The sequence below is a fragment of the Synechococcus sp. R70.1 genome, assembly GCF_047461675.1.
Lineage (GTDB): Bacteria > Cyanobacteriota > Cyanobacteriia > Thermostichales > Thermostichaceae > Thermostichus.
Map to the genome: position 1 here is coordinate 117605 of NZ_JANSHR010000026.1, position 46777 is coordinate 164381.

Annotated in this window: 44 protein-coding genes, 1 tRNA gene and 1 pseudogene (1 of these 46 only partly in view); 22 read left to right on the forward strand and 24 right to left on the reverse strand. The window is 59.3% G+C overall.

Annotated elements, in window-relative coordinates; translation table 11 throughout:
• The 3 genes from NW807_RS03500 to NW807_RS03510 form a co-directional block, all read right to left on the reverse strand.
• Positions 1-2378, reverse strand: the 5' portion of a protein-coding gene (locus NW807_RS03500) for a dynamin family protein (RefSeq protein ID WP_414425299.1). 145 nt of this gene lie to the left of the window's left edge; 2378 of the gene's 2523 nt are visible here — the first part of the coding sequence; its start codon is at positions 2376-2378; its stop codon lies off the left edge, out of view.
• A gap of 134 nt (positions 2379-2512) precedes the next feature.
• Positions 2513-3172: an SDR family oxidoreductase gene (locus NW807_RS03505; RefSeq protein WP_414404808.1), complete on the reverse strand. Its 660-nt coding sequence runs from the start codon at positions 3170-3172 to the stop codon at positions 2513-2515.
• Positions 3173-3339: 167 nt separating this feature from the next.
• Positions 3340-4371 (reverse strand): CsgG/HfaB family protein, encoded by a 1032-nt coding sequence (locus NW807_RS03510; RefSeq protein ID WP_414425300.1) that lies wholly within the window; start codon positions 4369-4371, stop codon positions 3340-3342.
• A gap of 261 nt (positions 4372-4632) precedes the next feature.
• Between NW807_RS03510 and NW807_RS03515 the strand changes: the two genes are divergently transcribed.
• The 5 genes from NW807_RS03515 to NW807_RS03535 all read left to right on the forward strand — a co-directional run bounded on the left by NW807_RS03515 (position 4633) and on the right by NW807_RS03535 (position 7088).
• Positions 4633-4815, forward strand: coding sequence for a 50S ribosomal protein L32 (locus tag NW807_RS03515; RefSeq protein WP_414394282.1), 183 nt, complete (start codon positions 4633-4635; stop codon positions 4813-4815).
• A gap of 102 nt (positions 4816-4917) precedes the next feature.
• Entirely contained in the window at positions 4918-5334 is a 417-nt protein-coding gene (locus NW807_RS03520; RefSeq protein WP_414394284.1) for a J domain-containing protein, read from the forward strand.
• A gap of 88 nt (positions 5335-5422) precedes the next feature.
• Complete coding sequence (locus NW807_RS03525; protein ID WP_414394285.1) at positions 5423-5686, forward strand: DUF3143 domain-containing protein; 264 nt, start codon at positions 5423-5425, stop codon at positions 5684-5686.
• A gap of 6 nt (positions 5687-5692) precedes the next feature.
• Complete coding sequence (gene gloB, locus NW807_RS03530) at positions 5693-6451, forward strand: hydroxyacylglutathione hydrolase (protein ID WP_414425409.1); 759 nt, start codon at positions 5693-5695, stop codon at positions 6449-6451.
• A 106-nt stretch (positions 6452-6557) separates the two neighbouring features.
• Positions 6558-7088 (forward strand): hypothetical protein, encoded by a 531-nt coding sequence (locus tag NW807_RS03535; RefSeq protein WP_414394289.1) that lies wholly within the window; start codon positions 6558-6560, stop codon positions 7086-7088.
• Here the strand turns inward: NW807_RS03535 and NW807_RS03540 are convergent.
• On the reverse strand, positions 7085-7681 hold the full coding sequence (locus NW807_RS03540; protein ID WP_414394291.1) for a chromophore lyase CpcT/CpeT: 597 nt from the start codon (positions 7679-7681) through the stop codon (positions 7085-7087). The two genes, NW807_RS03535 and NW807_RS03540, sit on opposite strands and share 4 nt — an antisense overlap.
• A 136-nt stretch (positions 7682-7817) precedes the next feature.
• Here NW807_RS03540 and rlmN point away from each other — a divergent pair, with 136 nt between their 5' ends.
• Entirely contained in the window at positions 7818-8900 is a 1083-nt protein-coding gene (gene rlmN, locus NW807_RS03545; RefSeq protein ID WP_414425301.1) for a 23S rRNA (adenine(2503)-C(2))-methyltransferase RlmN, read from the forward strand.
• A 160-nt stretch (positions 8901-9060) separates the two neighbouring features.
• Here the strand turns inward: rlmN and NW807_RS03550 are convergent.
• From NW807_RS03550 to NW807_RS03565, 4 genes and pseudogenes are all read right to left on the reverse strand, one after another.
• A pseudogene (locus tag NW807_RS03550) lies at positions 9061-9558 on the reverse strand (histidine kinase dimerization/phospho-acceptor domain-containing protein); the annotation flags it as partial.
• 71 nt (positions 9559-9629) lie between these two features.
• A complete protein-coding gene (locus NW807_RS03555; RefSeq protein ID WP_414425302.1) occupies positions 9630-11648 on the reverse strand; it encodes a PAS domain S-box protein in 2019 nt (672 codons plus the stop codon).
• Between the two features lie 307 nt (positions 11649-11955).
• Positions 11956-12357, reverse strand: a complete 402-nt coding sequence (locus NW807_RS03560) for a hypothetical protein (protein WP_414425303.1) — start codon at positions 12355-12357, stop codon at positions 11956-11958.
• Positions 12358-12587: 230 nt separating this feature from the next.
• Positions 12588-13181 (reverse strand): thioredoxin family protein, encoded by a 594-nt coding sequence (locus tag NW807_RS03565; RefSeq protein ID WP_414394410.1) that lies wholly within the window; start codon positions 13179-13181, stop codon positions 12588-12590.
• 154 nt (positions 13182-13335) lie between these two features.
• Here NW807_RS03565 and NW807_RS03570 point away from each other — a divergent pair, with 154 nt between their 5' ends.
• On the forward strand, positions 13336-14223 hold the full coding sequence (locus tag NW807_RS03570; protein WP_414420459.1) for a TatD family hydrolase: 888 nt from the start codon (positions 13336-13338) through the stop codon (positions 14221-14223).
• On the opposite strand, the gene NW807_RS03575 is transcribed toward NW807_RS03570, so the two are convergent.
• The 3 genes from NW807_RS03575 to NW807_RS03585 all read right to left on the reverse strand — a co-directional run bounded on the left by NW807_RS03575 (position 14220) and on the right by NW807_RS03585 (position 16850).
• Positions 14220-14372, reverse strand: coding sequence for a hypothetical protein (locus NW807_RS03575; protein ID WP_414425304.1), 153 nt, complete (start codon positions 14370-14372; stop codon positions 14220-14222). The two genes, NW807_RS03570 and NW807_RS03575, sit on opposite strands and share 4 nt — an antisense overlap.
• Positions 14373-14410: 38 nt before the next feature.
• On the reverse strand, positions 14411-14500 hold the full coding sequence (locus NW807_RS03580) for a cytochrome b6-f complex subunit PetN (RefSeq protein ID WP_414404797.1): 90 nt from the start codon (positions 14498-14500) through the stop codon (positions 14411-14413).
• A 97-nt stretch (positions 14501-14597) separates the two neighbouring features.
• Positions 14598-16850, reverse strand: coding sequence for a ComEC/Rec2 family competence protein (locus NW807_RS03585; protein ID WP_414425305.1), 2253 nt, complete (start codon positions 16848-16850; stop codon positions 14598-14600).
• Between the two features lie 220 nt (positions 16851-17070).
• On the opposite strand from NW807_RS03585, the gene NW807_RS03590 reads away from it, so the two are divergent.
• Both NW807_RS03590 and NW807_RS03595 read left to right on the forward strand, forming a co-directional pair.
• On the forward strand, positions 17071-17271 hold the full coding sequence (locus NW807_RS03590; protein ID WP_414394303.1) for a hypothetical protein: 201 nt from the start codon (positions 17071-17073) through the stop codon (positions 17269-17271).
• A gap of 76 nt (positions 17272-17347) precedes the next feature.
• On the forward strand, positions 17348-18193 hold the full coding sequence (locus NW807_RS03595; protein WP_414425306.1) for a prepilin peptidase: 846 nt from the start codon (positions 17348-17350) through the stop codon (positions 18191-18193).
• On the opposite strand, the gene NW807_RS03600 is transcribed toward NW807_RS03595, so the two are convergent.
• The 8 genes from NW807_RS03600 to NW807_RS03635 form a co-directional block, all read right to left on the reverse strand.
• Complete coding sequence (locus NW807_RS03600; RefSeq protein ID WP_414394307.1) at positions 18177-18821, reverse strand: DUF721 domain-containing protein; 645 nt, start codon at positions 18819-18821, stop codon at positions 18177-18179. The two genes, NW807_RS03595 and NW807_RS03600, sit on opposite strands and share 17 nt — an antisense overlap.
• 11 nt (positions 18822-18832) lie before the next feature.
• Positions 18833-20644 carry a mechanosensitive ion channel family protein gene (locus NW807_RS03605; protein WP_414425307.1) on the reverse strand — a complete coding sequence of 604 codons (1812 nt, stop codon included), beginning with the start codon at positions 20642-20644 and terminating at the stop codon, positions 18833-18835.
• 83 nt (positions 20645-20727) lie between these two features.
• Positions 20728-22815 carry an excinuclease ABC subunit UvrB gene (gene uvrB / locus NW807_RS03610; RefSeq protein WP_414425308.1) on the reverse strand — a complete coding sequence of 696 codons (2088 nt, stop codon included), beginning with the start codon at positions 22813-22815 and terminating at the stop codon, positions 20728-20730.
• A gap of 12 nt (positions 22816-22827) precedes the next feature.
• Positions 22828-23598 carry a hypothetical protein gene (locus NW807_RS03615; protein ID WP_414425309.1) on the reverse strand — a complete coding sequence of 257 codons (771 nt, stop codon included), beginning with the start codon at positions 23596-23598 and terminating at the stop codon, positions 22828-22830.
• 277 nt (positions 23599-23875) lie between these two features.
• Positions 23876-24904: a M14 family metallopeptidase gene (locus NW807_RS03620; RefSeq protein WP_414404790.1), complete on the reverse strand. Its 1029-nt coding sequence runs from the start codon at positions 24902-24904 to the stop codon at positions 23876-23878.
• 190 nt (positions 24905-25094) lie between these two features.
• Positions 25095-26564, reverse strand: a complete 1470-nt coding sequence (locus NW807_RS03625; RefSeq protein WP_414404789.1) for a glutamate-cysteine ligase family protein — start codon at positions 26562-26564, stop codon at positions 25095-25097.
• Positions 26565-26710: 146 nt separating this feature from the next.
• Positions 26711-28063, reverse strand: coding sequence for a TldD/PmbA family protein (locus tag NW807_RS03630; protein WP_414410356.1), 1353 nt, complete (start codon positions 28061-28063; stop codon positions 26711-26713).
• 93 nt (positions 28064-28156) lie between these two features.
• Entirely contained in the window at positions 28157-28474 is a 318-nt protein-coding gene (locus NW807_RS03635) for a hypothetical protein (RefSeq protein WP_414411258.1), read from the reverse strand.
• 197 nt (positions 28475-28671) lie between these two features.
• On the opposite strand from NW807_RS03635, the gene NW807_RS03640 reads away from it, so the two are divergent.
• Complete coding sequence (locus NW807_RS03640; RefSeq protein ID WP_414404787.1) at positions 28672-28965, forward strand: TIGR02450 family Trp-rich protein; 294 nt, start codon at positions 28672-28674, stop codon at positions 28963-28965.
• Between the two features lie 364 nt (positions 28966-29329).
• Positions 29330-29803, forward strand: a complete 474-nt coding sequence (gene ispF, locus NW807_RS03645) for a 2-C-methyl-D-erythritol 2,4-cyclodiphosphate synthase (RefSeq protein ID WP_414394413.1) — start codon at positions 29330-29332, stop codon at positions 29801-29803.
• Positions 29804-29811: 8 nt separating this feature from the next.
• Here ispF and NW807_RS03650 read toward each other — a convergent pair whose 3' ends face one another.
• Positions 29812-31977: a glycogen debranching N-terminal domain-containing protein gene (locus NW807_RS03650; RefSeq protein ID WP_414425310.1), complete on the reverse strand. Its 2166-nt coding sequence runs from the start codon at positions 31975-31977 to the stop codon at positions 29812-29814.
• A gap of 58 nt (positions 31978-32035) precedes the next feature.
• Entirely contained in the window at positions 32036-33118 is a 1083-nt protein-coding gene (locus tag NW807_RS03655) for a glycosyltransferase family 4 protein (protein ID WP_414425311.1), read from the reverse strand.
• A 355-nt stretch (positions 33119-33473) separates the two neighbouring features.
• Here NW807_RS03655 and NW807_RS03660 point away from each other — a divergent pair, with 355 nt between their 5' ends.
• The 4 genes from NW807_RS03660 to def all read left to right on the forward strand — a co-directional run bounded on the left by NW807_RS03660 (position 33474) and on the right by def (position 36350).
• Complete coding sequence (locus NW807_RS03660) at positions 33474-33896, forward strand: thiol-disulfide oxidoreductase DCC family protein (RefSeq protein ID WP_414425312.1); 423 nt, start codon at positions 33474-33476, stop codon at positions 33894-33896.
• 6 nt (positions 33897-33902) lie between these two features.
• A complete protein-coding gene (locus NW807_RS03665) occupies positions 33903-34103 on the forward strand; it encodes a hypothetical protein (RefSeq protein ID WP_414425313.1) in 201 nt (66 codons plus the stop codon).
• 95 nt (positions 34104-34198) lie between these two features.
• Positions 34199-35770 carry an amidophosphoribosyltransferase gene (gene purF / locus NW807_RS03670; RefSeq protein WP_414404782.1) on the forward strand — a complete coding sequence of 524 codons (1572 nt, stop codon included), beginning with the start codon at positions 34199-34201 and terminating at the stop codon, positions 35768-35770.
• 28 nt (positions 35771-35798) lie between these two features.
• Positions 35799-36350 carry a peptide deformylase gene (def, locus tag NW807_RS03675; protein WP_414425314.1) on the forward strand — a complete coding sequence of 184 codons (552 nt, stop codon included), beginning with the start codon at positions 35799-35801 and terminating at the stop codon, positions 36348-36350.
• A gap of 36 nt (positions 36351-36386) precedes the next feature.
• Here def and gltX read toward each other — a convergent pair whose 3' ends face one another.
• Positions 36387-37826 (reverse strand): glutamate--tRNA ligase, encoded by a 1440-nt coding sequence (gene gltX, locus NW807_RS03680; protein WP_414425315.1) that lies wholly within the window; start codon positions 37824-37826, stop codon positions 36387-36389.
• Between the two features lie 217 nt (positions 37827-38043).
• Here gltX and NW807_RS03685 point away from each other — a divergent pair, with 217 nt between their 5' ends.
• On the forward strand, positions 38044-38394 hold the full coding sequence (locus NW807_RS03685) for a hypothetical protein (RefSeq protein WP_414394334.1): 351 nt from the start codon (positions 38044-38046) through the stop codon (positions 38392-38394).
• 61 nt (positions 38395-38455) lie between these two features.
• Entirely contained in the window at positions 38456-38683 is a 228-nt protein-coding gene (locus NW807_RS03690; RefSeq protein ID WP_414394335.1) for a DUF2555 domain-containing protein, read from the forward strand.
• Positions 38684-38887: 204 nt separating this feature from the next.
• On the opposite strand, the gene NW807_RS03695 is transcribed toward NW807_RS03690, so the two are convergent.
• The gene (locus NW807_RS03695; RefSeq protein WP_414404779.1) at positions 38888-39151 is read right to left on the reverse strand and encodes a DUF4404 family protein; all 264 of its coding nucleotides are present in this window, start codon (positions 39149-39151) and stop codon (positions 38888-38890) included.
• A gap of 345 nt (positions 39152-39496) precedes the next feature.
• Here NW807_RS03695 and NW807_RS03700 point away from each other — a divergent pair, with 345 nt between their 5' ends.
• The 3 genes from NW807_RS03700 to NW807_RS03710 all read left to right on the forward strand — a co-directional run bounded on the left by NW807_RS03700 (position 39497) and on the right by NW807_RS03710 (position 42863).
• The gene (locus tag NW807_RS03700) at positions 39497-40141 is read left to right on the forward strand and encodes an SIMPL domain-containing protein (RefSeq protein ID WP_414425316.1); all 645 of its coding nucleotides are present in this window, start codon (positions 39497-39499) and stop codon (positions 40139-40141) included.
• A 40-nt stretch (positions 40142-40181) separates the two neighbouring features.
• On the forward strand, positions 40182-41054 hold the full coding sequence (locus tag NW807_RS03705) for a shikimate dehydrogenase (protein ID WP_414394341.1): 873 nt from the start codon (positions 40182-40184) through the stop codon (positions 41052-41054).
• Between the two features lie 135 nt (positions 41055-41189).
• Positions 41190-42863, forward strand: coding sequence for a hypothetical protein (locus NW807_RS03710; protein WP_414425317.1), 1674 nt, complete (start codon positions 41190-41192; stop codon positions 42861-42863).
• Between the two features lie 291 nt (positions 42864-43154).
• Here NW807_RS03710 and tgt read toward each other — a convergent pair whose 3' ends face one another.
• On the reverse strand, positions 43155-44252 hold the full coding sequence (gene tgt / locus NW807_RS03715; protein ID WP_414425318.1) for a tRNA guanosine(34) transglycosylase Tgt: 1098 nt from the start codon (positions 44250-44252) through the stop codon (positions 43155-43157).
• A 121-nt stretch (positions 44253-44373) separates the two neighbouring features.
• Here tgt and NW807_RS03720 point away from each other — a divergent pair.
• Together NW807_RS03720 and NW807_RS03725 are read left to right on the forward strand one after the other, a co-directional pair.
• A tRNA-Leu gene (locus NW807_RS03720) sits at positions 44374-44456 on the forward strand.
• Positions 44457-45298: 842 nt separating this feature from the next.
• Positions 45299-46777: CHASE3 domain-containing protein (locus tag NW807_RS03725; protein ID WP_414425319.1), on the forward strand; the 1479-nt coding region annotated here is incomplete at its 3' end.

Here is a 46777-nt window from a genome sequence, read left to right on the forward strand (position 1 = left end):
GGAAGAAGAATTAGGGGCAGCATCTCACGATTGAGGCCTAAAGCTTGCAGGCAGAGGTTGATCCCAGAAACAGCTCGGTTGTATTTGTCTATGTTTGCCTCCAATTCTTTCAGACGCTGCTGGTTAAGGGCAATTTTTTCTTCGGCCTCCTTCCTTAAAGTTGCCTCCATAAACTGCTTCGCCTCAGGGTACTTTTGCAAAATCTCATCAGCTATCTGCCTAGCAACCGGCAACAGCTGAGTCTTGAGAGTGTTGTTGGTTTCCTGACGGAAGTTAGAACGTATTGTCTGGCTAACTTTTGGCTCAAAGTCAAGCTTGAGTAACTGCCGGATCCCAGGCTCAGCGTCTCGAATAGCAGAAATGTCGTAGGATTGGGCAGTTTGCTTCAAAACTTCGCGAAACTGGTAAATCGAGAAAGTACCCTCATCATAGAAGCGAGGACTCTCTCTCAAGTACCGGTCACACTCTTTTCGAGCACCGCTGACCAGGGAGGTGCAAACTTTGTCCTTAACCTCTAGGAGCTTCTTCTCTATTTCCCCATCAGACCCGAGCAGACGGAGTAGCTGCTTGTAGTAATCTGAGCTACGCACTCGATCGATAAGCCGGCGGAAAGAGTTCTCCACAACTGTAATGGCGGATTCAACTAGTATATCCTCTAGGTGGTTCGAGAGATAGTAGAAGGCCTCAACCAAGACAGCTAGAAATGGGGCTGTGGAGTTACGCTGATGAATACGAACAGCTTGGCTATAGGTGCCATCCACGGAGAAGGTGTCTAGAAGTTCATCCAGCCTACGCACCATCTTGGCTTGCAACTTGCGAAAATCAGATTCAAAGTCTTTATCCATGCCGTTAATAATTTCGTTAACCATAGTTTCAATGTGGTCATAAAAGTCTCTTCCTATTTTGTTTAGCTGCTGGTTGATAAGCGCTAGTTCATACTCAATCATGCCACTGACTTCCCTAGGCTGACTATCCAAGTCCCTGTAGAGATCAAGGTAAGACTTCCTAAGCTCAACACAAAGGGGCCGCAAGTCATTAGCAAGGTCTAGAAACAACTGTGGACGCTTTTCTTCTGTTAGATAACGAGTAATCCCACTACGAAACTCTTCTATGCCGCTATCCTCGATCATGTAATCAACCAAAGGCATGCCCCACTCACTGAGAATTCGAACATAGTTATCTATAGGCGTCTCATAGCCATGCACTAGAGGGCGAAAGGGAGTGCCAATCAGTCTTCCCGAGCTACAGTACTTGACAAACTCGATGACAAACTGAGGAGTCTGTTCCTTACTGCCCAGTTCCCTTATACTTTCTGAGAAGATCGTGTCTAAGCCAAATCTGTTCCCTCGGCCAGTTCCCTTGATCTGTGAGCAGTAGAAGCCAAGCAAGGCGCTTGTCTTGAATATACGAGCTCCACGGAATTGCTGATCAATAATGGTTTCTAGCCGCTGCCTTAGCTGCGGGTTGTACCAGGTTTCATCAATGCGGTTAAACACATAAAAAACTCGGTCTCGAATGCTGCTATTACTCTGGATGAGCTCAATAAGTTCTGTTTCCTCCTTAGTTAGCTCGCCAGTTGAGGCGCATTTGAGGACACAGACAACTGCGGAAGTATCCGGGTGAGCAATTTTTTGATATGTACGTTCAGCGTCTGCTCTAACTGGTGCATCAATACCAGGAGTATCGACGATAACATTTCCGTCCTTTAGTAGAGGATGATGACAGTAGTACTCGATCTTCCGCAAAACCGCACTGTTGGCACCTCGACGGGCAAAACTTGCAGCTTCTTTTAGGTTGCCTAAGTTAAGCTGCTCCATAGAGAATACTCCGTTTTCAGTTGGGTAGATCCTGACACGGTTTTGCTGAAAACCTTCAATCAACAAGCGCAGCGCATCTGCCTGCTTTGCCCGCTCTGACTTGCTCTTGCCGCCTTCTTGTTGAACAATGGCCTCAGCTTGCTCCTTGAGGCGACTGAGTGTAGCCTCCTCTAAGCCGTTGCCACTAGGGAGCGCTAAGCCTAGGCGACCGCAAAAAGCAGCCATTTGTTCCTGCACCTGCTGCTCGCTGAGGAAGGTCAGCACTACTCTTTCGGCATCAGGTTCTGCATAGGAGATGTAGCACTCGGTTCCTGTGGCGTGTCCTTCAGCGCTGTAGAGAAGCTCCCTTTCCAGTAAGGCATTGATTAACATCGATTTGCCAGCACTGAAGGCACCAGCAAACACAATCTCAAAGGTTGGAGAAATTGCTTTGCTCAGTGAAGCCTGAACCCGCTTTGTGTCTTGCTTACTTGAAAGCGTGGGATCCTTTTGCCAGAGGTTGAGAATGGCTTCAACTTGTTCTCTTAAGTTCTCACACTGGGGTGGGAGCTGCATGGTCATAGCAGGAACCTCCGAAAAGCTGGGAAGATTATAACCCGCTAGGCCTTGAGGTGAAGGCTTTCACGCTACTTTTTTCCGGTGAGACACTCACCCCACGCTCGACGGCTGACGGAGGCGTTCCTGCAGTGCGGGACCTAGCCTGCTACGGCAAAAAGCTCACTCCACTCCCGCCTGGGAACACCAGGCTTAGCGATGATCTCAAAGATGCGGTCTTTCGCCGCCGGCTGAAATAAGCTTTCAACAGCCACTTGGGCTACTTTGGTGCGAGGAATGCTGCCCTCAAATAGAGTGTCTGGTGGAGAGAGGACAATGCCATCCTCATTGTCTTGGTTCTTCAGGCCCCCTGGCCGAATGATGGTGTAGGTGAGGCCGCTTTTTTGCAAGTACTCTTCGGCTTGCTTTTTCCACACCAGAATTAGCCAAAACAAATTGAGGGGGTGGAACAGCCGAGAAACACACAGGGAGGAAATTAAAACAAAGTGCTGGATCCCTTTGGCTTTGGCTACATCCACTAAGTTTTTGGTGCCCACATAGTCCACTCGGTAGGGCTGCAAGGGATCCCAACTAGGCCTGGCTCCCGTAGCACAGAGCACCACCGTGCATCCCTCCATGCCAGCCTCCAGCGTGGTCGGATCCAGCACATCCCCCACCACCACTTCCGCTTTGGGGGGCAGAACCTGAGCGGCCAACTCGCGGCTGCGCACCAACGCCCGTACCGGGATGCCGCGATCCACTAGCTCTTTGACAATACGCCGCCCCGTTTCTCCCGTAGCCCCTGCAACAAAAGCTTTCATCCTTTCCCTGCCAAGCTGCTCTGATTGCCCGTAGCTGCCCAACTTCTGGGCTAGCCTTGCTAACTATCTTCTCAAAATTTGCCTAGACCGGGATGACAGAAGCAGTTAAGCCTCAGGCCTGGCATGAAAAAGTGCTGAAAACTTTGAAGGCAACTTGTTTTGCAGTTTCACCGCAGGGGCTTGGCTACGTCTCCGACCTTAAAGCCCGAGCCGCTGAGGATGCGGCCAACGCTGGAGCTTGTGTCCACCTCTGTCAGTTGAATCTGCCCGGCTGGCTCGGTCAACTTGCGCAAGACTGCTCCTGTGGCCGGATCCTTAACCTCGCGGACAACTCGCTCCACAGAAAGGATCAATCCCACGCGGTAGCCGTCGCGGCTGCCCTTGTTCAAAATCACCTGGTTGCCGTAGACATCGGCCACTAGGGCATCAACCGTTGGCAAAGAGCGGGGCTGGGCCGCTAAGCGTTCGGCAAAGCCAGCCAGCTGCTGGGCAATTTGCTCCACCGCCTGTTGGCTTGCTAAAACCAGCAGCTTCTCTTCATTGCTGGTGGCAGATCCGCCGCCAAAGCCGGCCACTGCAACCGTGCTATCCGACTGGCTAGCGTTGCCTTTGCCCTCAACCACGGCCAAGATCTCGGCAGTGCTGGTGCTCACCAGGCGGGCGTTGAGCTGCACGCTGGCATCGACGTCCACCGACTCAACCCCCACTGCCAGCGGAAAGTTGCCAAAAGGGGTTAGAACCGGTGCCCCACCTCCAGAACGACGCACTGCTACATCAAACTGGGTTACACTGCCGAGGATCACGGCATCGACTCCTAGGATGCGGCCCACCTGAGCAGCAGTGTTGGCGTCCAGTAGCCCAGATCGACCCAGGTTCTGCTCGGCCAAGACTGCATCTAGCCGCGAGCGCTCGATGACGGAAAAAGTGCCATCTCTCACCAGCCGATCCACCAGCAGATCGCTCACCCCACGGGCAGCCTCGGGCAGGCTGTAGGGATTGCTGAGGCTGCTGAAATCAAAATCCAAAACTGCAACGCGAGGGCGAGCGGTGGGTTGCGGTGCTTGTCCAACTTGGCTGGGAGCAGAGAGATTGCAGCGAATGTCTTGAGGAAATTGCCGGCAGAGGGAGGGGTTAGCAGATTGGGCGGCCGCTGGGATCCCTGTCCAACCTAAGCTGACCAGGGGGATCCCGACCAGCAAGATGGATAAAGAGGCTGTGTATGATTGATCTCCTAAAGGAGGGTGGCCGACGTCGCCTGGCCGCCTGTTTCCAGAATACCGATTCCAAGGCTGTTGGCAAAAGGGTTGAGAAGGTTTGCGTAGAAGAGTTGACAGATCTCAACAGCTAAGATTGGGCGGAGGTGCTTGCCCTTGGGGAGTTGCCGGAAAAAGCTTGACCCGCCTGGGATCGAGGGTGCAAGCCCAGTGCTAGCCTAGTAAAGCTGTGCTTTTGTACAAGCTATGCCTGTTCCTAAGAAGAAAACCTCTAAAGCTCGCAGCCGCAGGCGGTATGCTGTTTGGCTAGCCAAAGCCAAGATCCACGCCCAGCGAGCGATGACCATTGGGCGCGCCATTCTCAGCGGTCGCAACACCAGTTTCTACTACCCCAAAGCCAAGTCTGAAGAGGAGGAGGGAGAAGAATAGAGGCTGGCAGGGGGGATCCCCATAGCTCAAAGAGTGGTTTACATTAAGGTCAAGCTCTCCTAGGAGCCATTCTGTTGCCCCTAGTCTTGCCCAGCAACTTGCATGCGCTCGTTGAGCTCTCTGACCTACTACCAGCGGCTGGGCCTGTCCCCAGGAGCCTCTCCTGAAGCAATTCGGCGGGCCTACCGGCAGTTGAGCAAGCGCTACCACCCTGACACCTCTCCTCTGGCGCCGGAGGTGGCGCTTCGCTGCTTCCAAGAGTTGCAGGAAGCTTACCTTGTTCTCAGCAACCCTGCCAAGCGGGCTATCTACGACGCGAGCCTCCAGGCAATGAGGGCCAAGGCGGGATCGCTCGAGCAAAGAGGCTCGCGGGAGGCAGAGGCCCTTGAGCTGCCCATGGAAACCCGACCGCTTTCTGCTGGTGAGCTCTGTGCCCTGCTGCTGATGGCTGCTACTTTTGTGCTCTGCCTAGTATTGGCAGGCGTTTTGGCTTGGCTGCGGGAGGGGAGAGTGGGCTAACTGAGCTGCCCAGCCGCGGGAGGCCAGGGAATGCTGGGCATCTAAAGTGCTTGAATAGAGTAGCGGGGGTAGCTTTTGCCATCTCGCCATGCCTTTGCCGCCTGAAACCACACCTCTGTACAATCACTCGCTCCCCTCGATCGAACAGTGGCTGGAGGAACAGGGTTGTACTCGAGATCCCCAGGATGTGGAGCAGTGGTTTTGCGAACGACCTGGCTGGAAAGCTTGCCTGCGCTTGGAAGAAACTAGCATTTGGGTGCGCTACACCTACCCCAACGGCAACACCAAGACTTTGTCTTTCCCCTACTCCCTCAGCCGCAAGGATGTAGAACGGGCCATTTTCGAGGAGTAAGTGGCCATGCGCATTCTGCAACTGCCTGCCCTGCGCGACAATTACATCTACCTCCTCTACGATCCCGAAACGGCAACGGCGGCGGTGGTGGATCCGGCAGTGGCCGAGCCGGTGCTGGATAAACTGGCTGAGCTGGGGGCGGAGGTGGTAGCTATCTTCAACACCCACCACCACCACGACCATGTGGGGGGGAACCGACAGCTCTTGGAGCGCTATCCTCGTGCGGCTGTCTACGGCAGCCAGGCGGATCGGGGACGGATCCCTGGCCAGACGGTGGAGCTCAGGGCAGGAGAGACAGTGGAGTTTGCGGGCCGGCAGGCGACGGTGCTGTTTGTGCCCGGTCATACCCGGGGACATGTTGCCTACTACTTCCCTGAGAGCGGGGATCTCTTCTGTGGCGATACCCTGTTTGCGGGGGGATGCGGGCGACTCTTTGAGGGCACTCCAGAGCAGATGGTGGGATCCCTGGATCAGCTGCGGCAGCTGCCGGAAGCCACGCGGGTGTGGTGTGCCCACGAATACACCTTGAACAATCTCAGATTTGCCCTGACGGTGGACGGGGACAACCCTGACCTGCAGGCGCGCTATCAGCAGGTGGCGGCCCTGCGCCAAGCGGGATCCCCAACTGTGCCCAGCACCATCGGCGAAGAGCGCCGCACCAACCCCTTCCTGCGCTGGGATCAGCCGGCTTTGCAAGCGGCCACCGGAGTTCAGGATCCGGTGCAGGTTTTTGCTCGGCTGCGAGGCATGAAGGACCAGTTCTAGGGCGTGCCGAACGCGAACGGGGCCAAGCTGTGCTCGGGATCCTTTCTGCAAGAGGAATGCCCCTCAATGGAGAGGGGAGACGTCACGCCCTAGGCTGGGAGTGTCTATGACCTTCCCCATTTCGCCTTTGATCCGCTTCTCGGTGCAAGCCCTGTACTGGGCACTAGTCTTGCCCCTACCTCTTCTGCTGGCCCGCCAAGGCACGCCTCTAGCGCAGGGAGCTCTGCTGGCAGCCCTGCTGCTGGGCTGGGGGCTACTCCTGGGATCCCTGAGCCAACAGATCCAGGTGGACGCGGTGGGCATGCGGGCCACCTACCCCGCCTGGGTGCCGCCCTTTGTGCGGCAGGAGTGGCAGATCCGCTGGGCAGAGGTCGAGCACCTTGAACCCCGCTCCACTAGCCAAGGAGGTCTGGTGTACTACCTGGTCAGCCGCAGTGGGGATCGCGTCCTTTTGCCCATGCGGGTGAGCCGCTTCCGGGAACTGGTAGCGCTGGTGCAGCGCCATACGGGACTGGAAATCGACGGGCTGCGCCCCTATGTCCAGCCTTGGATGTACGCCCTGCTGGGCGGCTTTGCCCTGCTGCTACTCCTTTGGGATGGGATCATCGCCTTCTGGATTTGGACGGCACCTAGCTAGCTCCAGCGGGGCAAGTAGCAGGAAAAATCCTGTTTTTTAACAAACCGAAAGGGGCCCGAAAGGGATCCCCAGACCACTTGATCCGTTTCGGGGTCACGGCCCTGATCCAGGCTGTGGAAGTAGTCGGCCCCGATCTCGAACTCGCTGTATAGGTAGGTGGTTCTGCCTTTGCGCTCGACAATACAGCCTTTGCCGGGCACGCTGCGGCCCCGGTAGCAGGATCCCGTCCATTCCACCTGAATCACACAGCCGGGCAAGAGTTCCAGCTCTGCCGCCGTCAGGTTGGCCAGTTTTCCCGGATCTCGGCCAGCACATTTGTAGAGCTCAGGGGATCCCAAGGCGTAGTTTTGGATGCGGATCCCCTCCGGCGTCTCGAAAAGGTGGATGACCCGCTGGCGGTAGGGCTGGTCGGGGTAGATGTCATACAGTTGCTCCACGTAAAACCCTATCCCCTGAAACACCGACCACGGCAGAGGGCACTGGTAGACGTGAATGTTGGCAAACCAGACCGGCTCAGCCATGGCCTGCTGTTGATTGTTGAAGTGGCCGGCCATCCACGTAGCCAGTTGGGCCAGTTGCGGCGAAACCGACATAGCGCAAGCCAAAGTCCCAGTCGTGCAAGGGCAAACTCATTATCCAAGACCCTGGCCCTGACTGCCAAAGCAAGCCTTTGGGGCTTCAAGCTAGAGTGGAAGAACCCAACTTTTGGGATCTGTTGCCCACTGGCCTATGTCCGCCCCACCGCTTCCCTTGCTTGGGCAATCCCTAGCTGCCTTGAAAGACTGGGCAGTTGCCCAGGGGCAGCCGGCCTACCGCGGGCAACAACTGCACACTTGGCTCTACCAAAAAGGGATCCGCTCCCTGCAGGAGGTGACGGTTTTCCCCAAGGCCTGGCGCGAGGCGCTGGGGGATTACCCAGTGGGGCGCTCCCAGGTGGTGCAGCGGACGGAGACCCGCGACGGCACAGTTAAGTTGCTGCTGCAGCTAGCGGATGGGGAGTTGATCGAGACGGTGGGGATCCCGACCGCCAAACGGCTGACCGTCTGCGTCTCCTCCCAGGTGGGCTGCCCCATGGCCTGCGACTTCTGCGCCACTGGCAAGATGGGCTACCGGCGCAACCTCAAGCTGCACGAAATCCTGGATCAGGTGCTAACGGTGCAGGAAGACTTTGGCCGCCGCGTCAGCCACGTGGTCTTCATGGGCATGGGGGAGCCCCTGCTCAACCGCGACACCGTGGTGCAGGCCATCCGCAGCCTCAATCAGGATATTGGCATTGGCCAGCGGCACATCACCCTCTCGACAGTGGGCGTGCCCCGGCAGATCCCCTGGCTGGCCCAGCAAAAGCTGCAGATTACCTTGGCCGTCAGCCTGCATGCCCCCAACCAGGAGCTGCGGCAGCAGTTGATCCCTTCCGCAGCCCACTATCCCCTGGAGGCTTTGATCCGGGACTGCCGCGACTACATGCTGAGCACGGGACGGCGGGTTAGCTTTGAGTATACGCTTATAGCTGGGATCAACGACCTGCCCATCCATGCCCGTCAATTGGCCCACCTGCTGCGCCAGGCCAGCCAGTCGGGGGCACGCCTACACGTCAACCTGATCCCGTACAACCCCATCGCCGAGGCCAACTATCAGCGCCCTCACCCGGCGCGGGTGGCGGAGTTCGTCCGCCTGCTGGAGGAACACCACGTCCAGGCCAGCGTGCGCCAGACCCGTGGTCTAGATGGCAACGCTGCCTGCGGTCAGCTGCGGGGATCCTTCTTGCACCCCTCCAGCTTGCCTTCCCCTGAGCCGGCCCTTGGCCGTTCCTAGGCGGCGCCCGCAGATCCAAGGTTTTTTGCAGTTGCTGCTGGCAGGGCAGAAGGTAGCCAGACGCGGAAATGGGTCCATCCCTCTGCGCTGCTGACGGAGATTTGCCCCCCATGTGCTCTACCAGTTGCTTGACCAAAGCCAGCCCCAGCTCGGTGCCGCCGTGCTCCCAGCGATCCGCCTTCGGGATCCGGTAGAACTTCTCAAAGATGCGGGGCAGCTCCGCCTCTGGGATCTCGCTGCTGTTGCTACAGACAAAGAGGACCCCTTCTCCTTCTGGAGTTACCTGCAGGCGGATGGATCCCTCAGGGGCGGTTACTTGACGGCGTTGTGCAGCAGCTTCGCAAGACGCGGCCCAGAGCCTTGGGATCTGCCTTAAGGGGGGGATCCCCTCTTCTAGGCGCAGTTGCAAGTTCTGCTTTTTGCCCTGGACTAGAGGCTGGGCTGTCGCCACCAGATCCCGCAAATAGTGCGGCAGGAAGATCTCTTCCGGCTGGAGCAGATACTTCTCGGCTGAAAGCCGCTGCATGTCCAGCAGGTCGTTGATGAGATCAATTTGTCGGTTGCATTCTTTGAGAGCGATGGCAAAATAGTGCTGCTGTTTCTTAGGGTCATCGCGGGCTATTTGCAACATTTGCAGGGCCATGCGCACATTGGCCATGGGGGTGCGTAGCTCGTGGGAGACGGTACTCAAGAAATCATCCTTGAGCAGGTTGAGCCGCTCCAATTCCTTCACTTGGGCCCGGGTCTCCTCGTACAGACGGGCCTGGCGCAGGGCCAGGGCGCACAGGTTGACCACCTGATAGGCCAGTTGTCTCTCGGCTTCGAAAAACTCCTGCTGCCGCTCCAACAGCAAGAGCCCCAGCCGCTCTTGGTGGTTTCGAAGGGAGCAAGCCAAGAGGTGTACCCAGCGCCCGCCTCTTTGACAACACCAGTGGACTTCCCAGGGCAAGGCGTGGGAGTGCAGCAGGTGCCCAAGCTCAGGGTCGTTAAGGGAGGCGGGATCCGCCTTCTCTGGAAAAGAGCAAGCCCGGATCCACAAGAGGATCCATCGGCGCTGGTCAAGAAAATATGACAGCCAGTCAGGTTGAGAGCCTCGGCTAGGCTCTTGACCACCTCTTCCAAGATCTCTCCCTCCTTGAGGCTGGCCACCATCTGGCCGGTGAGGGAGCGCAGCACTGCCTCAAAGCGCAAAGCCTGCTCCAACTGGGCGGTGCGCAGCGCCACCTGGGCTTCTAGCTCGCGGTTAAGGGCTTCTAGCTGCTGTTGGGCCCGCTTTTGCTCGGTGATCTCCCGCCCCACCGACAGGATCTCCACCAGTTGGCCTTGGCTGTCGAAAATGCCCCGATCTACCCAGCTTACCCAGCGGGATTGTCCGTCTTCGCCAGGGTACTCCCGCTCGCTGCGGTGGAAGGGGTGCTCAGGCGTGAGGACGGCCAGCGCCTGCAGTACCGCCTCCCGTTCTTCCGGCGGCAGAGAATCCCTCCAGCGCCTGCCTATCGTTTCTTCTGCGGAGCGGCCAAAGAAGCGCAGGTAGGCCGGGTTGGCATAGGTTATGGAAGTATCGGGCCGAAAGCGGCAGATCAGCTCCGTCTGCTGCTCCACCACGGCGCAGTACTGCTGCTGCTGTTGCCAGAGGCGATCCAACAAAGCCTGTTGGTTAGCGGCCGCCTGCTGCCAAGCTTTGGCCAGGGTCTGCACCTCTTGGATGGGGCCGGGATCCATAGAGGCCAAGGCTGGGATCCCACTGTGCACAAATTGCTCGGCTATTTGGGTAAGGCGGCGCAGCGGGCGAGAGAGGGCTTTGTCCAGGAGGATCCCAACTCCCAGAAAGCCCAGTAGCAGCCCCCCTCCCCACAGAGCCGCCTGCTGCGTGCTGCTATAGACGGGGGCCAACAGGGTGCTCTCCGGGATCCCGTGTAAGAAATAGAAACCTAGCCCCCCTTCCTCCTGAATGGCCTTTACCTGCACCCAGTGGGGGATCCCGTCCACCTCAAGACGCAGCAGCCCTTGTGAGGCCGCCACCTCCCAGGATCCCACCTGCTCTTGCACAGCCAGCAGCCGCGGTTGAGGAGATGGCTTCTCCGTGCTGGCCACCACCTGGCCCTCCCCATCCAGCAACAAGGTCGTCCCTGGATACTCCAAGCCGGCCTGCAGATCCTCTAGAAAAGCCTGCAGGTGATGAACCGGGAGGGAAGCCACCAGGCTGCCGTAAACTTGGCCCTCCGCGTCCGCCAAGGGCAGTGCCGTCAGGATTAGCCGCTCCGGTTTTTGGTGGGAAGACTCGACAAAAAAGTTGCTCACCAGCCAGGTACGGCGGGCCTCTGCCTGTTGCAGGATTTCGGGAAACCAAGACAACTGCTGCAAATCTAAAGAGCTTAGTTGCCGCGTCAAGCCAGTGGGATCCCCGCTTTCTGGATCCCGTTGGCGGCCTTGGACGGATCCCGGCTGCAGGCCCGGCGTGTGGTAGGTCCAGATGGAGCCATCGGCGTGGCGGCGGGCGGTTACAAACCCCCCATGAACTGAGACAAAGCCGATGTCGCTCAGCTTGGGAAACTGCTGCAACTGGCGGGCAAAATAGGCTTCTAGCACTTCTAGCCGCGGGGCGGCCAGATTGGGCAAAAGTCCCCAGCGCAGCACCTCCTTATTGAGGGCATTTACCTGCAGGGGGGCCTGCAGATATCTGTGTAGGTGCTCCTCGGCTCGGTGGTTAACCTCACTCTTCAAGTGCCTAGCCAACTGCAGCGCCATCCGCTGCCCAGCCCGCCAGGAGAAGTAGGATGCCCCGCCTGCCCCTCCTACCACTGCCAGCACTAAGGGTGCTAGCAGCGCTCCCGCAAAGGGATGGAGCGGAGCGGCAAGGGAGAAGATTGCATCAGTGCTCTACCTGATGGGAGAACCTCCCCAACGAGTCCTCCGGCGCTAGTAAGCACCCGACAGAACAGGACTCTATAGAAAGGCCGAAGGAATTATAGTACTTCACAGGTGTAGCTTACTTCTGTACTAGCTGCTACCAAGGCTGGATTTTGAGCGGCTAAGCCGACCGGGTAAGCGTTAGCTACTCTGCTTCGACCTTGTGGCTGAGCAACTTTTCAATCAACTGATCCAGAATCTCTAGCTCACCCTCCGTGTAACGTCCCCGCAAAAGTAGTTCGTTGATGAGGCTCTCCTGTTCCCGGCTGAGGAAGCCACTCTGAAACACTTGTTCAACCACCTCTCGAATGCTGGACGCCGGATCGGCAGGGGCATTCACGGCTGCCTCCGCTTGAGTCCTACTTTGAGGAGCGGGGTGGCGCTGCTCAACCTGCTCTGGTGGGGCTTGAGTCCTGTCTGCAGCAGGGGCTGTGTCCTGCCATTTTGGAGAGACCTCCCGCAGTTCCCCCAGGGAAAGGTTTTCGCTCAGGATCCTTGCCAAGCGGTAAGTCCGGTAATCCACGGTTAAGTCGAGAGTAGCTTGCATGCTGCTTTCTACGTATCTCTAATGACTGTGGTCCTATCTTATCCCCTATTCCGGGATATCACGTAAGCAATTTCTACGTTTTTCGTACGCGATCTGGCGGAGACAAAGGTAAAAAAAGTAAAAATAAAGACAACCCCCCTTGCGGGAGGGGAGGTTGCTTGAGGGCCTACTGGCCTGCTCTAGGGCGAAGATGGGGGTCTAGGGGAAGTTTGGGATCCGCCCCAGGACTTTCAAGAGGCTTGCTTGAAGTAGTCGGGCTCGTTGCCGGGCTTCCACTTGATGTTGCAGCCAAGGCTGGGCTTTTGGTTGGGATCGATGGGCTTGCCCGCCAGCAGGTTATCCAGCGCTGCCCGCAAGTCTTTGCCAGTCACTGGCACATCCGGCAGGCCGGGGCGGCTGTCGTCCAGTTGGCCGCGGTACACCAGCTTGCGATCGGCATCGAACAGGAAAAAGTCGGGAGTGCAAGCGGCTGAAAAGGCTTTGGCCACCTCTTGGCTTTCGTCGTAGCAGAAGGGGAAGGTAAAGCCCAAGGTCTCGGCCATCTTCTTCAAGTTCTCGGGGCTGTCCTCGGGGTATTTCTCCACGTCGTTGGCGCTGATGGCTACAATGCCGACGCCGCGGTCCTTGTAATCTCTGCCAATGCGAGCCAGCTCCTCTTGCACGTGCTTCACGTAGGGGCAGTGCTGGCAGATAAACATCACCAGCAAAGCGGGCTTGTCGGCAAAGGTAGAAAGGGAAATGGTTTGTCCAGTTACCACATCCGGCAGGCTGAAGTCAGGGGCGGGGGTGCCCAAAGGCAGCATCGTTGAGGGGGTACGAGCCATAACAAACCTCCAGCGTAAAGTTTCCTCAATCATCATGGCTCATCCCGCTCCCCAGGAGTTGTGAGCACGGGATCCTGCCGACAGATCCCAAACAGGCAGGGAACGGCCTTTACAATTGGATAGAGTTCGCAACATTTTGTCCGGGAGCTGAGCTTTGAGCACCGCCGTCTTGCCCGCTGCCCCCCTGGTGGACACCCACGTCCACTTAAACTATCCCGACTTTGCAGAAGATCTGCCCCAGGTGGCCGAGCGCTGGCGCCAGGCCGGGATCCGGCAACTAGTACATTCCTGCGTCACGCCAGCGGAGTTTCCCCAGTTGCAGGCCATTGCCGACCAGTATCCCGAAGTGTTCTTGTCGGTGGGGCTGCATCCGCTTGAGGCGCGCCAGTGGCAGCCGGCTCTGGCCGAAAAGATTGCCCAGTTGGCCGCAGGCGACAGGCGGGTGGTGGCCATCGGGGAGACGGGCTTGGATTTTTACAAGTCCGACCCGTCAGATATCGAGCGGCAAAAAGAATCCTTCCGCGCCCACATTGCCATTGCCCGGGAGCAGGATCTAGCCCTGATTGTCCATTGCCGCGAGGCGGCAGCGGCCACCTATGAGATTCTCCAAGAGGCCATGGCCACAGGGGAATCGCTGCGGGTGGTGATGCACTGCTGGAGCGGATCCCCGGAGGAGACGCGGCTCTTTGTGGAGCTGGGCTGCTTTATTAGCTTTAGCGGCATCGTGACCTTTAAGAACGCTGAGACGGTGCGCCGCTCGGCCTTGGAGGTGCCCCTGTCCCAGCTTCTGGTGGAAACCGACTGCCCTTTCCTGGCCCCTACTCCCTTCCGCGGCAAACGCAACGAGCCAGCCCATGTGCAGCGGGTGGCCCAAACCTTGGCGGAGTTGTTGCAGATCCCCTTGGAGGATCTGGCCCAACAAACCAGCCAAAATGCTGCTCGCCTCTTCCGCCTTCCCCAGCAAGGCGACGGCGGAGGAGATCCTCCTGCTCTGAGGGCCGCCGGCAACCAGCCCAATCGCGAGGCGTGTGCAAACCGCTAGCGGCGCTTGGAGCGGCGAGCCTGACGTTCTGCCTCGTTGCGCCGCCGCCGATCCCGCCAGTCGATCAAGGTGATGTAGCCAACGCCCAAAGTTATGGCCGCTAGGAGCAAAAAGATGCCCCCATAGGCAAGGCGGAGAACCCAGGGCAAGGCAGTTTCCATAGGGCCAGAAACACCGAAGGATAGGGCTACATGCCGTTGCGGCCCCAAACCACAAAGGCAATCGAAAAGGCAAAGAAAGCAGCAACGGCAACCCAGCCAAAGGTGATGATGTCCATAGGTCTAGCCGAGCAAAGAGGGCTTATCGGGGTGATCCCATTTTAGGGGATGGGATCCCCACCGCCTCCACAATCAAGCCCAATTGGGGAGGAGGTGCTAGAGCTCTTGCGCTCTCAGGGTTTGCACGCCTTGCCGCGACCAGGTCACTGCTCCAACGCGCTCGGCTAAGTAGAGAGGCCGCTGCCTCTGCCGAAACCAAGTAACCACTGCCTCGCCGGCGGAGCCAGAGCTGATGCCCGCCTGCACCTGAAAGCGCTCCAGCAAGTCCAGGATTAGGGATCCCCCATCCCACCACAGCCAGTCAATTTGGGCCGGCAGCAGGGGAGATCCGGTTAGCTCGGCCTGGACCTGGGTGCTGGCGGACCCCAAAAGCAGCCAGCGGGATCCCTCGGCCTCCAGGGTCAACACCAGGGGGTTGGTATGGACAGCCTGCAGCTTCAGCCGCTCGGAAAAAGGGATGCGGTCGGCGGGCCGCAAGACTTGATAGGGGATCCCGGCAGCTTGCACGGCACTGAGGGAGCGCAGGTAGCTTTCGGAAGCGGCGTTGATCCCGCCCCCGTCCCAGAAGTGCCCAATGGAGAAAGCCGAAAGCAGGATCTCCCAAGCGCCATTGGCAGAGCCCCTAGAGGTCATGGCTACCGCTCCCTCCAGACGGCGCAGGCCCTGCTGCCGCAGAAAAGGCAGCACCGTGCGCTCGGCCAGGCGGGGATCGCCGCTGTTGAGCAAGAGGTGGCGTCCTTCCGCCTGAATAACCAGAATGGGGATGGGGCCACTGGCCAAAGCGGTGATCTGAACTGGCGGCCCCGGCCACAACCTCGGCCCCAGCAGGATGGCGGCCATGATCAGGGTAGTGCCCTGCCAGCGGAAAGCCCGTCGCCACTGCGGCCAAAAGGTGAGGGCCACCAGCGCCCCGTAGAGGAGCAGACACTGGAGCAGCGAGACCCTGCCGGTGTAGTAGGAACTTAAGGGCCAGCTCGCCATCCAGCTCACCCAGTTGATCAAGGGTGTGATCAAAAACGTCAAGGGCTGGGCCAGCAGGGATCCCAGGGCCGGCCAGAGCAAAGCCACAAAGGCCACCCCAAACCCGGCCACCAGCAGGGGCAGCAGCAGGATTAGCAGCAGCGGGTTGGCCAGCAGGGAATAGGTGGGGATGCGGCCAAAGATGGCCACTTGCAGCGGCAAGGTCCAGATCTGGGCTGCCAGAGGAACAGCCAAGGCGGTAGCCACTGCTGGGGGCAAGAAGTCCAAACGGGAAACAATGGGAGCTGTCCCCACCAGCAGGCCCAAGGTGGCGGCAAAGCTGAGCTGAAACCCCAGGTCTGTAATCCACTGTGGCTGGTAGAGCAACAGCAAAACCGCTGCCACCAGCAGCGTTCCCAGGGGGTTGAGCCTAACTTTCCCCTCCGGCCGCGGCTCCGTCAGCACCAGCATGGCCGCCACCCCCATCACTGCCGCCCGCAGCACCGAAGGGGTAAACCCTGTCAAGGTGAGGTAAACCCCCAAGGCTGCCAGGAGGATCCCCTGCTGCAGGCGCACTGCCAGCCGCCGCGTCAGGACAAACACCACCCCCAGCAGTAGCGACACGTGAAACCCAGAAGCGGCCAGAACATGGGCCATGCCGATTTCTCGGAAGGCATCTTGCAAGTCGAAATCCAGTTGGGCAGCCCGGGATCCCAGCACCAAGGAGGCCAAGAGGTTCCCCTGCCGCTCCCCCAGACCGGCGACGAAGGCCTGCCGCACCCGCCGCCGCAACACCCAACCTCCCCAGACTTTTCCTCCCGGCTGCGGGATCACCTCGCGGGCGCTGAAACCGGCAAAAGCTCCCTGGCGCTGCAGGTAGGCTTGAAAGTCAAAGCTGCCGGGGTTTAAGGCTGGGCTGGGCAGGTAGAGGGATCCCACCAGGCGCACCCGCTGGTTGGGATGGAGATCCCTGCCCTGGAGGGCTGCCGGGCTAGCAGTGACGTAGAGCTTGCCGCTCACCTGGCGGGCAGTGGAGTCGGCCTCCAGCACCTGCTCCGCCTCGAGCCAGAATTGCCGCCGCTCGCCGCGGGTAGGACGGGGCTCCGAAAGGACAGTGCCCACCAGACTCACCTGCGCCTGCGGGGCTAGAAGGCTAATATCCGTCGGGCCGGGGAGAGGCTGCCGCCAGCCCAGGTAGGCCCAAGCCAGGCAGCCCACCAACCCCGCCGCCAACCAGGTGCGCCCCAAGCGCGGTCGTTGCCGGTAGACCAGGGATCCCACTAGCCCCAGCCCTAGAGGGATCCCCCACCCCCAGCCGCTCACTGCCGGCCAGGCCCGCAGCAACAGGCCTAGGATCCAGCCCAGCCCCAGCAGGTAGGTTCTCTCCATCTGCTCTCAGCGCGCTTGCCCCCACTGTACTCTCCTAGCCAAGCGGGATCTATAGCCCTGTCTTAACCTGCCCTGCTGGCTACAGCTCAAGCTCGTTTGGCGACCTCTCTCGGTTCCTTGCCGGTCAACTTCCTGAATTGGGAAATAAAGATGGATGGCCCACCGGCTCTGCGCCGCGATATCCTGAGGATCGAACCACCAGCAAGGGGTGAGACTGCTCATGGACAGCACTTTGCTACAAGCAGCTCGCCAGATCTACCAGCTTCATCTTCAGCACCGCCCAGAGGTGGTGGAGCAGCCACCGCGGGGCGTGGTCATCCATCGCCGTACCCTGCGGGGCGACTTGATTTTCTCGGAGTTTCCCATTCTCCTGCCTCAGGAGACCTTTATTCCCTTGCAGCAGTTGGAGCCGCTGCGCTGAAGCCCTGCTCCCCTGCCCATCTGGAGGGTGTACGCCATACGATGGCAGAGTTAGTCTTTGTTGCCTGGGAACGGCGGTGAGGGCAGACTTCCTGGCCAGCGCCTGGGAACTGCGCCTGTTGGGTTGGGTGCTGGTGCTGATCCTAGGGGCCTGCGTGGGCAGCTTTATCAACGTGGTGGTCTACCGCCTGCCTCGGGGTCTCTCTCTACTCTATCCTGGCTCCCACTGTCCCCACTGCAAGACGCCCCTAGGGCCGACGGAGAACCTCCCCATCCTAGGCTGGTTCTTGCTGCGTGGTCGCTGCCGTCACTGCGGGAATCCCATCGCCTGGCGCTACCCTGCCGTCGAGGCCTTGACCATGGGTCTGTTTGGCCTCAGCGTTGGGGTTCTGGGATTTTCTCCCCGCGGGATCCTCACCTGCTTGTTGTTGGGCTGGCTGCTGGTGCTAGCCCTGGTTGACCTGGATACGTTTTTGCTACCAGAAGCGCTCACCCGCTCCGGCTTGCTGGCAGGACTGCTGGCCCGCTTGGTGCTGCCTTGGCTAGAGGGATCCAGATCCCTGGCCGCTACAGGCTCGTCTTTGGTGGCTGGGATGGCAGGCGCGGTGCTGGGCATTTGGCTGGTGGAAGGCATTGGTCTGGTGGCCCGCCAAGTTTTGCGGCGGGAGGCCATGGGCGGAGGAGATGGCAAGTTGCTGGCCCTCATTGGCATGTGGCTGGGCTGGCAGGGGGTGGTCGTGACCCTCCTTTTGGGTTCCGCGTTGGGCTTGCTGGTTAGCTTATTGGCCATGGCCAGAGGACGAGCTCGCCTGGGCAAACCTGTTCCCTTTGGACCCTACCTGGCTCTAGGCGGGGCTACGGCTGCCTTGGCAGGATCCCCGTTGGTCGAAGCCTACTTGCGCTGGGTCAACCTGCTGGAGTAGACGCTATTCCTGCAGGCGGCAACTCTCTGGGGTAGCGACGGCTGGATCCACGCAAGGACTGGCGATGGCAAAACCCACAGACCAACCAACGCTCCAGCTCGGCAGCAGGGGTGGGGCAGCCGCAGGCAGGGCAGGGAAACAGGTTTTGCTGGGTTTGTTGCCGTTTCACTAGCCGAGCCCAGCGCTCAAAGGCAGCTTTGGCCTCTTCAGAAGAGGGAGATAAGCTGGAGCGGCGAGGGGTGGTAGGCCGCTTGGGAGTTGAGGATACAGGGGGAGGGGGGTAGAACTTGTCTACCAGTTCCGCATCGGAGGCAAAAGAGTTAGCCAAGCCCGACCTCGCATGCCAAGCGGCAGGGCTAAAGCGGATATCCGCGAGGGGAGGGTGGAGGCGGCTGTTAAGTTTCTTGAGAATCCGTTGGCGCTGGAAGGTGAGGTTCTGAGCCCAAGCAGGGGTAGAAGTGGCCACCTGCAGCACCTGGCGGCGCAGGTTGACCGGGTAGGTTTGCGCGGCTACCGCTTCTCCCACCACTTCCGGCCAGATCTGCCGCAGGGTCTGCATTTGGTTGAGCTCGGCCCAAAGGGGGTGGCCGCTGAAACTGGCCAACACACGCTCCAGGCTTTGCAGCATGGTGTCTCTCCCTAATCCTTGTCTTCCGAGAACTGGGCTGCTTCGCTGAGGGCCGACTGGATAGAAGCAGCGTCAGGCAGAGAACGGGATCCGCCGTTGCGGCTGAGGGAAACCAGTCCTTCCAAGCTGCGGATGTGGATGTCTTGCTGGGGGAAGGGGATGCGGATCCCGCGCCGCCGAAACTCGGCCTCGATGGCGAAGTTGAGCTCGCTAGTCAAGACAAATTGGTCCTGAGGACGGTTGATCCACACCAACAGCTCAAAGTTAAGGGAAGAAGGCCCAAAAGATCTAAGCCACACCTGCGGGGGCGGGTTGGTTAGAACCCGCGGATTTCCCCTAGCAACGGCAAGCAGGGCTTCGGTAACCACCTTTGTGTCGGAGCCGTAGGCTACGCCCACGGGAATGTGGATGCGGCAGCGGGGATCCCGGTAGCTCCAGTTCACCACCTTTGACTCGGTGAAGCGAGAGTTGGGCACAATGACAAAGATGCGATCCAAGGTGCGCAGGACAGTGGCCCGCGGGCCAATGTGCTCTACTGTGCCAAGCAAGTTGTCCACTTCGACTAGATCCCCAATCTGGATGGGACGCTCTAGGAGGATGGCGAGGTAGCTAAGGTAGTTGTTGGAAAGGTTTTGCAGGCCAAAGCCAATTCCTAAGCCCACCGCCCCTGCAATCACAGCCAAGGAGCTGAGGTTGAGGCCGCTAAAGGGCAGCACTAGCAGGATCCCAAATAGGGTGAGGACGTATTTGAAGATGGCCGCCGTCGACTCCTGGGTGCCCAAGTCCAGCCCAAGGCGACCCAAAAACCGCTGCTTTAAGCCAACGCTGATATAGTGGGCAACCGTAAAGACCAAAGTGGCCAGGACAAAGAAGACCAATAGGCTAGCAATGGAAACATTGGAATTGGGCAGCGGCTGGATGAGAACGCCCAGTGCTGTGTCCACCACCTGCCCCAAGCGCGCGTAAAAAGCCCGCTGAAAGGGCCGCAGGGCGGGTATGAAGCTAATGCTGCGGTCCAGCGAGATGCCGGCAATAAGCATTGCTCCTAGGCTGCGCAGCAGGGATCCTCCCATGTCAATCCAGCTTCCCCAACCTGGGTCAGCCCGGAGCTCTAGCCACCTCTGCAGGCGGACGAGGCTACGGTCGAACAGCCGCCAGAGAAAGAACCCCACAGCCACGCTGGCCAGCCCAGCCAAGGTAGTGAGCACTAGCACGCGCGGATCCCGCGTCCGCTGCAGATCCAGCCGATCCTGCCGGTACTCAGCGATGGCTTGTTCCAGCCGCCGTGCCCAACTGTTGGCCACTAGACGCACATCGTTGAGGCTTACCTGAGCCAGCGGCACCCTGCGCTCGGCAGCCGCATCGGCATAGGTGACGGTAAACAAGTACCGTTGGGTGGCCTCAAAGCGGCCTCTTTCTCCCAGCCGGAGAACGTACTGCCCATTGGCATCCTGAGCCACCCGCACCTCTGGCTCCGGCAACTGGCCCTCTTCCAAAAAGCGCTCGATGATTGCCCGCACATTATCAGCCCGCACGTCGCTGGGGTATTCTGCCGTTTGCAGGCGAAACACCGGGACTCCCCCCACCAGCACTGCTGTGCCCTCTTGGCCAGTCAACGGGATCCCCAGCGGGGTTGGGGAAGGGACTCCCTCGGGGGCAACTCCAGGATCCCGCAGCTCAAGTGCCTGCGCCAAGCGGCCCTCAAAGGGGGCAGAGAGGGCAGGGGAAAGCCAGAGACCGATCCCCATCGTCAGCCCCAGCGCGAGTACAGCCCCCTTCAGCAAGAGGGAATCTTGAATGGCTCGGCGGAGACGAACACCCATGGTTTCAGGAATCCTGAGGAGGCTTGGCGGTATGCCCATGGTGGCACAAGCAGGTCCTGCGGCTGGGGAGGCAGGCTGGGAGCTTAGGCGCTCCAGGGGTGGCCCAAAAGCCGTTGGCGCAGCTTTTTAATTTGGTCGCGCAGCCGGGCAGCTTCTTCAAATTCCAAGTTTTTAGCTGCCGCTTTCATCTTCGCATCTAGCTCGCTAATGAGCTCTGGAATTTTGGATAGAGGGATCTCATCCAGCGCTGGCAAGGCTTTTTCCAGATCCTTGCCCTTGAGTTTGCGGGAGATGGATAAAAAAGACAAAATGGCATTGCTGTTTTTCTTAACGATGGGCTTAGGGGTGATGTTGTGTTGGCGATTGTATTCCAACTGAATTTGGCGGCGGCGCTGGGTTTCGGCAATCGCTCTTGCCATGCTGCTAGTTAGCGTGTCAGCATACATCACCACCATGCCGCGGACATGGCGCGCTGCCCGCCCAATCATCTGGATTAGGGATCGCTCCGCCCGCAAAAATCCCTCTTTATCTGCATCCAAAATGGCCACCAAGGAGACTTCCGGCAGATCCAACCCCTCCCGCAACAAATTGACCCCCACCAGGACATCAAAAGCCCCTTCCCGAAAATCTTGGAGGATCTCAATGCGCTCAATGGGGGTAATTTCAGAGTGCAAATAGCGAACCCGGATCCCGCGTTCCTGCAAGTACTCCGTGAGATCTTCAGCCATGCGTTTGGTAAGGGTGGTTACGATGACCCGTTCCGGGAAGCCCTGCTGCGAGCGCTCTAGGCGCAGGTAGATTTCTGAGAGCAAATCCTCCACTTGACCGGCTGTGGGGCGGACATGCACTTCTGGATCCACGACACCGGTAGGCCGAATAACTTGTTCTACAACCCGGCCTGTGCCCGGTATGTAGAACTTCAGGGGTTTGCCATTTTCCACCATGGTTTCAAACTGAGCTTCGCTTTGTTCTAATTCCCAGTTGCCGGGCGTGGCGGAAACAAAGATGCATTGGTGGACTTTGGCCCAAAATTCCTCGGCTTTAAGGGGGCGATTGTCAAGGGCGCTGGGCAGGCGAAAGCCGTGATCCACCAACACCTGTTTGCGGGCGCGATCCCCATTGTACATGCCCCGGATTTGCGGCACGGTAACGTGGGATTCGTCCACCACCAATAGCCAATCGTTGGCCTTGAAGTAGTCCACCAAGCAAGCAGGCGGCTCCCCCTCCTTGCGCCCCGTCAAATGCCGGGAGTAGTTTTCAATGCCGTTGCAGTAGCCCACCTCCCTCAGCATTTCCAAATCGGAGCGGGTGCGCTGCTCCAGCCGCTGAGCTTCTAAGAGCTTGCCCTGGCGGCGAAAGAGATCTAGCTGCTCTTCCAGCTCTTCCTCAATGCTGCGGATGGCCTGCTCTAGCCGCTCTTCGGGTGTTACAAAGTGGCGAGCTGGATAAACCCTGAGGGCGCTGACGCTGGTGAGGATCGCGCCTGTCACCGGGTCAAGGAGGCGAATGGCCTCGATCTCATCGCCAAAAAACTCAATGCGAATTACTCTATCCTCATAGGCAGGCACAATTTCCAGCACATCCCCTTTGACGCGAAACCGCCCCCGCGCCAGTTCCAGATCATTGCGCTCGTACTGGATGCCGACCAGATCCCGCAAGACCTGCCGTTGGTCAATTCGTTGGCCCACTTTGAAGGGGATAGAAGCCTTTAGGTATTCCTCCGGCATGCCCAAGCCGTAGAGGCAGCTTACGGAAGCCACAACAATGACATCCCGCCGCTCAAAGAGGGAGCGGGTAGCCGAGTGCCGCAGCATGTCAATTTCTTCGTTAATGGAAGAAGACTTGGCAATGTAGGTGTCAGTGCTGGGCAAATAGGCTTCCGGTTGGTAGTAGTCGTAGTAGCTGATGAAATACTCGACAGCATTGTAGGGAAAAAGCTCGCGCAGCTCGTTGCACAGTTGTGCGGCCAAGGTTTTGTTGGGGGCCATCACCAGGGTTGGCCTGCCAATCTGCTGGATAGTATGGGCAATGGTAAAGGTTTTGCCAGTTCCGGTTGCCCCTAGCAGAGTTTGAAAGCGATGGCCCTCCAAAATAGACTGCACCAAGCCAGCAATTGCCTGAGGCTGATCCCCGGTGGGCTGGTAGGGGGAAACCAGTTGAAACTCAGACATAGGTCTAACCCTTTACAAGCTGTAGATTTGTCCATCTACCAGCAGATGAGTGATGCCTTTCTTTTGCAACTGCGAGCGCACAATTCCCAGAATGTAGCCGGGAAAGTGGATGACCCGGTAGGGCGGGTGGGTGTTGCTGCCTCGGCGGCTCATTTCGCAAAAGCGCCGGGCCACCTTGTGGTTGTCAAAAACGGGCAGCGTATTGGCATTCTCGATCCCTTCCAAGGATCCCGGCCCCAAAAATTCCTTGAGGGGGCGGGTGGCCAATTCTTGGTAGCGGTCCACCACTACGTAGCAGGTCTCGGGCAGCTCCAGCTCCTCCAGGGGAAGCACCTGAATTTGATGGACAGGCCCAGCGAGGGGATCTGGCTCTGCTTCAGCGTCCTCCGGCAGATCGTCACTGGTGTCTTCCTCCTCTTCCGCCTCATCGTCGTCTTCTTCTGCAGCCAGATCTTCCTGCAGCTCAGCCACCAGGTGGGCTGGCAGCGCTTCAGGGGGCAGTTCTGCTCCTTCGCCCGCTTGATTAGAGGCGTCCTCTGGAGACAAAACCTGTTGTGGCTGGGGCATCTCTTCCTTGTCCCTGTCTTTGCGGCGGGCTGCTAAGCGTCTGAGCTGGATTAGCTGCTGGTACTCGTCAGGAGGGATATTTTCCTTGAGAACGCGGGTGATGGTGGCGAGGCTGACGCGGAATTGCTCCGCCAGTTCAGCAACAGTAGCTACCGAGTCGCGGTAGGCATTGACGATCTGCTGTTGTTCTTGCTTTGACAGCTTGCTGCGAGCCATCGCCATTCACCCCCTCCCAAAAGTTCTTATGGGCAGGTGGCGTTGACCGGCACACCCGCCTGAGGCCGACGGCCAGTGCTTCCCAGTCTAACCCCTTGCCACTCAAGACGCGGCTCCTTTTGAGCGAAAAGCGTGCCCATTCAAAATGCAGGCCAGGGGAGCGAGCAGGCAAGGGGCATCAGGGGTGTAGAGCGGTGATCAAGTCCGCTTGGTTGAGCAGCAAGTCTGGTGGGCGGCAGTCCACAAGCGTTGGAAATTGGAGGAGCTCCTCAACCCTCTAGTCCTCGTTCGCGACAGCGGTGCGGCAGCGCTCCATCAGGTAGCAGAGGCAATCTTGGCGGATGATATGGCTATTGAGGGTGAGCATGGCTGGCACAAGAGGCACACGGGTGCGAATTTCCCCATCCTGGGCATAGAAAAAGCGCTCCGCCACATTTTGGCCTTGCTCATCTTGCACCTCCAGGTAGAAACCGTTGGTGGTCCATCCAATGCAGGTGTGGGGAGGTAACTCCCGAAAGTTAAGCAGATCCAAGTTGGGGGGGAAGCGCAGGTGCGGCTGGGATCCCTGCGGCTTGCTCTCTTCTTCCCCAAAGCTAAAGCTCACCTCTTCCGGGATCCTGACAATGGCGATGCTGTGAAAGAGGTCGATGTCTTGTCTAAGGACGGGGCGCTGCGGGATGGCCGAAAGATGAAGACAGGCTTGCAGAAATGCGTAGGCATGCTGGGTGCCGTAGGGCTGATCCGGCTTGCCGCACTCCAGGGTCACTGCCGGGCAGAAGCGCCCAAAGGCCATGCTCTGCACGCCTTCTGGCCGCCTGAAGTAGAGGACAGTGCGACCAAACAAGGTGGCCAGGTGCAAGGTAGAAGGATCTAGGTAATTGACACAGGCGTAATGGGGGTTGGTGCCCGTGTTGTTGTGGATGTCAACGCTGGCAAAGACGCCGCGTTGCCGCATCTGCCGCAAAACCGCCTCGGCCATGGCATGCTCGGGGGTGGAGCCGGGGCCCCAAATGCGGTTGTAGTCTGGCTGGCCGTCCAGGCGCCGCTGCCCATAGCGAGCAGCCCGTACATTGCCGATGAAGAGGGACAGGGAACGGGGCAGTTCTCGCCCGCGGTAGCAGCGCAGAAGCTGTCGCACTGCCTGCCAACCAGTGGTTTCGTTGCCGTGCAGCAGGACAGACACAAACAAGGGGGGATCCCGCCTTCCCCGCAGATGGATGAGGGTTGGCCCGCCCAAGCGGTCGTAGAGTTGATGGGCCTCTAGCTCCAGGAGTTGATCCGGCAGGTGGTCGAGAACGGTGAGCATGAGGGTTGGACAAGCACTTCAACGCAAACTCTTGGCTGCTCAGGAGCAGAAATGAACAACTGGCTACCGTGCTGGTGGCTTGGGTCGTCGCCCTGCCCTTTGATTTGAGAAGGCATCTCCCCCCTTCCAAGCTGGGCAAGGGATCCATCTTGCCCAGGGGGATCCCCTGCCATACGGGGAGGGCGCTTTCCTAGTCGAGATCCCAAGTGTGTACCGGCTGACCTTGCCGCTGCCGTTCCCAGTAGGCACAGGTCAATTGTTGCATATCTTTACCATGCCGAGCCACGTAGCGCCGCTGCCAGGTGGCCCCATTCTGCCCCAACTCGACGCGGGCACGGAGAATGCCCAGGTACTCCTGGATATCCTGGGAGGACAAGTTCAGTTGCGCCAATCCTTCCTCGGCCAAAGGAATTAGCTCTTCCAGCAGCAATTGGCGCAGGGATCCCTGCCACCCCTTGAGCCAGGTGATGGGGGCCTCGAGGCCGAAGCGGGCAGCCGCGTAGAAATTGGCGCGGCACTGGGCAAAGCTCAGCTCCTGCTCCGGGGGAAGGGGTCGGGATCCCAGAGCTTGCACCAGGCCAAAGTAGAAGGCGGCATTGGCGATCATGTCGGGTAGAGTGGGACCTGCTGCAGCCACCCGCTGTTCAATGCGCAGATGGGGATAGGGATCCACCCCCACCAGAGGGCGGTTCCAGCGCCAGATGGTGCCGTTGTGCAAGCGCAGATGGGCTAGCTCAGTAGGAGGTGAGGCCAGCCTCTGCGGCAACACCACCGGATAGCAGCGTAGATTTTCCCAGAACAACTCCATCAGGGACTCTTGCACATAGCCTTGCCCAAAGGTGACGCGAGGTTGGTGGGTGGGGGCAAGGGGGGGTGGGCCATCCAACGCCTGCTCAAACACAGGGATGCGGGTTTCCGCCCATAGGTCGTGCCCGAACAGATAGGGAGAATTGGCCGCCAGCGCTACCAAGGGGGCCGACACGAGCAGGGAAGCGTTGAAGTAGCGGACCGCTTGGTGGGGAGCCACCTGCAGATGGATTTGAAAAGAGGTGGTGGCTGCCTCCAGCATGACGTTTGGGTGGGTGACCCGCAGCAGGGTGGCAGGCCCTTCGATTGTCAGCCCCAGGGGCGGGATCCTGGAGGGTTGCTCGCGCCGGTGCAGGTTCAGGATCTGCTCGTTGAGGGCCAGGTAGCGCTTGCGAGGCGAGATCATCTCCAAAGTGAGCTGCTGCTGCTGCAGCGTGGGCAAAATGCCGATCGTCATCAGCCCCGCCTGCAGTTGCTCGGCCACTCGGCAACAGCGATCCCACGTTTGGCCCAGCTCTTGCTGAAACTGCCGCAGAGCCGAGCCGACCAAAACTTGGGGCCGGCTGTTGATCTCCACGTTGAACTGGGCCAGTTCCGGCACCACCAGCGGATCGTTCACCGCTTCCAGGTAGGCTGAGTTTATCGGGGCCGGATCTCCCTGGGGGGTGACCAGCCATGCCTCCAGCTCAAACCCGCCCACCGGGGATCCCTGGGCAAAGGGCTGACAAGCCGGATCCAGCCCCGGCGCACCGGCCAACCAGCGGTCGAGCAAGTCCGTTTCTTGCTGCAGCCGAGCTTTGAACTCGGCAAAGTCTTCGTCGCTAAAACTCAGGCAGGCGATCTCCTGGCCCATCGAGACAACTCCGCGGCTTTTGGGAATAAGACCACCGTATCGCTGCTGCCAGGGATCCCGGGGTAGGACAGTTTACCGCTGTTGCCTCCTGGCCAGCTCTAGCCTATGGTTGCTGGCTGGATATCCCAGGGCACTTACTTGGTCAGCTATCCTGCCGTTATCGAGACATCTTCAATGCGCAGGGCAGGAAAGGCAGCCGTGCCGTTGAAGACAGTTACTTCCTGGGAGATGGCAGAGATATTGCGCAAACAGTCGTAGAGGTTGCCGGCAATGGTGGTCTCCAAGATGGGGCGCTTCTCGCCACCTTTGACCAAGAACCCCCCCTTCACTACCCCAGAAAAATCTCCTGTGATGGGGTTGCTGCTGCCAGAAAGCCGGGTGACGATGATGCCCCGCTCCATCGCGTACAACTCCGCCAGGGGCGTTGTCCCTGGAGCCAAGCTCAGACAGGCCGGCCCCACTCCTGGCAAGCTGCCCGCTCCGCCTGTGGCATGGCCATTGGAGGGAACGCCGGCAGCCCGGCCCTCGTAGCTGTTGTACATGAAGTTGCAGAGGATCCCTTCGTGGATTAGGGGGGTAACTTGGCGGGGGATCCCCTCGCGGTCAAAGGGCTCGATGAGGTAGCCGGGCAAGCCCAGGCCTTCCGAAACCAGCGTCAACAGAGGGCTGGCGATAAGGGATCCCATCTTCTGCGCCAGGGGGCTTTTGCCTTTGCGCACTGCATCCGCCCCCAGCACAAAGAGGAGGTCTCCCAGAAACTCCTCCACCACATCCGGCGGCAGGACGATGGGGCCACGAAAACTCTCTCCCTTGCTAGCCCCCAGCGCGCCCACGCACTTTTGCACAAAGCGATCAAAAGCTCGCTCTAGGGCCGGCACCAGATCCGCCCGCTTCTGGACGCTGTCGCCGTCGTAGGCAAAGCTGCCTACCTCATCCCCATCGATGGCCATGCCAAATAGGGATCCGCCCGCCTCAACGCTGTGGTAGTTGGCGCGGATGCCGGTGGAAGAAGCAATGGCCACGGTATCCTCTTCCACACTGAAGGAGCCGCTGTCGATGGTGATGCGCGGGTCTTTGGAGCGCACCCACTCCACCAGTTGGGATCCCAGTTGCGTCAGCTCGGCAGCATCCAGCTCCAGCAGGCCTGGGTCAAGGGCAAAGGGCACCTGGGGCAGAGGCTGGGGATCCGGCAGGCCGTTGAGGGGATCCGCCGGCGAAGCCTTGGCCATGGCCACCGCCTCAGCTGCTGTTTCGGCCAGATCTTCTGGGCGGTTGGAGGTGGCAAAGCCCAGCCTGCCGCCGCAGAAAACTCGGATGCCAAACAGGGTCTCACAGCTAGTGCGAACTAGGTTGAGGTCATTTTTCTCAAAAGTGACTTCCGTCTCGCGGCCTGAGTTGGCAAACACCTCGGCTTGGTCAGCGCCGGCAGCCAAGGCCTTTTGCACACCCTGTTCGCAGAGATCTAGCAAGTTTTCGGGGGAAATAACAGAGCCGGGCATGGCTGAGAGGGGCAAGAGAACAGTTCTATTATCAACCTAGGGCCAAGATCTCGCTCAGGAGCAGGAGACAAGCCCTCCCTCAGGCAGCGGCCCCTACTCCAGCGGCTGATCCGAAAAAAGCAGGGGAGCGATATTGGCCGCCTGGTTGAGCGGGATCTCGTCGTGGATGGCGTACTGGTAAAACTGGTCTATGCGCCGGCACAGGCCCTCTGGGGTTAAGGCCTGCACGTTGGAGCTGATGATGTAGCTCTGGGCAGGAGAGGTTCGGAACGCCTGAAAGGCTTTGCGACAAAACGCCTGCTTGGCTTCGGGATCGGCCTGGCGCCACTCCGGCCCCGTTAGTTTGCCAGATAGTCCTGGCTCAGTTGCTGCCCAAGCGCTGGACGCGACCCAGGGCAGTCCCGTGCCCAAAACCAGACACGCCAGGAGGAGCAATAGAAGTCTCGCTTTCAGAAGCACCTGCTGCCAAAAGAGCCACAGCGGTTGCCCATGTTGCACCATCGTTGGATAGGCTAGGGGGTAGGCTGGAATGCCAGAGCACTTCTAGCCATCCTACCGCTCCTCGCTCGCCCCCAGGCAGCGGTAGGGTGGCAGCCAGTCCTCAACCCATGGCCCGTAGCAGACCCCGCCGAAAGCAGCGCTTTCCCCACCTCCTCGGCTCCAAGTGGACTTCGGTTCAGCCTGTGCTGGGCTGGCGACATTTTCAGGTTACCGCTCGCCAAGAGGGGGAAGGAGGGGTAGTGTTTGCCGAGCTCAAGGCCGTCTGCGATCCCCAGGTGCGCCTCTGGGTCAACGCGGCCACCCTGAAGAACCGGGATCTTTGGCAGCCGGGCTGGACGCCTCTCGAAGACGGGATCCCCTGTGGGCGGCAGGATCCCCTTCTGGACAGGGCTGGGGGATAGTTTCTCTCAAGCTGGGGCTCAGGGATCGATTAGGATCATCTCTCTAGTGTGGTGTTTTAATTCGGAAGCTTGAGGAGAAGAAAGCGAGATGGCCAGATGTGACGTTTGCGGAAAAGATCTTAGCTACAGCGATTATCAGTGGGCCAAGCGCTGCGCCAATCCCTACGGGAAGTCTCACCTCATCTGCTTCGACTGCTACAGTGGTTCGTCTTGTCCCATCTGCTATTCCCCTCTGGAGCCGGCAGAATAGAAAGAGGCGTTCTCAAAAGCTGCTTGTCGGTTACTCGACTCCCATCCCCCTAGCTCCTCGGAGGGGGCGATGGTCGACAGGGGTCTCGATGGTTTTCCCAAGGGAGCCGGAAAAGTGCGCATTGGCCAGGGCTACGACATCCACCGCCTCGTCGAGGGGCGCCCCCTGATCCTGGGCGGGATCCGGATCCCTTACGAAAAGGGGCTATTGGGCCATAGCGACGCCGATGTCCTCACCCACGCCATCATGGACGCCCTCCTGGGAGCTGCCGCCCTGCGGGATATCGGCTACTACTTTCCCCCTGAAGAAGAGCGTTGGAAAGGGGCAGATAGCATCCTTTTACTACAGCAAGTGGTGCAGCTGGTGGGCCAAGAGGGCTGGTGCGTTGCCAATGTAGACAGTGTGGTGGTGGCGGAGCAGCCCAAGCTCAAGCCTCACATCCCTGCCATGCAGGCTCGTCTAGCCGAGGCTATGCAAATATCGCCCAAGCAGGTAGGGATCAAGGCCACCACCAACGAAAAACTGGGTCCTGTAGGTCAGGGGGAGGCTATGGCTGCCTTTGCTGTAGCCTTGCTGGTGGAACGCTGAGGGCATTCCTACCTCACCGTCAACTCCACATCCCCTGTGCTTCTCAGGACGTTGATCCCCACCCCTCCTGCCTGGAGATACAGGCCAATGTCCAGGGATCCGCGCCCCACCTGAATGTTTTCGAGGGTAACATGGGGCAGCCACAGGGGCAGGGTGGGCTGAGTCAGGTGCACCCGCTGGGCCAAGCCGTCGATCTCCAGCCCCAGACAAGCCTGCAACAGCAAAAACACACTGGCCGCCGCCCAAGACTGGGGCAGACAGGCCACCGGATAAAGGGTGGGGCCTTCCCGCTGGCGCCGCCGAAAGCCACAGAACAGCTCTGGCAGCCGCCGCAGCTCCAGAAACTGGCTGGCATCGAACAAGGCTGTCAACACCTGGGCCGCCTCCGCCTTATAGCCATAGCGGGAGAGCCCTGCCGCAATCAGGGCATTGTCGTGGGGCCAGATGGAGCCGTTGTGGTAGGACATGGGATTGTAGCGCCCTTCCCCTTCCGCCAGGGTGCGGATCCCCCAGCCGCTAAAAAAAGCCGGCTCCAAGAGTTGCCGGGCAATGCGCTCGGCATGCTGCGGGTGAGCGATCCCGGAAAACAGGCAGTGGCCCATGTTGGAGCTGCGCACGCGACAGGGTTGCTTGCGCCCGTCCAAAGCCAGGACGTAGCCGCCCAGCTCTTCACACCAAAACTGCTCCCAAAACCGCTGCTGCAGCTTTTCTGCTTGCTGCCGCAGTTGCGCCGCCTGCTCTTGCCGCCCCAATAGCTCTGCCATCTCCGCTGCCAACAGCTTGGCCTCGTAGGCGTAGCCCTGCACCTCGCACAGGGCTATGGGTGGCTCCGCTAGGGATCCGTCGGCATAGAAGATGGCGTCTTCCGAATCTTTCCAGCCCTGATTGCGCAAGCCCCGTCGCGCCTTGCTGGCATACTCCAAGAAGCCGTCGCCGTCCAGATCCCCGTAGGTGTCCATCCAGCTTAGGGCTGCTTCGATGTTGGGCCACAACTGCCGCAACAGCTCGAGGTCGCCGCTGCGGCGCACATAGCGCCCTGCTAGCACCACAAACAGCGGTGTTGAGTCGATGCTGCCGAAATAATTGCCAAAGGGGATCTCGCGCGTCTTGGCCATCTCGCTGTAGCGCTGCTCGTGCAAGATCTTGCCCGGCTCGGCATCGCGGCTGGGGTCTACCTCCTGGGCCTGGTGGGCTGCCAGGTACAGCAGCACTCCCCGCGCCAAATCGGGAAACCACCAAAGGGTGGCTAGGGCAGTGATCAGCGCGTCGCGGCCAAAGACTGTGGCAAACCAAGGTACGCCAGCGTGGGGATAGAGCCCATAGGGAGTGCGGGCCAGCATCATCACCAGGTCGTCCCGCGAGGCGTTGAGCCACTCGTTAAACTGAGCGTTGCCAGTGTCGATGCGGTGGGCCAAAGCTCTTAGCGCCGCCCGCTGCTCCCGTTCTGCCTGCAGCGCCTCCTGGTAGGTCAGGGGCGGGATCTCCTCGCCGCCATAGCTGCAGACTACCCTTACTTCCAGATCCCGCTCCTCCTGAGGTGCCAGCGGCACCCACCACTGCGCTAGCTTTTCCGAAACCACGTCCGGAGGAGGGGAAAATAGGAGCCGCGTCTGCCGCTCCAGTCCGTCTAGGCCGCGGTAGCGCAAAGTTACCCCCTCCGGCGTCACCTGGGCCGGCAGCAGTTGCCCCCGCTGCGCCCGCCGGATGCCGCGAATCTCAAACATGTCGGCAAAGTCGGCCTCAAAGCGCAGGGTAAGCGGCACGCGGAGCGTCTCTAAGCCGTAGTTGTGAATGCGAATGCGCTCATAGGCCACGTTGTTCCACAAGAAAGTGGTGCGCAAGACGTGTAGCGTCTCTTGTTCAATGAACTGCCCCTCCGAGGTGGTGAACTCGGGGTTGGTGAGATCCACCGCCAGAATATCCCTGTCTTCCCGCACCTCTGAGCTGAGCAGCAGAAATTGCTTCCCCTGTAAGTCCAAGACCAGCCGAGATAAAAAGCGGGTGTCATCGCGAAACAGGCCGTGATCCTGAACACCAAGGGGGCGCATGTTTCCCAGGCGGTCAAAAACAGCAAAGCAGTTGTCCTGCTTGAGGACGTGAGGACGCGCCTCTACCAGCGAAGCGCTGGCGCGGATGTAGTACTGATCCTGAATCTGGATGATGTCTTCGGCCATCTCGGTCTTCGCACCCAACCAAAGCAGCAAAACAGCAGCCTCGCAGCTAGCTCAAGCTTTAACTGGGCAGAGTTGACAGGCCAGGGGTGGCTTTCTTCGAGCGCTCCTGCCGCTCGTTCACCAACTGGTTGTAGAGGGCCTCGTATTCCGACACCATCCTCTCGACGCTAAACCGCTCCTCAAACACCTGCCGCACCCCAGCTCGGTCAAGGGATCCCACCTTTTCCAAGGCCTCCACTGCCTCTTCCACGGAGTCAACAATAAAGCCGGAGCGGCTGTCGGCCATCACCTCGGGCACCGAGCCAAAGCGAGTAGCAATCACCGGCGTGCCACAGGCCATGGCTTCAATCATCACCAGCCCAAAGGGCTCCGGCCAGCGGATGGGAAACAGCACCGCGTAGGCCTTGCCCAAGAACTCGTTTTTCTCTTGGTCAGTGATTTCCCCAATGATCTCCACATTGGGATGGCGGCTAGCCAGAGGCTTAATTTCTAGCTCGTAGTACTGGCGATCCACCGCGTCGATCTTGATAGCAGCCTTCAGCGGCATCCCTGCCCGCGCGGCAATTTCAATGGCCGTGTCCAACCCTTTTTCCGGCGAGACCCGGCCCAGAAAGGCCAGGTAATCCCCCTTTTCTGGGTAGAAACGGTGGAGATCCAGGGGTAAGCCATGGTAGACCGTCCCTACCCAGCGCGCCTGGGGCAGCGGCCGCCGCTGAGCATTGGAGATGGAGACCACCGGAATGTCCTGAAACTCGCTGTAGAGAGGCTGCAGCTCCGGAATGTCCAGTCGCCCGTGTAGAGTGGCCAAAAAAGAAACTTGAGGGTGGCGGCGGGCCAGGGCGTAGGGATAGTAGTCGATGTGGCCATGGATAATGTCAAACTCGTTGGCCCTCTGAAAGGCCTTCTCCACCATCAAGATGTGGGGAGCCACCGTATCAATGGCCGTGGGATCCAAGCGCAAAGCCCGCTCCCGGAAAGGGATCAAGCGAGCCTGGGTCTGAGAGTCGCCGCTAGCAAATAGAGTCACCTCGTGCCCGCGCCGCACTAGCTCTTCAGTTAACCACGAGACCACCCGCTCGGTGCCGCCGTAGAGCTTGGGGGGTACACTTTCGTGCAAGGGGGCAATTTGGGCAATGCGCATCGTTATCCTCCAAACCAAATTGGTAGCCGTTCGGGATTGTTGGTTGCGCCGAGCTAAAGGCGCTTCTCAGGTGCTGACCCCGGCAGCCCAGCCCTGTTACAGCTGGTTGCAGGATTTTCTTACAACCCCTTGGCTAAAGCCGGATGATAAAAAAAGAGGGAGCCAGCTAGATCCAGCCTATGGGCTAGCTGGCTGGCTTTGTTGCGTTGGCTGGTGAGAAAATAGCCCATCCTCCAAGCCTAGCCGATTTCCAGCACGAATACAATCGCCTCATGGGCCGGCTATTTCTGCCGCGGCAAACAGAGGCAGAGTACCAAGCCCGAATTTTGGGTCAGCCCGCCTGAGGGATCCCACCATGCCCTACATGGTTATCTACGACGGCCTCTGCAACCTCTGTGCCACCGGTGTTCAGCTCTTGGAGCAACTGGATCGCGGACGGCAGTTTTGCTATGCCCCCATGCAAGATGCTTCTACCCTGGCCCAATGGGGGATCCCACCGGAGCAGGTGGAGCTGGGGGTGATTCTCATCGATCTGGAGCACCCAGAGCGCCGCTGGCAGGGATCCGCTGCCATTGAACAAATTGCCGCCCTTTTGCCGAGCGGGGAGGTGTGGCTGGCTCTGTACCGCAACTTTCCTGGCTTGAAGGTTCTAGGGGATCGAGGCTACGAACAGATCCGGGATCACCGCTACGAGTGGTTTGGCCGCCGTAACACCCCATACCTATCTGTCTACCCTGCTTGTGTTTCCTGCCGGGATCCCTTGGCTGACAACCCATAATACTTGGTGGCCATTCGCCAAACCGTCCCTCTAGCCGCCATTGCCCGCGACCAAATTCCAGACTTGAAGGCATGGGCTGCTGAGTCGGGAGCTCGAACCGCCTCCCAGGATCAACGGTTGGTTCAAGAGCTGCAAACCCTGGCTCAAAAGAGAGGGCTAGGCCCCATTGAAGTCGATAGCCCCTCTTCCGCTCTGAAAGACCTATAGCAACTTGGCAGTGACCTGCTCATCCCGGCGCAGTCGAGGGGGAAGTGGCTGGGCTCAGGCTAGACTGGTAGGTACAACCGGCAAGATGAGGATCCATGGCAGCAAAAGCGGGGGCAAGACCATCTCCAGCGGGGGGAGAGGAGCAGAACTGGCCTGCCGGCTTTTGGAACAGCCAGGAGGAGCCCAAGGAGGCCTGTGGAGTATTTGGCATTTTGGCCCCTGGGGAGGAGGTGGCCAGACTAGCCTACTTTGGGCTGTTTGCCCTGCAGCACCGTGGCCAAGAATCGGCGGGGATCGCCACTTTTGAAGGAGCTTTTTGCCGAGTACACAAGGCGATGGGCCTAGTTTCCCAAGTTTTCGACGAGGTAAACCTGGCCCAGCTCAGCGGCGACTTGGCAGTGGGCCACACCCGCTACTCCACCACTGGCTCTAGCCGCGCGGCCAACGCTCAGCCGGTAATCGTGGAAAGCCGCCTGGGGCCGCTGGCTTTGGCCCACAACGGCAACTTGGTCAATGCCGAAGAGCTGCGCAGAGAACTGGAAGCTGCCGACCGCCACCTCACCGGCAGCACTGACTCGGAGTGCATTGCCCACGCCATTGCCCAGGCGGTCAATCAGGGCCAAGGGTGGGTAGAAGCCACCTGTCGGGCTCTGCGCCGCTGCCGTGGGGCTTTTAGCCTGGTCATCGGCACCCCCGAAGGGCTGATTGGAGCGCGGGATCCCTACGGCGTGCGCCCGCTGGTGTTGGGGTTTTTGAGCCGCAACCCCACCAGGCAGGAGCTGCTGCAGCCCCAGATGGTGGGCGGCCCTCATTGCCCCGAAGCCCCACGGTTACACTATGTCTTAGCCTCCGAGACCTGTGCTCTGGATATCATCGGAGCCGATTACCTGCGCCACGTGGAGCCGGGGGAGCTGGTGTGGATTGACCGGCAGGGGCTGCAATCGGTGCGCTGGGCGGAGGCCAACCCTAAACTGTGCATCTTCGAGATGATCTACTTTGCCCGCCCCGATAGTTGCATGCATGGGGAAAGCCTCTACTCCTACCGGGTGCGGCTGGGAGAACAACTGGCCAGGGAAGCTCCGGCAGAGGCCGACTGGGTAATCGCGGTGCCCGATTCCGGCACCCCGGCAGCCATTGGCTATGCCCGCCAGACAGGGATCCCCTACACCGAGGGGCTGATTAAAAACCGCTATGTGGGCCGCACCTTCATTCAGCCTACCCAGTCGATGCGGGAGCGGGGCATTCGCATGAAGCTCAACCCCCTGGAAGATGTGCTGCGGGGGAAGCGAATTGTTATTGTGGACGACTCGATTGTGCGCGGCACCACCAGCCAGAAAATCGTCAAGGCCCTGCGCCAGGCGGGGGCCACCGAAGTTCACATGCGCATCTCCAGTCCGCCGGTTACCCATCCCTGCTTCTACGGCATCGACACGGACAGCCAAGACCAGTTGATTGCCGCCAGGTATTCGGTGGCAGAAATTGCTGAGAAAATCGGGGTGGACTCTTTGGCCTACCTGAGCTGGGAAGGCATGCTGGCGGCCACAGGCCAGGACCCCAATTCTTTTTGCTCTGCCTGCTTTACCGGCCACTACCCCATTCCTGTCCCAGAGGGGCTAAAGCGCTCCAAGCTCGCTCTGGAGACAGCAGCCAGCCGCAAAGATCGCTAGCCAATGCTGGAGAGCCTGCGGAGGGAACATGACCTTGCGCCTGCGCCAACTGGGGGATCCCATCCTGACTCAAGTAGCTGAGCCGGTCACTGAGTTTGGAACGCCGGCTTTGCAAAACCTCATTGAAGAAATGCTTGCCACTTTGAAAGAAGCCCAGGGGGTGGGCTTGGCGGCCCCTCAGGTGGGATCCCCCCTCCAGGTCATCATTGTGGCCTCCCGTCCCAACCCTCGCTATCCCGACGCTCCCCAGATGGAGCCGCTGGTGATGCTCAACCCCCGCCCCTTGGCTTTGAGCGACGAGCAGGTGCTGGGGTGGGAGGGCTGCTTGAGCGTGCCCAACTGCCGTGGCCTAGTGGCCCGTGCCCGCGAGGTGGAGGTGGAGTACTACACCCCAGAAGGTGTCCGGCAGAGAGTGACTTGGCAGGACTTCCCAGCACGGATTTTCCAGCACGAGTACGATCACCTCTTGGGCCGGTTGTTCCTGGATCGGCAGCCGCAGCAACTGCTGACGGAAGCTGAGTACCAGGCCCAGATCCACAGCTTGGCCGGTGGCACAGAAGAGCAACAATTGCCACCCTGACAAAAGCCTGCAAAGGCAGAGCAGTCAGCGTCCTAGTCAGCCCACCACCTTCTGCACTGCCTGCAGCCGCCCCAAGGCCCAGCCTCGCCGGTGCAACAGGGCAAAAGAGGTCAGTAAATCTGGCCCCTGCAGCTCGCCGGTCAAGGCCGCCCGCAAACTTTTCATGAGCAAGCCCTTTTTCATCCCCTGGCTTTGGGCCACCTGGTCCACCAGTGGCTGCAGGCTCTCAGCAGTAACTGGCTGGGGCAGCTCGGCAGCAGCCAACGCAGATGCCATGGCTGCCATTGCCTCTGCCACTCCCGGCAAGCGCAACTGTTCCAGCGCAGGCAAGCTGTAGCTAAGGGGCTCTACGAATAAAAAGCGACTTAGGGGAGGGGCCTCCGCCAGGCGGTCGATGCCGTCAGCCACTAGGCGAGCCACATCCTCTAGCCAACTGGAATCGGGCACCGATCCCAGGTCAAACCCCGCCGCCTGCCAAAAGGGGGTAAGCCGCTCCACCAACTCCGCTGGCGAAAGCCGCTTGATGTACTGGCTGTTGATCCAGTTCAGCTTGTCCCAGTCAAAGCGGGCAGCAGCCCGGTTGACTCGGTCAAAGTCAAACAGGGTAGCTGCTTTTTCCAACGAGAAAATTTCTTCCCCATCTGGGGGAGACCAACTCAGCAAAGCCAGGTAGTTTTTGAGGGCCTCGGGCAGAAAGCCCATTTGCTGAAACTCGGTTACCGAAGTGGCTCCATCCCGCTTGGAGAGCTTCTTCCCCTCTTGGTTTAGGATCAGGGGGGAATGGGCAAACTGCGGCGGTTCATACCCCAGCGCCCGGTAGAGCAAGATCTGCTTGGGCGTGTTGCCAATGTGGTCCTCGCCACGGATGACGTGGGTGATGCCCATGTCAATATCGTCTACCACCACTGCCAAGTTGTAGAGAGGGTAGCCATCCGCCCGCGCGATGACCATGTCCCCACCCAAGTCCTGGGTGTTCCAGGTAATGGGGCCGCGGATGAGATCCACCCACGAGACCTCCATCGGCTCCTCAATCTTAAACCGGATCACCGGCTGCCGCCCCTCAGCCTCGTAGGCCCGTCGCTGCTCCTCGGTGAGAAAACGGTGGCGGTTGTCGTAGCGGGGGGCTTTGCCAGCGGCCTTTTGGGCAGCCCGCATGGCTTCCAGCTCCTCCTCAGTGACATAGCAGCGGTAGGCCAGCCCCCGATCCAGAAGCTGCTGCACCACTTCCCGGTAGCGCGCCATGCGGTTGGACTGGTAAATGGGCCCTTCGTCCCAGTCCAGCCCCAGCCAGGCTAGCCCCGCGAGGATATTACGGGTGTAGCGGGGGGAAGAGCGCTCGCGGTCAGTGTCTTCGATGCGCAGGATGAACTGGCCACCATGGCGGCGGGCATAGAGCCAGTTGAACACTGCTGTCCGGGCTGTGCCAATGTGCAAGTTGCCAGTTGGGCTGGGGGCAAGGCGAACGCGAACACTCACAGGCAACGCTTCCTAAAGAGGGCATCCCGATCCTAGTCAGCATTGGGATCCCTTGTCATGTTGGAATCCGTATGCGGTTGCCAATCGAAGCAGTTTGGGTAGAATCCGCCTTAGCTGCCAGTCAAGCGGTAAGCTCCCCGGGGGTAAAGGTTGATGGGCAGCGCCCAGATCTTCCCGTGTTGAGGAACAAGCTGTAGCGTAAAGGGAATTACGGAACATGCGTCTAGCCTTGGCGATGGTTCTAGGGTGTTTAGCCGCCGGGATCCCGGCAAGGGGTGTCTTTGGCCAAATTGCCTATCCTTCTTACCCGGTGGGGAATACCTTGGATGAGATTCTGTTGGATAAGGGCAGGGAGGTGGATCCAGTGGCTTTCCCTGAAGAGGTGGTGCGCTCCCAGGCCAAGCGAGTCACTGCCTTCTTCACCGCCTTGCTAAACCAGCGCACCAACATCCCACCCTTGCGCTCTTTGGATTTGCCTAGCCCCTATCAAGCCTCAGTTCGTACTCAGGCCGGCTATTACCGCGTCACCCAGACAGAGCCTGTTTTGGACGCTGAGATCCTCCGCTAGGCAAGCCGAGAGTGGAAAATCCAGAGAAGCTAAGATCGGCTTGTAGCGTTTCAGGCTGCCTATGCCTGCCCAACCCAAGGTGAAAGCCCCTTCTAAGGGTGTGGATCCCCGCCAATTCACTGCAGCTGATGTGGCAGCTATTGCAGAGCGACTGGAGCGCAACGAGTACCCTAACCTCTTCGACTGCCTGGAAGACTGGCGCCTACTGCAGGCCGTTGCTTTTTACTCTCCCAAGCTGGTGGCTCCTTATGCCCACTTGTTGGAGTGGGGAGAAGTGGATGAAGATTAGAGCTGCCTCTGAGTTTCTCCTTCAGCCTGCTTGACCCCAGGTGGGCCTAGTCGGGGCAGGTCCAATTTGGCCAGCTTGGAATGGCTTTCTCGAAGGTCTTGGATCTTGCGGCTATTGGCGGCACTCTGCTCGGGCGTCCAGGCCAGCAGTTTTTCTACCCGAATCCAAGCAGCCTTGGCTCCGGTTGTTCACTGCCTTTCGGAGCTACAAACCCATCCCTGCCAGCGTGTCGATCAGCTGCTCCAGGATCAGGGTGAGGTTGGGGTGAGAGGTTTCAAACAAGGCCAGTGCTTCTTCCAGGCGATCCTTTAGCCCTCGGTCTTGTTGGCTTCCCATCTCGGCCAGGAGCGCTTCCACTTCCTGACAGATGGCGGCAATTTGCTGCCGTTGCTTTTCCTCCAAGCCAGAGGCCTTTTGCAGCTCAACATCAAGATCATGCAGCAGCTTGCGCAGTCTTGATTCGGCCATTCTCAAGTCCCACCACCTTGCCCTAATCAAATCATACGGCTTGCCCGAGAATCTCAGAGGTGGAAGCGCCCTTAGCTGAGATAGGCAGCAACCTGGCTTCTGCTGCTCTGGGCCGATAGGGGATGGGGCAAGAACGCACCGTCTGGGTGAGGTGAGGGAACCGATGGTTGGGGCTTTTGTCCGACCGGCTAGAGGAGCGGTGGGAGTAAGCTGGGGGTGAACTCCTGGGGGGTGAAAGAAATGAAGGGGGGCAACAGCTGGAAAAGGAAGTGGGCGCCTTGGCTAGCTCTTGGGCTAGCGCTAGCCGTGTTAGCGTGGGGTGTGGTCGGCAGCAATGGAGGAGCGATGGCCAGTCCCGACAAAGGATCCCGAACGTTGACTGTAACCGGTCAGGGATCGGCTGCCGTGGAAACCTCAATTGCGGTGATCCGGCTGGGGGTAGTGATCCAAGGGGATACGGCCCAATCTGTCCAACAGCAGCTGGCTGAGCGTTCGGAGCGGCTGGTCAACCGCCTCAAAGAGCTGCAGGTAAGCGCCCTGCAAACCACCGGCATTTCCCTCTATCCCCAATACGACTACCAAAAGAGCCCGCCTCGCCTGACAGGGATCCAGGGGCAAAACCGCTTCCAATTTGAGGTGCCCATAGCCCGAGCAGGACAAGTGCTGGACGAAGCCGTGGCTGCCGGAGCCACCCAAGTGGAGTCGGTCAGCTTCCGAGCCAATGAGGCCGCCCGGTTGCAGGCACGCAGCCGCGCCCTAACCCAAGCTGTGGAAGATGCTCGACGCCAAGCCAGTGACGTGCTGGGGGCCTTGAACCTGAGCATCCGTTCCGTGGAACGCATCCAGATTCACAGCGACAGCTATGTCCAACCCCCGTCCCCAGGCATGGGTGGAGCGGAGGAGGATGCCCCTCTCCAGGCAGCCACCATGCCAGTGGAAGGGGGACAGCAAACGGTGCGCGCCCAAGTGACTCTTGAGATCCGCTACTAGCCGTCAAAAAGCCCAGACTTGAATCCCTGGAGGAGTGGGGGTGGAAAGACGCATTTCGGGAAGCACGCAGTTGCTGGGCCTAGTTGGGGATCCGGTAGCCCATAGCCTCTCCCCGGCGATGCACAACGCCGCTTTGGCGGCCATGGGAGAAGACTACTGCTATGTGCCCTTTCCCGTGAAGGCAGAGCGCTTGGCGGTGGCGGTGGCAGGGCTTGCAGCCATCGGGGTGCGGGGGTTTAACGTAACGATTCCTCACAAGCAGGCCATTCTGCCTTTGCTTAGCCAGGTGGAAACGCGGGCGGCAGCGGTGGGAGCGGTGAACACCGTCTACGCCTTGCCCGAGGGAGGCTGGGGTGGCACCAACACCGACATCGACGGCTTTGTTCAACCTTTGCTGGGTTTAGAGAAAGGGATCCCTGTCCTAATCCTGGGATCTGGCGGGGCGGCGCGGGCGGCCATCCAGGGCTGTTTGGAGTTGGGGCTGGGGCCAGTGCGGGTGGCTGGGCGATCCCTTGAGAAGTTACAGGCCCTGCAGCAAACCTGGCCGCAGCTGGAGACGCTAAGCTGGGCCGAGCTGGATCGCCGCTTGCCCGAAACTCGCCTTGTGGTCAACACTACCCCCGTGGGCATGCAGAAGCCGGGCTCTGCTACTGAACTTTCCCCTCTTAGCTCGGAACAACTGGCCCTATTGCCTGCCGGCGCCGTTGTTTATGACCTCATCTATGTACCGGATCCCACGCCGCTGCTGCGCATGGCGGCTGAGCTGGGCCACACCCCCATCAGTGGTCTGGAGATGCTGGTTCACCAGGGGGCCAAAGCTCTCTCCCTCTGGCTGGGGGGCAAGCCTGTGCCGGTGGAGGTAATGCGGCAGGCAGCTCGACAGCAGTTGGCTAAGTACCGAATTGAGTCTTGACCCCAGAAGATGCGGAAGTCGGGGGATATCGAGTTCTGGCGGTGTTGTCCTTTGGCTTGGCTAGGCGGGAACAATTGCCTTTGGTTTGCCGATCTCTAAGGAGAGACGGGGCTAAGGCTTCTGTAGGAGTTAAGGGTGGTGAGGTTGCCAAAGCGGCAGTGGAAAAAACCTGGGATCCTCTGGCTGGCAGGTGCGCTTGGCGCCCTGATACTGCTGGGGCCCAGGAGTGCTGCCCAAGCCGAATTCCAGTGGCCAGGCCATTTCTCTTCCCCAGGGGGATCTCCCCTGGCTTTTCGGCTTGACGCCTACTGCCGCCAGCCGCCGGAGGAAGTGGCGCGCAAGGCTCAACTGCGCCAGCGGGTTGCCCAGTCGGATGCGGCTTGGGCCGAATACACCCAAGTTTTAGCCGAACATCGCGCTGCCTTGCTCGCCTGCCGCAGCCGCCGTTGGCCGCAAGTCCAGGCCATTTGGGTGCGCCTGCATCCCTGTGATGCCAATCCGGGCGTGCTGGATCAGGTGTTCGACCAAGTGGTGAACCTAGGCTACAACCGCGTCTTCATTGAGACCCTGCACGACGGCCGCTCCATCTTGCCGGATGGGGCAGGAGGGATCTGGCCCAGCCTGCAGCCCAATGCCGATTTGCTGGACTTGGCTCTCAAGGCGGCGCGACGGCGGGGGCTTTCGGCTTATGCGTGGGTGTCTTCCCTCAATTTCGGCTACAGCTACGGTCAGCGCCCGGATCGCCAGTCCGTCTTGGCCCGCAACGGTCGTGGCCTTGCTACCCTCTTGGATCCGGCAGCAGCCCTCCCCGAAGATTTGGGTAGCCCCGATGAAGTGTTTGTGGATCCCTTTCACCCCCTGGCGCGACGGGATCTTGCCGAGCTCATCCGCCGGATCTTGCAGCGGCAGCCGGACGGAATCCTCTTCGACTACATTCGCTATCCCCGCGGCTCGGGGGCCTCAAGCCTAGCCACTAACGTCCGGGATCTGTGGATCCACGGGGAGGGGGCCCGACAGGCCTACCTGGACTTGGCAGAAAACCCAGCGGGGCGAGCCTTGCTGGAGCGTTACCTAAGTCAGGGCTACATTACCGTAGCGGATGTTCTCCACCTGGATGCCACCTATTCTGAAGAGCCGAAGTGGCGTCGGCCAGGGGATCCCAGGCCCAGCGCGACTGAGGAATGGGTATTTTCTCCAGAGCTATCGACCTGGGTTACCCGGAGCACAGCAAGCAAGAATTGGCAGGGAGAGCAGCATTCCACCCCTGCCCATTCAGGGAAGAGCAACTTGGCTCCCACTCCTTCCCCAACACCCACCCCTCCTGCCGCCGTTCGCCAAGTACGCTGGCAGCAGCAGCTCTGGGAGCTCAGCGTTGAGTTCGCTCGCCAGGGGGTGCTCGATTACCTTCGACAAGCTGCCCAGCTCGTCTGGAAAAGGGGAATTCCAAGCGGGGCTGTCTTTTTCCCCGATGGCAACCTGAAGGTAGGGGAGGGGTTTGATGCTCGCCTCCAGCCTTGGGATCGCTTTGATCCAAACATGGAATGGCACCCCATGGCCTATGCCAAGTGCGAGGACGGCTCTTGTGTGGTCAAGCAAGTGGAGCGAGTTTTGGCTGTAGCTTCTCCTCAAACCTTTGTTTGTCCCGCTATTGCTGGGCTGTGGGGACAAGCGCAGCGAAACCGCCCCAGTCTAGAAACTCAGATGGCAGCCCTGGCCCGCCGCTTCCCGCAGTTGTCCTGCGTGAGTCACTTTTCCCTCTCCTGGATCGAGCCGGAGCTAGAGCGCAGCCGCCGTACCTGCCAGCTTTAACGCCCGTACCAATCTAGGAGGCTGCTGTCCAAATCCTCGACTCAACCACTTGCTGCAACTGCTCCAGAAGCTCGGCCTCGGCAGCGGCGTCGTAGAGCCGTGAGCAAAGTAGCAGGCAGGCAGCTGCGGAAGATAGGCGCAGAGCTACAAAGTTGAGATTAGGGCCAGAGCGTAGCGCTCGGCGTAGTCCATTAAAGCCTGAGCCGCAGACACAACGCTGTCCTGCACAGGGTGTGCCGGCGATTAGGTCCGCGGTGGGCTTTGAAAACAAGGTAGAGACTTCTGGCCGGCTTAGCTCCAGGGATCCCAATTTTCGTGAAACTTACCTTCCAGGATGGCCTGGCGCATTTTCTGCATGTAGCGCACTAGCTCAGTGATGTTGTGGATAGAAAGCAGAGTGTAGCCCAGGAGCTCCCCTGCGCGGATGAGGTGACACAGGTAGGCGCGGCTAAAGTGGCGGCAGGTGTAGCAGGGACAGTCGGGATCAATGGGATCTAGGCTGCGGCGGTGTTCGGCATTCTTGATGTTCCAGCGTTTGCCCCGGCTGATTACCGTACCATGGCGAGCATAACGGGTGGGGATCACGCAGTCAAACAAATCCACTCCAGCAGCCACTGCGGCCCGTATCTCAGCATAGGTGCCCACCCCCATAAGGTAGCGAGGGCGATCTGCGGGCAGTCGAGGAGCTACCTGCCGCACCACGGCGTGCATCAGCTCCACTGGCTCTCCTACACTCACCCCGCCAATGGCATACCCCGGCAGATCCAACCGACAGACCTCTTCCACCGCCTGGTGGCGCAGCTCTGGGTAAACCCCTCCCTGGACAATGCCAAACAAGGCTTGATCTGAACGGCGATGGGCCTCTACACAGCGCTTCAGCCACTGATTGGTTCGCCGCACCGCTGCAGCTACCGCTTCTGGACTAGCAGGGTACGGGGGACACTCATCAAAAGCCATGATGATGTCCGCGCCCAAGGCATTTTGGATTTGAATGGCAAGCTCAGGGGTAAAGCGAACCAGACGCCCGTCGTAGGGGGAGCGGAAGGTCACCCCTTCCTCGTCAATTTTGCGAATGGCGCTGAGGCTGAAGACCTGGAAACCCCCCGAGTCGGTGAGGATGGGGCCCGGCCAGCCCATAAAGTGGTGTAGCCCCCCTGCTTCTTGGATGATGCTCTCGCCAGGCTGCAGGTGGAGGTGGTAGGTGTTGCAGAGAAGGATGGGGGCACCGGTTTCCTTAAGCTGGGCAGGGGTGAGGGTCTTCACGTTGGCCAGAGTTCCCACCGGCATGAAGCAAGGGGTGGGAATTTCGCCGTGGGGGGTGATGAAATATCCCGCCCGCGCCTGCGTGTTGGGGCAGGTGCCCTCGCAAACAAAAGTAAAAGCCGCCAAAGTTAGCGCTCTGGATCCATTGCGTGCGCAGCCGAGCTTAGCATAAGAGTAGGATCCCTTTGCAGAACCTGCCTCTGCCCTTGACAGGGATCCCTTTTCTTGGGCAGACTTATAGATCGCTGCGGAACTGGCGGAATGGTAGACGCGCTAGATTCAGGTTCTAGTGGCAGCAATGCCATCGGGGTTCAAGTCCCCGGTTCCGCATCTAAGTACAGCTAAGATCTCTGGCTTCACCTCTACTTCCTCTTACAGAGTCAGCTTCTTTTCAATTTGAGCCAGCTTAATACGGGCAAGGGCCAGGTTTCCTTTCTCTCGATCCAGGGCCAGATAGAAAAACAAGCCAGGTATATCCCTGAGTAGATACATCAGGTGGTACTGAGTTTCCAGAATGATAAGTATCTCTTCAATTCTGTCAGCGAATCCAAGGGACTCCGCAACTCGCATCTTAGCGCGGATCACCTCTGTGTTTCCGGCAACAGCCAGCTCTAGATTAGCTTCGGGAAAGGCAGGGCTGTTGGTACCCTTTTATCCCAGGCACATCCCGGTTTTCCAATCCCCCAGTGCTACCCCCAAGGCACCATCAATGCTCAAGGCCTCTACCAGGCTATCTTGGAGCTTTTGCATAGCTAAAGCTATTCTCCTTTTGCCGAGCTTGTGGTATCATGCTAGGCCCTTTGTTAAAAAGTTTCAACCTGAAGTTCCCATACGAACGATAGGAAATAGCCTGGTCATCTTAACTAACACCATAGATTGGGGTTTATTGTATCAATCTTCCCTGGCTTTGACACCAGTACGAATGTCGAGACTGAGATCCGACCAGCTTTTTTCTCTTCTGCCTACAGCGGATCTGGATAGGTCAGGTCTGGGCCTGTAATTTTGCCTCGTCTGACGGAGCTGCTGAGCAGGGCGAGAATGCAGACAGCTCATCCAGCAGGAAGCGGGCTTGGGGATCGGATCCCTGTAGCTTCCGGTGGAGAGGCTTGGAAGTTATGCTGGGGTTACTCTATTGACCTCCGAGATCGGTGGTTGGGATCCCTTCCTGGCCTATGCCTAAGGCCCCCCTCCCTCCCAACGAAAAAGAGCGGCTGGCTGCCCTGCGGCAGTATCAGATTCTCGATACGGCACCTGAAACTGCCTTTGACGAGATCGTCCGCCTTGCCGCCTACATCTGCGGCACGCCCATTGCTCTGGTCAGCCTTGTCGACGAACACCGCCAGTGGTTTAAGGCCAAATTCGGCGTCGATGTGCAGGAGACTCCCCGGGATGTGGCTTTCTGCGCCCACGCCATCTTGTCTCCCCAAGAGCCGCTGGTGGTGCCCGATGCTACCCAGGATCCGCGCTTTGCCGACAACCCGCTTGTTACGCAAGAGCCCCACATCCGCTTCTATGCTGGCATCCCTCTGGTAACTCCAGAAGGGCAAGCCTTAGGCACGCTTTGCGTTATCGATTATCAGCCTCGGCAGCTTAGCCCGGAGCAATTGGAGCAGCTCAAGGCTCTGGCCCATCAGGTAGTAGCTCAGTTGGAGCTGCGCCGTAGCTTGAGGGAACTGGCTCAGACGCCTCTACTGCCTAAGTCGGGGGATACTAAACCTGCCCGCAAAAACCGCTTTCTCCTCAAAGTTACCGCCGGTTTTGGCCTAGCTGCCTTGCTTCTGGGCGGGATCACCTACTCAGCTCAGCGGAATGCCTCTCAACTGCCGCAACTGACAAGCCGAGTGGCCCACACTCTGAAAGCAATCCAAAGCTTGGAGGGATTGTTGGCGGAAATCTGCGCCGCCGAGGCCGGTCAATATGGTTATCTTCTGACCAATAATCCTCGCTATCTCAGTGAGTACCAAGCCATCCCTGAAGCCACCTCCACCCATCTGCGCTTGTTGAAAGAGCTCACTGCTGACAACCCCCTGCAGCAAGAGCGCCTGAAGCGCCTAGAGCTGCTGCTGGAGCAACGGCTGAGGGTTTTCCAGGATTTGATCCGGCTGAGGGAGCAAGAGGGGCTACCTGCCGTTCAGGAAGCTCTAGAAAGCAGCGAAGGGCCAAGGTTAACGGAGCAAATTGTCGAGTTGATTCGGGTGCTGCAGCAGGAGGAGAATCGCCTTCTGGAGCAACGCAATCAGGAACTGCAGTTAACCTGGGTGAGAACCAATCTTGTTGCCCTGGGGGGGCTGATTTTCACTTACCTGGTTCTGAGCGCCGTTTACTTCCTCATCCGCCGGGAGACTGCCGAGCGAGAAGAGGCAGAACGATCCCTCAAGCAAGAGCGAGATTTTACCAACGCGGTTATCGATACGGCAGGGGCGCTGGTGGTGGTCATGGATCCGGAAGGGCGCATCCTGCGCTTTAACCGAGCCGCCGAGCAACTCTCTGGCTACTCGCTGGCAGAAGTTAAGAACCGGCTGCTGTGGGATTTGGGTTTGATCCCGCCGGAAGATGTGCCTGGTGTAAAGCAGGCTTTTGAACAGCTCAGGGGCAATCCCTCCCTATTCTTGAACCGCCATGAAAACTTCTGGCGCACCAAGCAAGGGGCA

Bases quoted from the DNA above. Each gene is read 5' to 3' on its own strand.
- NW807_RS03630 (WP_414410356.1), bottom strand. From the start codon at position 28,063: ATGCCCGGCTCTGTTATTTCCCCCGAAAACTTGCTAGATCTCTGCGAA.
- NW807_RS03695 (WP_414404779.1), bottom strand. From the start codon at position 39,151: ATGGCCGAATCAAGACTGCGCAAGCTGCTGCATGATCTTGATGTTGAG.
- NW807_RS03565 (WP_414394410.1), bottom strand. From the start codon at position 13,181: ATGGCTCGTACCCCCTCAACGATGCTGCCTTTGGGCACCCCCGCCCCT.
- NW807_RS03585 (WP_414425305.1), bottom strand. From the start codon at position 16,850: ATGGAGAGAACCTACCTGCTGGGGCTGGGCTGGATCCTAGGCCTGTTG.
- NW807_RS03615 (WP_414425309.1), bottom strand. From the start codon at position 23,598: ATGGCTCGCAGCAAGCTGTCAAAGCAAGAACAACAGCAGATCGTCAAT.
- def (WP_414425314.1), top strand. From the start codon at position 35,799: ATGACCTTGCGCCTGCGCCAACTGGGGGATCCCATCCTGACTCAAGTA.
- NW807_RS03600 (WP_414394307.1), bottom strand. From the start codon at position 18,821: ATGCTGCAAAGCCTGGAGCGTGTGTTGGCCAGTTTCAGCGGCCACCCC.
- NW807_RS03560 (WP_414425303.1), bottom strand. From the start codon at position 12,357: ATGCAAGCTACTCTCGACTTAACCGTGGATTACCGGACTTACCGCTTG.
- purF (WP_414404782.1), top strand. From the start codon at position 34,199: ATGGCAGCAAAAGCGGGGGCAAGACCATCTCCAGCGGGGGGAGAGGAG.
- NW807_RS03525 (WP_414394285.1), top strand. From the start codon at position 5,423: ATGCCTTTGCCGCCTGAAACCACACCTCTGTACAATCACTCGCTCCCC.
- NW807_RS03650 (WP_414425310.1), bottom strand. From the start codon at position 31,977: ATGGCCGAAGACATCATCCAGATTCAGGATCAGTACTACATCCGCGCC.
- NW807_RS03505 (WP_414404808.1), bottom strand. From the start codon at position 3,172: ATGAAAGCTTTTGTTGCAGGGGCTACGGGAGAAACGGGGCGGCGTATT.
- NW807_RS03520 (WP_414394284.1), top strand. From the start codon at position 4,918: ATGCGCTCGTTGAGCTCTCTGACCTACTACCAGCGGCTGGGCCTGTCC.
- uvrB (WP_414425308.1), bottom strand. From the start codon at position 22,815: ATGTCTGAGTTTCAACTGGTTTCCCCCTACCAGCCCACCGGGGATCAG.
- NW807_RS03590 (WP_414394303.1), top strand. From the start codon at position 17,071: ATGGACAGCACTTTGCTACAAGCAGCTCGCCAGATCTACCAGCTTCAT.
- rlmN (WP_414425301.1), top strand. From the start codon at position 7,818: ATGTCCGCCCCACCGCTTCCCTTGCTTGGGCAATCCCTAGCTGCCTTG.
- NW807_RS03700 (WP_414425316.1), top strand. From the start codon at position 39,497: ATGGCCAGTCCCGACAAAGGATCCCGAACGTTGACTGTAACCGGTCAG.
- NW807_RS03655 (WP_414425311.1), bottom strand. From the start codon at position 33,118: ATGCGCATTGCCCAAATTGCCCCCTTGCACGAAAGTGTACCCCCCAAG.
- NW807_RS03515 (WP_414394282.1), top strand. From the start codon at position 4,633: ATGCCTGTTCCTAAGAAGAAAACCTCTAAAGCTCGCAGCCGCAGGCGG.
- NW807_RS03625 (WP_414404789.1), bottom strand. From the start codon at position 26,564: ATGGGCCAGGAGATCGCCTGCCTGAGTTTTAGCGACGAAGACTTTGCC.
- NW807_RS03685 (WP_414394334.1), top strand. From the start codon at position 38,044: ATGCGTCTAGCCTTGGCGATGGTTCTAGGGTGTTTAGCCGCCGGGATC.
- NW807_RS03580 (WP_414404797.1), bottom strand. From the start codon at position 14,500: ATGGACATCATCACCTTTGGCTGGGTTGCCGTTGCTGCTTTCTTTGCC.
- NW807_RS03555 (WP_414425302.1), bottom strand. From the start codon at position 11,648: ATGGCGCTGCAGTTGGCTAGGCACTTGAAGAGTGAGGTTAACCACCGA.
- NW807_RS03540 (WP_414394291.1), bottom strand. From the start codon at position 7,681: ATGTCGGTTTCGCCGCAACTGGCCCAACTGGCTACGTGGATGGCCGGC.
- NW807_RS03605 (WP_414425307.1), bottom strand. From the start codon at position 20,644: ATGGGTGTTCGTCTCCGCCGAGCCATTCAAGATTCCCTCTTGCTGAAG.
- gloB (WP_414425409.1), top strand. From the start codon at position 5,693: ATGCGCATTCTGCAACTGCCTGCCCTGCGCGACAATTACATCTACCTC.
- NW807_RS03690 (WP_414394335.1), top strand. From the start codon at position 38,456: ATGCCTGCCCAACCCAAGGTGAAAGCCCCTTCTAAGGGTGTGGATCCC.
- NW807_RS03620 (WP_414404790.1), bottom strand. From the start codon at position 24,904: ATGCTCACCGTTCTCGACCACCTGCCGGATCAACTCCTGGAGCTAGAG.
- NW807_RS03660 (WP_414425312.1), top strand. From the start codon at position 33,474: ATGCCCTACATGGTTATCTACGACGGCCTCTGCAACCTCTGTGCCACC.
- NW807_RS03535 (WP_414394289.1), top strand. From the start codon at position 6,558: ATGACCTTCCCCATTTCGCCTTTGATCCGCTTCTCGGTGCAAGCCCTG.
- NW807_RS03640 (WP_414404787.1), top strand. From the start codon at position 28,672: ATGGCCCGTAGCAGACCCCGCCGAAAGCAGCGCTTTCCCCACCTCCTC.